Below are 57,057 nucleotides of genomic sequence, written 5' to 3'. Positions count from 1 at the left end.
TAGAATTCGCCCCGTCGCACAGGGTTGCTGGCAGGGCTGGTGCGGCAGCAATATCGCCGTTGTAGCTGGCCAGCCCGGAATTATTGGCATTAATACGGGCTAACAGATCCTCAGCCAGTTGTAAGGCAATGGATCGTTGTTGTACTTCAACAATATTCTTTCGTGACTCAACCACGAGACCGGCAATGCCTAACAATCCCACTGATATGATGATCATGGCCACCAGCACTTCAATCATGGTAAAGCCGTTATTTCTGTTCATCACTTGTTTCCTGGGCATTGCCGGTATCTGTCTCAAGCTGTTCCTGAACCTTTCCAGTTATCAATAGTGATGTAGCGCCACCACCATCAATACTCAATATTGCAGTATCAGAAGCCCTGGCATCATTGATGGAAACATTGGCACCAGTGAAAAGTCCCCTTGCATCAAAGCTAAACTGTGCTGCAGTTGAATTGATCGCGGTACCGGAAAGGGGAGGGAGTTGCATTATGTTGACACCATTGGCGGTTACCGTGCCATTATTTCCAGCCCAGCCATTATCCGGTGAGATAATAACATCAGTACCACGGGTGATCGCTTCTGAGCGGGCAAATGCCAGGATACTCTGTATCTCTTCAGCATGACTGCGGACCCGATTATTGGCAATACTCTCGGTAAGGGAGGGATAGGCAATAGACGACAGAATACTTAGAACGGTCAGGGTGATGATCAATTCTACCAAAGTAAAGCCAGCAGAATTTTCAGGTATGAACTCTCTTATCTTTTCATCCATTTTTTTCATCGATGGTGCTGATGGCGTTATTGTTCTTATTAAAAGTCAGTGATTGTATATCTTTTCTCACCTGATTTCTCACGTCATTCGAGATAAACGGTAGCTATTTTTGGATAAATGGCAATTAATTTCCCGATATGAGAGGGTTTCGACAATAAAAAAGCCAACCGTGAAATTATCCAGGGCTGGCTTTTTGTGATGATCTATCAGGAGACAACTTTTTTTCACAAACAGTTAACAGACAGTCGTCTATTAGTTAGGAAAATAGGCACCAAGCTTGGTAGCCAGCATCATGTTTCCTTCAGCACGCAACTTACCCATCATAAACGCCTGCATGCCATCAATTTCTCCTGACATCACACCGGACATGGTTTCACTGTCCATAATCAGTGTTACGCTTGGGTCGTCATGGGTGCCAGCAACAATATCCAGAGACCCATCTTTAATGATCAGATGGTAGGCATCAGCATCTTCAATATCAAACTGGAAAATCTCATCGACGCCCGCAGCTGCATCGGTATTAAAGCGGCTTTTCATGGACTCAATGATTTCGGCAGGAGTGCTCATATTTTCTTTATCCTTCTTCTTAACATTAAGCATTTCTGGTTAGACAAAGCGAATGGTATGAGTATTAGCCGAATGTGTCAACGAAATTCAAACGCTTGTATGAATCTCTGGCGGTAAAAATTTCCGGCACCCATCACTTTTTTATAGTCCCCGCCAATGATAAATCAGTTATCATATAGGCCATTTTGATATTGGAACTCACAAGCCTTTCTAAGGAGGTCCCTTTGGAGTATCTGGCAGACTTTATTTTGTTTTTGGCCAAAACGTTTACCCTGATTGGTGGTGTGGTGATTTTAGTGGCTCTGGTGACAGCAATAGGTCAGAAAGCCAGAAAAATGCACAAGGGACATCTTGAGATTACTCGTCTTAATGAACACTACGAGCACCTTCAGGCGGATTTGAAACATGCCTTGCTGGATAAGGCTGAGCTGAAAAAAGAAGCCAAAGAGCAGAAGGAAAAGGCGAAGCTGGAGAAAAAAGCCAAAAAAAATAAAGAGTGTGAGGAAGAGGGTAAACCAAGAGTTTTCATACTGGATTTTCATGGCGATATTAAAGCCTCAGCGGTCAAATCGCTGAGGGAAGAGATTACGGCAGTTCTTTCTCTCGCAGATAAAGAGCGGGACGAAGTGGTGATCCGGCTGGAAAGTGGTGGCGGTCTGGTTCATTCCTATGGTTTGGCTGCATCCCAGCTGAAGCGAATCCGCGATAAAGGAATTAAGTTGACGGTCACCGTCGATAAAGTGGCTGCCAGTGGTGGCTATATGATGGCCTGTGTTGCCAATCATATTGTTGCAGCACCTTTTGCGGTACTGGGCTCTATTGGCGTAATGGCACAGTTGCCCAATGTTCACCGTCTTTTGAAAAAGCATGATGTGGATATTGAGTTACACACTGCCGGTGAGTTCAAGCGCACTTTGACCGTTCTTGGGCAAAATACCGAAAAAGGACGGCAGAAATTTATCCAGGATATGGAAGATACACATCTGCTATTCAAGGATTTTGTCAAGACCGAGCGGGAAGTTGTTGATATTGATCAGGTTTCAACCGGTGAAATCTGGTATGGTCAGAAAGCCCTGACGCTCAACCTTATTGATGAGATCAGCACCAGTGATGAGTATATCTACCGGAGGGTCGATGAGGTTGTTCTGGTACAGGTTGAGTATGTAATGAAAAAAGGCGTTGCCGACAAACTGGGGATGGCGGCTGAGTCAGCCCTGGATAACACCTTAATGAAGTGGTGGGGACGGTTTAACACCAGTCGCTTCTTTTCTTAGCAGCACCCGGTTCTTCAGGTATTCATCATTTTTGTTCTTATCTGAGCTGATTAAATTTGAACTATAGATCTAAATAGCAGTCAAATGTTCTATCAGTTATTCAAATGGACAATAATAATGAACCCTGTTGAAGCATCAGTAGCGACTGGTTACAATCATAATCAGTCGCATAATGACAATAATGTCGGTGAGACTAAGCATTGGACGCAGTCCAGAACCGTTCGGGCAGTTGCCGGGGTGGCCGTTTTAGCTTTAGGAGGGCTTGCGGGCCTGGCTGTTTCTTTGTTTGCCAGCCCCCTGGCTGCGATTATTGCCGCTGGTGCTGTAACTGCAGTACTTGGGGTGTGTGTCATTGGGTATTTTTACCACCATAGGGGTGGAAACAGCACAACGACACCACCTGATATACAGTCGCCAGAGCCTATCTCAGCGGATACAGTTAGTCCTGAAGCTCCCATTCAGCCATCTCCATCCACTGCTTCATATATTCCACCATCGTCACCGCCGCCATCCACTGCTTCCTATGCTCCTCCATCGCCACCGACGCCATCCACTGCTTCGTATGTTCCACCATCGGCAGCGACCCCATCCACTGCTCCTTATGTAGACCCGCCAAGGTTTGCAAATTATGCTTCTTATGTGCCATCGGCACCACCTCCATACTCCGCCTTTGCTGAGCCTCCTGCTTCAGCAGGGACTGCGGCCGCGCATGTGCCTCCAGTAACATCAAATCCCCTTCCTGCCGAGCCTCCCCCGGCCTACACGCCACTACCGGAATTCGTTGTAGAAGACCCTTTTGAGCCGCCACCAGCTTATAAAATAGTGGGGCCAGAGGAATGTATACAGATGCAGGAAACAAATGTGGATGCTTTGTTGAGGCAGCATGGGGAAACTATTTATCGAAGTAGTCGAGACGGTAATTGCCTGTACGATTCAGCAGCCCACCAGTGCCCGGAAATAGCCAGAGATGCAACAGATCTTCGACAACAGGTTGCCCGTTTTGCAAGAGAATGGCAGCAGCGCTATCCAGATGGCAACAGCAATTTTTCACCCATCGAGGCACGAGCCTATGCGAGATTACAAGGTGATGTTGGTTATGACGCTGGCAATACCTCCATAACTAATGGACTTGACGAAATAGCCGCTCCGGGATGTTTTTCAGACCATATAGATACTTTTTTTCTGGCACAGGTTGCCAAAATGCCAGTCATTGTCATAGATATTAATAACAATGTGACTCTTGCTGTCGATAAACATGGTCGATCCATTGATTGGCTTGATGCTTATGACAGTAGCCTGGTTCCCCGCAGAAAAATTCTCCTGGTGATTGATGGCCCACACTTTATGGGACGGCAGATGGCGCGGAATTAATTATTCTGCTCCATATCCGTGTTAATCCCTTCTCAAGCGTTCTGACAGGGCAATAGGGGATTCAAAGCGGAATACGACGATGTAGGAAGATACCAGCAGTGAGAGTATCGCTGTTGCCTGGATAATATGCGCTGAAATCTCACCAATCAGATTCTGTCCGCTGGCAAAAGCCGCTATCAGTATTGAAAACTCACTGGTCTGACCTAATCGAAAGCCGACTTCCCAGGCTGTGGACCGATTCTCACTGACCTTGCGCAGCAGAAAACCAAAAACCACCGGCTTGATCAGGATAACAGCCCCAGTCATCACCGTTGCCGGGAAAAGTACCTGGCCAATCAAGTCAAGATTGAAGCTGGCTCCGATAGAAAAGAAGAACAGCACCAGGAAAAAATCTCGTAACGGTTTAAGATTGATGGCTATATATTGGGCGATTGGACTGGTGGCAATACTGATACCGGCAATAAAGGCACCAATTTCATAGGAGAGGTTCAGGCTATGAGCTAACTCCGCAAAGCCAAGACACCAGCCCAGGGCCATCAAAAACAGATATTCATGAAAACGGTCAAAGCGGACCATCAATGGCAGCAGCAGGTATTTAACCAGCATAATAGCGGTGAAGATCAAGGCTGGCAGGGCAATAAAGGCCATGATGAGTTCGTTGTAGTTGGCACTATGCGACGGATTCAGGTTATAAAGCAGCAGGAGCGCAATAATGGCCATCAAATCCTGCAGAAGCAGCAGGCTGACCATGATCTCACCGGTATGTCTGTGATGCAGCACGGTGGTTGGCAAAAGTTTAATGCCGATGATTGTGCTGGAAAACATCATGGTTGCTCCAATGATGATCGCCTCGTTCTGGGGAAGACCAAATGTCAACCCGAGTCCATAGCCCGTCAGGGCAAAGAGAAATGAGCTCAGTAGGCCAACGGTAGCCGTTTTCCTGAGCAGATGGGCAAGGTGACTTGGTTGCATGTCCAGCCCGAGAAGGAACAGCAAAAAGATGATGCCAACATGGGCAATATCATTGAGCAGATTGGTGTCATTAACCACTTCCAGTCCAAACGGACCGAGTATGGCACCGAGGGCTATATAGGCTACCAGCAGGGGCTGACGTGTGAACAAGGCTCCGGTGGCGAGAATCGCTGCCCCGGTGAAAATCAGAAAAAAAGAGAAGAGCAGGGAACCGCTTTCCATCATTCAGGCTCATTCTTGGATTATTTATGGAAAGGACAGTATAACCAACAGTTTGGTTTTCGTGCAGAAGAAGGGGAAAATCTCTTCCAAATAAGAAAGAGATTCCAAACTGTGGTTAGAGCTGATGCCTCAACCGATACACAGGGGGTAATTTATCGGCAGCGGTTTGATAGTCCGTACTAAATGTGGTCAGAGCGGCCAGGGCGTAATCCGGATTCTGATCTTCCCTTAATCTGAAACTACTGAATCCACAGCGCTTGAGGTAATAGAGCTGATCCACAAGAATGTCGCCTATGGCTCTAATGTCCCCTCGGTAATGAAAGCGTTCCCGAAGCAAACGGGCCAGAGAGTAGCCACGACCATCCATAAAACGAGGAAAGTTAACGGCGATGACTTCAAACTGGTTCAGGGCATTGGCCACCGTTTCAGGTTCTTCGTCACTGTCAAACCAGATGCCAACCTGACCTTTATGCAGGCCATTTGCTTTCACAGCCTGATCAATTGACGACACATGGAAGAGCACATTGCCATCAGGTAATACGGGCTCTTCCGGATCCTGCTGCAGAATCTGAAAGTCATCATTTCTGATTTGCTGATCCTTAAGCAGCTTTGGCATAAACCTTCTCCTTGAATGGCTGCACACCAACCCGTCGACAGGTATCGATAAAACGCTCTTCCGGAGTGCGGAGTTCGACGTAGGTCTTCAGGATCTTATCGATGATGTCCGGCACTTCATCCATTTTAAAGGAGGGTCCGAGGATCTTTCCCAGAGAAGCGTCATGCCCGGATGCACCACCGACCTGAACCTGGTAATACTCTTCACCTTTACGATCAACACCGAGAATGCCGATATGACCGACATGGTGATGACCACAGGCGTTCATACAACCGGAAATGTTCAGATCCAACTCACCAATATCATGGAGAAAGTCCATATCATCAAACCGTCGCTGAATGCTTTCTGCCAACGGAATGGAGCGGGCATTAGCCAGTGCACAGAAGTCGCCGCCCGGGCAGCAGATCATATCGGTAAGCAGCCCCTGGTTAGGTGTTGCCAGGTTCAGTGGTTTCAGTGTCAACCAGAGCTCGTGAAGTCGGCTTTGGGGAACATCAGCAAAAATCAGATTCTGCTCGTGGCTCACTCTGAGCTCACCAAAACTGAACTGGTCAGCAAGGTCTGAGATAGCTTCCAGTTGCTCGGCACTGGCATCTCCCGGAGCATCAGCCGTTGCCTTCAGAGTCAGGGTGACAGCACTATACCCCGGCTTTTTATGGGGATGGACATTTCGTCTGAGCCACAGTTGAAAATCCGGTTCGGCGGATAAAGCCAGATCAGTGAAGTCGATATTGGTCAGCTTTTCGTAGTCAGGCTCAGTAAAAAAAGATTGAACCCGATCAATCTCCTGTTGGGGAAGCCTGGTGTCTGTTTCTTTCAGGTGAGACCACTCAGTTTCAACCTTCTTTGCAAAAACCTCAGGTGTCAGAGCCTTCACCAGAATTTTGATTCGGGCCTTGTACTTGTTATCCCGCCGTCCATAACGGTTATAAACTCTCAGTACTGCATCCAGATAACTCAGGAGGTGCTCTGGCTCAAGGGATGGTTTGATAACGGAGCCCACCATGGGTGTTCTCCCAAGACCACCACCAGCCAGGATTTTAAATCGAACATCATTATTTTCATTTAAGAAAGCATGAATGCCGATATCATGCACCTGTGTTGCTGCCCGATCCTGTTCACTGCCACAAACCGCTATCTTGAATTTTCTGGGAAGATAAGCGAACTCCGGATGGAAAGTGGACCATTGCCGGATAATTTCACACCAGGGGCGGGGATCAATAATCTCATCGTGCGCTACACCAGCAAACTGGTCTGTTGTGGTATTGCGGATACAGTTGCCGCTGGTCTGAATAGCATGCATTTCGACAGAGGCCAGTTCTTCCAGAATTTCCGGTACTTCTTCCAGCCTTGGCCAGTTCAACTGAAGGTTCTGCCGGGTGGTAAAGTGGACATACCCTTTATCGTAACGTCTGGCAATGTAGGCCAGTTTACGCATCTGTGTACTGCTCACCATGCCATAGGGAATCGCAATGCGCAGCATGGGGGCAAAGCGCTGTACATAAAGCCCATTCTGAAGACGAAGAGGCAGGAATTCATCTTCTGGCAACTCACCAGCGAGAAAACGACGAGTCTGGTCCCTGAACTGCAGGACTCTCTCATCGACTATCTGCTGGTCGTAATCATCGTATTTATACATGAATTGTTCGTCTGATTAGCCACATCCAGGGAACAGGTCAGAAACCTGGGACAGAGGAAGAATACTGATTTTTACTTATAAGTAAAACTATTATTTATTAATAAAAGTAGGCTAAAAAGTAATAAATCAAAGGGGTGCAATAAGTTGATGGTTGGTCAGGGTTTCGCTAATTTAAATGAGTTGAGACAATATGTGCCATTTTGACAGTATCAAGGAGATAAATAATGAAAGACAGTACAATTGATGCCATTGCGGCTGTTGCATTGATAATGCTGGTTGTTGCGACGGCGGTATACTGGGTCAGTTCTCAGTAAAAGCTTAAGTGTTTTGAGTGACGACATACACCACAAATAAAAGTATCAAAACAAACAGTACGGTTCCGGCGATACCAGCGATGATGTAGTGCGCTGGCTTTCCCTGCTGGAAATCCCTTTCCAGATTCGCCCTTTTCTGAACACCGAATGCAGCAGACAGCGCACTCAACACCACTGATTTAATGCCTGTCCCTTTTCTTTCTGACATCAGCCAACTCTCTTTATCAACTGTTAACATGAACATATTATGATCTTGTTAATTCAGTTGGCAAACAGGTAAGACTAATTGAGGACGATAACCCTGATCCGGTAATGGGTATCTCTGGCTGCAAAGTAGCCGATCCAGCTATCGTTATCAGCATCTGTCCATGATACCAGTTGATCAGCCAGCATTTGGGTACCTCTGGCCCCCAGATCCTTGACATAGGGCAGTAACACATAAGCCATTGCACCGAGAACCAGGCCATTGGTTGCGGATGTCACTGCTCTTTGCAAGGCAATATTCAAACCACCGGTAGTGTAATAATTCAATACCCCATTCATGGCGTAATAGGTTGCTATCGGGAGAATGGTTGCTGCTGCTACAGGAACTACATAGCCTCTGATGTTTTCGGGCAGAGGGATCAGTTGATATCCTGATGAAGTTATCGCCTCCGCCCGCTCACCAATAGAGGTTATCTGATGCTGCAGGTTGGTGATCAGGCTTGTGTCGTCTGAACCTGAAAGGCTCAGGCGTTCATCCTGGCCTGCCGGTATCATTTCATTTAACTGGTAAAAACGATACCCGATTTCCAGCAACCCGGCTCCTGAGGCAAGAGCATAAGCTGACGTTGCATCCCACCCCCTGCCTTTAAAGTACGTCATATAGCCATTGTGAATGGTGTGTTGAATACTGGTCTTTATCGAGTTGTTAAAATCACCGGCAAGCTCAGGCAAATGTTCGAAGCCCAGGTCTCTTCGAATTAAAGACAGCGCACCTCCGGGAACGTTGCCAATCATATTCAGGCCATACCCGACCATCAGCATGGCGATACCGTCAATTGTTTCATCATTCAGGCTATGGAGCATGGGCCATTTCCCAAAGACCTGATGCAAACGACCTTCGTTATGTAGTGTCTTCAGTGAACTGCCAACAACGGAAGACATGCAGTTAAGCATTCGATTGGTGGGTGTTGTCCTCATGAATAGTCTGAAAGTTTCTGTCCTACTCGTCTCTATTACGTTTTTTTCAATTTTTCCGGTGTTTACTGCCGCCGCTACTGGTCTGTCCGGGTCGCCGAGCACCTTTTCGCCATGATTCGCCAGTAATGAATATGCGGTAAAGCCTTCAACAAAATCCGCAGCGCACTGGGCAAAGAGAGAGTCAGTATCCGTAAACACCTGATTCTGGACAAGATTCCGGATTGAATGAATAACATCAATACCCAGAAGTAAATAATTCCAGCGTAAAAGATTTTGCCAGAATGAGTGTGGCTGCCAGGTTACCATGTTCATGGCAATAATGGGGACCACCTGAGGAACAAAAGCACCCACAGCTGCAACCCTGGACAGGTTCTCCTCTTTCTCAAGTATGATTTTTACTTTTTTACCCACCATTTCATCCGTGGTATTCAGTGTTAGATTAATAAACCGATCATTATTTGCACGCTGGATTTTCCCATTATCAACAACAGAAGCTTCCTTGTCATGCCAATACATTTTATTTGACTCTGCGTCTCCTGAACTGAAAGAAGCCTGATCATGTTCTGATTGAAATCGTATGGGTATTTTACCGTAAATTTGTTTTTTTAATATCTCGGTATCAATTTCCAGTTGAAGTGGTGCGTTGTCTTTTACTGTAATCTCCACAGAGTTGTTATTGCCGGGAGATAGCTTCGGAATATTAACAGCAAAAGAATTAACAGGATAAACTGAGAAGACAAAAAACATCAAAAAGAATTTACTGTTAAATAACTCAGATATGAGTGACAGCAGGGGCAGGGGATAATAAACAGTCGTATCTGATTTAAATGTTTCAGGTTTTTTTCTGGATTTGAAGGATAATAGAAAAGCCATTATTTACCACCTAAGTAGACAGGCTCTCCTTTGCCACAGAAAAATCTGGAATAATATTGTTTAAAGTTGTTATCTCTGTTGTAGAGACGAATTTTCAAATATTTTAAACGAATCTAATATTTTTTAATCATAATTAATTGAGATACAAAATTTGTTTTTATTCCCTTTGCATTCCCATAAATGGATTAATAAAGATTTATATCTATTATCAAAATCAGTTTTTTTTACTGCTGACTTTCAGTAACCACATCTATACGGTAACGAATCGTATCTGCCAGAAAATATTCTGACCAGCTTCCAGGCTCTGCCTCCATAAATTGAAGAATTGGCTTTTGTACAGTGTTTGCTGCCCAAATACCATATCTCTGAAGAACAGGTGACAATAAATGCGTGGCAGCACCAAGTACCATTCCTTCATAAGTGGCATCAAATAGTTTAAACAACGGAGATGAAACATCAGATCCAGTAGTTAATTTAAATGCACCATAAATGACAGCAGGTATTGCGACACCAAGTGTCAGTAGTTGAAGTTCAGATAATTCCGGTAGTGCCAGGGCTTTATTGATGGATACTCCTATTGCTTCGGCCCGCTTGGTCAATGAATGAACCTGATGGGTCTGGTCCCGCCCTGCCATGCCCTGTTGGGCATACAGCCTCAACAGGATTTCAATAACCCCTGCACCCGAGGCCATTGGCAGAGCGTAGCTCTCATTAAAACTATGAGATTTGAGTTGGCCCTTAAAGAAATCTTCGTACCCTGCCTGAAGAGTAAGCTGAGTGGCTTTAACAATTGACCGGTCCAGTTCATTCTGTAACGCAAGATCCTCAATTGCATTAGAAAAACCAATGGTTTGCTTTAGTAACTTAAAGAAGTCTCCCGCCTCAAAAGCAAAGGTATTAAAACTATAGCCGACCATTATTTTTGCCAGGCCATTGATCGACTCTTTGTTCTGTCCTTGCAAATATTGCCACTCGTCACCGATGTGATTTTTCTGGATGTCAAACAGTGCTGATGCCACTGTGTTTGAGATACAGTCCATCAGCCTCTTGAAGGGGGCGCTCATAACATATGCCCGGATGGTTTGGCTTTTGGTTCTGGACGATGCCGAAGTCTCTCCATAATTGGCAGCTTCAAAAAGCAGGAACCCTTCAATAAAATCTGCTGAACATTGCGTTGCCAGGGATTTTTGGTTACCAAACGTTTGGCTCAGAACAAGATTTCGAATCGATTTAACAAGATCACCTCCCAATAGCTTATAATTCCATCTCATGAGTGCTTCGTAGAAAATAACGGGCTTTGGACCGAATGTAACTTCATCCATGAAGATAACAGGAATCATTTGAGGGAAAAATGCAGCAAGGGCTGACAACCTGGAAAGATCTTTCTCTTTTCTTATTCTTATTTTTATAATCTTGTCAACATGACTTTGGCCTGGCGCGAGTGTTAAATAAATCAGCTCATCTGTATTAACTCTTTTGTTACTTTCTTTTTTCAGTGTGCTGATTTGATCATGCCATAATATCTGCTGCTCACCATTTTCAAATAACAGGCTCTCATTTTCCAAAATAATTTGTACAGGAATGTTACCCTGAAGATCTTTCTTAAGACCTTTGGTATCGATGGCAATCGTGATTTCCTGCTGTTCTGAAGCTACTATTTCTAAATCAGAATGACTGTCTGGTGATAACAGGTAAACTTCATTTTGATGGGATGCATAAGCCAGTGAGGCGTTACACAATAAGAAAATCAAGGATATTAACCCGGGGAATCGAAGAGTCTGGAAACGGTCATTGGACACAATTATTCTTGGCATACCTACCATCCTGAATGGGAGGCACTCCATTGCCATTTCAATCTAAGGTTAACTATTTCAGGCCAGGAGCCTGAAATAATCCGACGATTATAATTGTTGTTTGCTTATTGTTAGGCAATAAATTAGTGAAAAAGTTTCTCAATGTGAGAAATATCGCTATTGCTTCCAGTCAAAACCACAATATCACCGGCATTTAAAATCATTCCGACTTGTGGTTGCAGCACCATATTATCTCGACGGACCTCGACAATTGAAACGTCTGTACCTTTAAAATCAAGAGACTCAATGGTTTTCTGATCTGCCGCACATTTTTTGCCCAGGGCAACGGCGTGGCGATAGGTTTTCGTATCATTCTCCAGCAGGTAATCACTAATGCCCGGATAAAAGCCGTTGAGGATTTCATACCCTTTGGTTCTGGCTTCATGGACTCTTTGACGAACACGGATAGGGTTCATGCCCAGCATCAATAGGGCATGCTTGACAATGACCAGGCTGGACTCGAGCACCTCTGGAATAACCACCGTTGCCCCGGCCTTTTTCAATGCGTCTGACTGACTGTCATCCCGCGTGCGAACAAGAACGGGAACCTCGGGCGATTGCTGTCGAACAGCCTGTAGGATTTTAAGCGCATTTTCGGGGCGGTCGATACAGATAACCACCTGACTTGCCCGCTCCAGTCCAACCGCCATCAGCAGTTCTAACTTCCTGCAGTCCCCAAAGAAGACCGGATCACCGGCAAGACCCGCTTCATGTACATGAATAGGGTCATCATCAATGGCAACGTATGCTTTGTTTTCCTGGGTCAAAAAGCGGGCAATGGTTTGCCCGACACGGCCATAACCACAGATCAGGGTATGGTGGTGTATATGGGCAGTTTGCTTGCGGACTTCCTCTTCTTTTATCCGATGAATACTCTGTTCGGATTTATCGAACTTGACCAGTTTAACGATGGCATTGCTGTTTCTGATCAGAAGCGGCGCAATAATCATCGATAAGATGGTAATCGCGAGTACAACGGAAGTCAGGTTGCCGCCACTCTCACCATATTGCGATGCCAGGGCAACCAGGGCGAAACAGAACTCGCCACCCTGTGCCAGTGACAGGCTGGTTCTGAGGGAGATATTTTTGCTCTCGGCAAAGGTTCTGGTCAGGGTGTAGATCACCAGAAACTTAAAGACGATCAATGCTACCGTACCCAGTAGAATCTCTTTCCAGAAAGTGACCAGCACATCCATATCCAGCATTAAGCCAACGGATACGAAAAACAGCCCGAGGAGCACATCCCGAAAGGGTTTGATATCAGCTTCAACCTGGTGTTTGTAGTGGCTCTCACCCATCATCATGCCTGCCACAAAACCGCCCAGCGCCATGGATAAATCCATTGCGTGAGAGAGCCAGGCGGCCATCAGGGCAATAACCAATGCCATAAGAACAAACAGTTCTTCAGACCTGGCCTTGGCAACTTCGTGAAAAATAAGGGGTAGAACCCATTTGCCAATGGCCAGCATGATCACCACAAACACAACCCCTTCGGCAAAGGCAAATCCGAGGGAGGAAGCGATGGAGTCACTGCCTCCACCGATCAGGGCAGGAATCATAATCAGAAAGACAACGGCGGCAATATCCTGAAATAGCAGGACACCGATGGCCAGCTGCCCCTGGCGGGAACGTATTTCGTTACTCTGGGTGAGTTCCTTGGAGACAATCGCGGTGGAGGAGAGCGCCAGTGCCGATGCACAGACAAAGGATGTGAGTACGGCAAAATCAAAAGCGATCAGAACGCCAAAAATGCCGACGCCTGTCAGGAGTACCTGCAACCCACCCAGGCCAAATACCTCTTTTTTCATGGCCATAATGGTTTTCATGGAGAATTCCAGGCCTAAGGTAAACAGCAGGAAAACCACCCCGATCTCGGCCAGCAGGGCAATATCAAAGTCCTGCTGTATCAGTCCGGAAGTTGTTGGCCCAAGAATGATGCCGACAAATAAATAACCCAGGCTTTCCGGCAGTTGAAATCGCTTGAAAAAGGCAATAGTGACGGCTGACAGAGCCAGAATAAGCATGAGTTGATTGAAAAATGTAAAGTCCATGGGATCGCCAGCTGAATTTATTAATGCCCAGAGAGAGTATAAGCAAAAACATCATATTGTAGTTATATCTACGTAATCTTTACTAACTCTACGGTTATATTATCGCTATGATAGACACCCTTTTTAGGGAATAGTTTATGATTCAACTGACTTTATATACCACGTCCGGATGTCACCTGTGTGAACAAGCTGAACAAATGCTCAATTTTCTGCAAAAGCAGCAGGTTTGCCGATGGGTAGCTGTCGAGATCAGTGAGGATGATCGTCTGGTTGATCGTTATGGTGTCCGGATTCCGGTCATCGCGTCAGCAGAGGGCAGGGAACTTGGCTGGCCATTTACCCTTGAGGCGTTGAATCAGTGGCTGATAACCCCCGTTTCAGGATAGGATAGCAATATCGACGGTTGTTAATTGGCAGGGATCGCATGATTAACTACGCTCTGGCTCAAAGACGAGAATCGCGTGCCAGGATGGCATCGTCCGGGCTTAATGACAGTAACACTGGAAAGAACGTGTCTGACGACAAAAACCGCCTCCTCAAACTGGCAACCTATGCCTCAGTGGCAACGGCAAGCCTGCTGATCATTGCCAAACTTATTGCCTGGTTTATGACCGGCTCCATGAGCCTGCTGGCTACCTTGCTGGATTCCACCATGGACATTCTGGCCTCCCTGATCACATTATTTGCCGTCAGGATTGCCATTGCGCCAGCGGATGAAGACCATCACTTTGGCCATGGCAAGGCTGAGCAGCTTGCCGTTCTGGCTCAGTCAGCCTTTATTGGTGGTTCGGCCATTGTTCTGCTGCTTAACACGCTTGACCGGATAACCGGTGAGGACGTGATGCTGGAAAATGAAAGCGCCGGTATTATGGTGATGGTCTTCTCCATCATTGCCACACTGATCCTGTTATCCATACAGTACTATGTCATCCGAAAAACCAACTCAGCGGCTATAAAATCGGACTCACTGCATTATCAGGTCGATCTTCTGACCAATATTGCGGTGCTGGCTGCGCTGATTGGCACCAGCTATGGCTATCACCAGGTAGATAATGTTCTTGCCCTGCTGATTGGCGGTTATATGTTGTTCAGTGTCAGGAGTCTTGCCTGGGAATCCATCGAGCAGTTGATGGACAAGGCTCTGCCTGAGGAAGAACTTCAGGAAATTGAGAAACGGGCCCTCTCGGTTGACGGTGTTCTGGGTATTCATGACGTCAAAACCCGGATGTCCGGCTCAACCCCGTTTATTCAGATGCATCTGGATCTTGAACCACATACGCCGCTGATCTATGCCCACGATCTCGGCGTTCAGGCCAAGCGAGCAGTGCTTGAATACCTGCCCGAAGCGGATGTTATTGTCCATCTTGACCCTGAAGGTCATGATGAGGAGCCGTGAGATTAAAGAATTCCAGTGATGTTGCCCTGGTTTTCCGGGCAGCCTCTTCCGGGGATTGCCCGGTGTGCGTGGCAATCATTTGCACAACCTCAAAGAGAAAGGCCGGTTCATTTCTCCGGTTTTTCGGCTTTTTCGCCAATGTTCTTGGCAGCAACCATGGTGAATCAGTTTCCACCATCAATCGGTTTACAGGAATATCCTTCATCAGCGGGTGAAGATGGGTTCCCCGTCGTTCATCACAGATCCAACCGGTAATGCCAATATGGCAGTCCAGGTCCAAATATCGATACAGGGCTTTCTTATCGGCTGTGAAGCAGTGTACAACCAGCTTGCTGACCTGATCCCGGTAGTTTCTGATGATATCCGCAAAGCGCTCTGAAGCATCCCGCTCATGGCAAAACAGTGGCAGGCCAGACTCAATAGCCAGCTCTAACTGACGCTCAAATACTTTCTCCTGGACAGGCCGTGGGGAAAAGTCACGGTTAAAATCCAAACCGGTTTCGCCAACGGCCACCACCACTGGTTCACTGTATAAGGCTTTCAGCTCTTTAAAGGTCTGGGTATTGGCATCTTTGGCTCCATGCGGATGGATACCGGCGGTACAAAAGCAGTGTTCTGAATATTTTCTGGCCAGCCCCAGTACCTTCTGTGACTCTGTCAAAGAAGTACCGGTGAGGATCATGGTAGTAACACCGTGCTCAACAGCACGGCTGACAACTCCATCACGATCCTGGTCAAAAGCCTTATCACTGAGGTTAACGCCTATATCCACCAGCTGCTGTGTCATTGAGAATCCCGTTATAACCCGTATGTTTGCCGGATATTTTGCTGTTGATTCTTCTTATAAACAAGGTTCTCATCAACAGGCAATAGCCGTATCCTTAGGCGCTAATATTTTCAGTCTAAAAAATTTACAGGAGCAATGGCGGATGCAAGTCACCGGGCTGGCGATCTACCCAATCAAATCAACCAGGGGAATACCCCTGGAAAGCGCCCATGTCACTCGAAGAGGTTTTGAGCATGATCGCCGCTGGCTGCTGACGGATGAACATGGCAAGTTTATCACTCAACGGCAATATCCAGAGCTGGCAACCGTGGTCACATCCATTGTTGATGGGGGATTACTGATTACCCGGCCAGCGGTCGAGAACCTCTATGTAGCGATACCGGAGGAGGGCGCTTGCTCTTCCACAGTAACGGTTTGGAAAGACGATTGTCAGGCACTGGATGCCGGGGATGCTGCTGCCCGGTGGTTCAGCGATTTCCTGGCTATAAAATGCAGGCTGTTTTATCAGCCGGAACGATCAATCAGACCAACCGATGCCAGATACTCCCGACCAGAGGATCACACCAGTTTTGCCGATGGTTTTCCTTTCCTGCTCACCAATGAAGCATCTCTGGCTGATTTGAATCAACGCCTGACTGATGCAGTGCCGATGTCTCGCTTCCGGCCCAATATTGTTATCAGTGGTCAACAACCCTATGAAGAAGACACCTGGTCAGTGATCAGGGTAGGAGAGATCACATTTCGGGTAGCCAAACCCTGTTCACGGTGTGTGATGACCACCGTCAACCCTGAAACCGGACAGAAAGAGGGGAGGGAACCACTATTTACGCTGGCGCAATATCGTCGAACGGAAATGGGGGTTATCTTTGGCCAGAACCTTATTCCGGACCAGGAAGGTATTATCCGGATAGGCGATAAGGTTACGATTCTGGAATATTGAGTTATTCAGGTAATAGCAGATGCTATTGCCTGATGTCTTTTTTCGTCAGGCCACAATAGCCCTGACCTTTGCCAAAGCCTCATCAACGACCGATTTTGAAGCCCTTTCCACCTTTTTTATGTGTCTTGCCTGGTAATCTACCGTCCGGACCTGCTGGCACACTACAACCCCGGAAACCTGATTGCCCGCTATTGAAACTTCAAAGGCATGACCACGGGCAGTGGAGGTGACAGGTGCTACCAGAACCAGCTTTGTCTTCTGGTTAAATGCTTTTGGAGATAAAACCAGTGCAGGCCGAGTCTTCTGTATTTCCACGCCTCGCGTTGGATCAAAGTCAACCCAGATCACATCGCCACGCTCGGGAATATACGCCATTACAGAAGCTCCTCTCCCTTTGGTGCATCATTGAGCCATTCCCGGTCTTCTTCATCCAGAATGAAGGCACTGGCAGGACTGGCTGATAGCAGTTCGTCCATTGTGTACTCTTTATGGGAGCTGGCAGGTTTGATAACGATCTCACCATCAAGTGCTTCAATCTTGATACTGCTATTTACCTCAAGGCCAGCTTTGGCGAGAACCTTAGCGGGTAATCGCACAGCCGCGCTATTACCCCATCGCTTGATTTCAGTTTCCATGTAAAACCTTTTTAGTATCTATCTATGTAGATACTAGATAGTAGTCAGAAAAGTGTCAACAAATGTATATACCTTTCGCTCCTTCTTGAAGATCATTTCTGTGCCATCTTTCTATCTTGCCTACGACCTGCGATCACCAGAAGGCAGGGCGTCAGAATCAGTGTCAGCAGAGTGGCAAAGGCCAATCCCCCGGCAATGGACGTTGATAGCTGATGCCACCACTGGGCAGTTGGGCCGCCAATCTCAAGTCGATGGTTGAACAGATCAATATTGGTGGAGAGCACCATTGGCATCAGACCCAAAATAGTAGTGACAGTGGTCAACATCACCGGTCGCAGACGCTGGGCACCGGTGCGAAGAATCGCTTCTTCAGCCTTCATACCCTGTTTGCGTAACACATTGTAGGTATCAATCAGCACAATATTATTGTTGACCACGATACCCGCCAGGGAAATAACCCCAATACCGCACATCACAATGCCAAAGGGTTTTCCAGCCAGAAGCAAGCCAAACAACACACCTCCGGTAGACAGTACCACCGCTGACATAATCAGGAATGCCTGGTAGAAGCTGTTGAACTGAGTCACCAGAATCATGGCCATCACAAACAGGGCAACCGCAAATGCCTTGATCAGGAACTGACCGCTTTCCTGCTGATCTTCATTCTGTCCTTTGATGGTAAAGCTGACTTCCTGTGGCACCTCCAATGCATCAAGCTGCGCCTGCAACTCGGGCAGCAGGTCATTGAGCAGAATGCCTTCGGCCAGGTTGGCACTGACCTTGACGGTTCGTTTACCATCCAGATGCTTGATACTGTCAACCTTGGGGGCAATCTCCCGGGTCGTGAAGTTGTTGATGGGGACCAGGCCCGCCGGGGTCATCAGCCGGAGCTGATCAATGCTCTCCAGGTGGCGGTCTGACTCAGGAAAACGAATACGAATATCCACTTCATCACTGCTGTCATCCGGACGGTAACCGCCCACCGTTAAACCCGAGGTCACCATCCGTACCAGACCACCGGCACTGCTGACATCGGCACCATAGCGGGCAGCTCCGGCACGGTCTACATCGATGCGCCATTCATAGCCGGAAGTAGGGCCGTCGTCTTCCAGATTGGTAAAGCCATCAATGCCGGTCAGAATCGTTCTGACTTTGCCCACGGTCTCGTGGAGGACATCAAGGTCTTTGGCACTGACCACCAATTCCAGGGGTTTACCCTGGGGAGGGCCATCTTTTCTTCGTTCAACGGTGATGTCGAGACCGGCGAAATGGGCAAGTTTCTCATTAATCTCTTCTGCCACCAGGGCTGCTTTGCGGCGATATTTCCAGTCCACCATATTCAGGCGGATGGTCCCCACTTCCTGGTTATCACCGGTTCGGGCATACAGCGTTTTTAATTCTGGCTGTTGCAACAGGATCGCTTCTACCCGTCGCAGAATCTCATCCTTTTCATCTATGGACAGGTTGCTGGAGTTCACGCGCACCTTGATCATGATGTTATTGGTGTCAACATCAGGAAAGAACTCAATGCCTTTGCCAAAACTGATAAAGGCAAAGTAAATAGCCACCACCATCGCCATGCCAGAGAACAATATTTTTAAAGGGTGCTGGATTGCTTTGGACAACGTGCGTATATACACACCGGCCCAACCTGGAACATTGTTTAAATCCCCCGTTTCCGCTTCGGCGATGGACCTTTTTTCCAGCTCACTGAGTTTTCTGGGCTTACCAATCAGGGAACCGATGGTAGGGATAAAAATCAGCGCCATCACCAGAGATGCGGAGAGGGTAGCAATCAGGGTTAATGGCAGGTACTTCATCATCTCACCCATAATGCCCGGCCAGAACATCAGCGGGAAAAAGGCCGCAAGTGTAGTGGCTGTGGACGCGATGATTGGCCATGCCATGCGTAACGAGGCTTCCTGATAGGCCTGCCTGCGGGCAACCCCTTCACTCATTTTCCGGTCAGCATATTCAGTGACCACAATGGCACCATCAACCAGCATGCCAACGGCGATCATCAGCGAGATCAGAACCACCATATTAATGGTTAAGCCCATCATGGCGATGATCAGAATACCGGTCAGAAAAGAGCCGGGAATGGCGATGGCTGCCAACACGGCGCTGCGCAGGCCCAGCGCCCCGACAATCACCGTTACCACCAGAGTGATGGCCGCCAGAACGCTGTTCTGCAGGTCGTTGACCATATCCACCACATCCACTGACTGATCACCCACATAGTCAACCTTCAGGGTTTTCGGTGCCAGTTTCTGGCCTTCAGCAATAATGGCTTTGGCCAGCATCACAGTTTCAATAATGTTTTCCCCGGGGCGCTTTTTGATTTCCAGGGCGATACTGTTGTTGCCGTTCATTCTGGCGTAACCGCCACCGTCCTTGAAGGTACTGAGAACGCTGGCAATATCACCAAAAGTAATTACCCGATCACCGTCCGCCTTGACGGGTTGGGAGAGGATATCAGCCACGGTTTTGTAGACAGCAGGGACCTTGACCGAGAACCGTCCCTTACCATTGTCCAGGTTGCCGGCAGCAACCAGCTGGTTGTTCCGGGAGACCAGATTGATCACATCCGCAGGCACCAGCCCGTAACTTTCCAGCTTGAGTGGATCAATAATAACGTCAACCACTTCCTCCCGATCACCAGCGATATCCACCTCCAGAATCTGCTTTCTGGATTCCAGCACATCCTTAAGTTCCCGGGCGATTCTCACCAGTGCGCGCTCGGGCAAATTGCCAGACAGTACCGCCGTAATCACCGGTTGCATACTGGCAAAGGAAATCTGGTTGATAATGGGCTCATCGGTATCCTGTGGCAGCTTACTTTTGGCAAGGTTAACCTTATCCCTGACGTCTGCAAGGACCTCATCCGTATCCAGTCCGGCGATAAACTCCAGGGTAATGGAGGCATGGGACTGGGATGCAGTGGCTTTGAGTTCCTTTACACCTTCTATCGCCCTGAGTTCATTCTCCAGGGGAAGTACCAGCAGCCGTTCGGCATCTTCCGGCGAGATGCCTTCGTGTGATACGGAGATATAAATGACTGGAATCGTGATATCAGGGTTCGACTCCCTGGGAATCGTAAGATAGCTGGCCAGCCCGGTCATCAGGATTAACGCCAGCAGCATCATGACCGTACGGGTCCGCATGAGTGATGCAGCAATCAGACTTTGCATTGGCCATTACTCCCCGGCAACCAGAGAAACATCAGGGTTGATGACATCAACCTGATCACCGGACCGAACAAAGCCCTGACCACGGGTAATGACCCTGGCCTGTTCGGGAATGCCTGTCACCCAGAGGCGGTCACTTTCCGACTTGACGACATCGACGGGGGTGAACTCGACCCGATTGCCCGTTGTCACCCATTTAATCCCCGGTTCGCCTTCTTCACTCAACGCAAGCCATGCAGGACTTATTTCCAGTGCCATAACTGCTTCCATCAACAGGTCGGCTTCAACGCTGAGGCCTGCGGGAACTTTCATATCAGGGTTCGGGATGGTTAGCTCAACAGAAAATGTCCGGGTTGATGGATCAGCCTGTCGATCAATAAAGCGAATAGTGGCTTCGCTGGTTGCTCCGTCGAGAAACCGGACAACCGCTTTCTGGCCGGAGGTAAAATAATTAATGTGATTCTGGGGAACATCGACATGGACCACCAGTGGGTCAAGGTCGAGAATTTCAGCCACCGGTTTTCCTTTATCAATAAAGTCACCAATTTCCACATAGCGCTTGTTAAGAATGCCGGAAACAGGGGCCTTAATCAGGGTATTGTCCCAGTGCGTCTGGAGCTGCTCTTTTTGCGACAGCGCCTCAGCCAGGGAAGCCTCTAGCTGAGTAATCTGATTATCAGCAATGTGTTTTTTCTTTTGCAGCATAAGGGCTGACTGGTAATCCTGCTCAGCTTGTCTGACACGAGCTTCAGCAGACTTCAGTTGAGCCTTCAGACTGCCTTCACGTAGCCGGATAATTTCGTCGCCCGATGCCATCAGCTGACCACGTTCAGCACTGATATTAATAACCCGGGCTGCCAGTTCAGCACTGACTGTGACGGTCCGGTCAGTTTCCGTGGTGCCATAAAGTGTCAGTGTGCGATTGACCGGTGATTGCTCAAAGTGAGAGGCCTGGACAACGGGAATAACCGTATTTTCCTGACTATCCCTGGAAGGCGGGCTGACTTTTTCAGCGTCGTTAATATTAACGACATCCGCAGTCAGCAGGTAGATACCAATGCCAACCGCTATAACACTGGCGGCTAACCATGAGCCGTTCACATTGACTAACTTTTGCACTCTTGTTTACCCCAGTATCATATTTTTATTCTGAGCTGGCAGTCATTGCCCTGACGTATTTCATCGTCTATCCGGCGAGTTACCGAAGCATTAGATAAGAATCATTTATAAAAAGTACAACGCCGGACGCGTATTAGTATCCATAAGATCCGGAGTTCTCGCAATATCCCATAGGAAATACGACCAGTTTCTTATAGTTCAACCAGGTGATGAAAGGAAAAGGGAGAATCTGACCACCATTTCTGAAGTGATCAGAGTTCTGAGTAAATGGAATGCGTTAGTTCACGGTTTTAGCATCAGGAGTAGATTGACCCCGGGAATATATTACCGGACGAAGAACATCCGACATTGGGTGTTCATAATAATGATGTGGCACATGGTGATAGCCAAAGCTGGCAAAGGTTAAAACCGTTTGAAGCCCATGGGCAAGAGAAGGCTCGGCAATCATTTCCACAACTGTATGCGCTAAATGCATGTGACCAAAGAGGTTTTCCCATGCACCATGATGGTGATCATGGTAGTGCTTCTGACCACCACTGATAAACTCACTGACACCATGGCTATGGTCAATTATCTCGGCAATATGGAAACCGGAACTTATCAGACTGGTCAAGGTGTGATACGCCGTCGGCCCAATACCAACAGAACCGGCAAGATTTTTCAAAAAGGCAAAGTGTGAATGATGATGACCATGGCTTGTTATGCCCAGCAATGAGCCGCTGTATTTGATAAAGTCCATGCCGTGCAACACCAGGCCAACCAGATCACCATAGCCGATGATGGTTTTGAATATTGGATCTCTGTACAGTTTCCAGCGATCAAGTACGTAGATAAATTCCGGAATGTTTTCCTGGTTGAATATAAGGACCATCGAGTAACTTTCACCAATATCCAGCACCATAAAATCGTCATGGACAGCGCTTGCAAGGTTCTCTGAATCTTTGAATGAAAGGTTGTGTGGTTCCGGCTTAAATAAGTGCAGGGTTTGAGAGTTCCTGGTTGTACCCGTCAGGTAGTCCGCAGCCTCGGTAATGTTGTCTAATTCTTTTTTGGCATGATGGAATAAGGACGGGTGTAGATGCGCAATCACAGCCCTGGTGGTCGGATTGTCTTTATCACCAAGCGACAGTTCATCATAATCAATACCTAACGGAATTTTGGTTTCCCTGCTGTCTTTTTGTACGGTGATTGAACCAAGCTCTGATAAGTCATTTAGATCTCTTTGAAAGTGCCCCTGAAACTTCATTTCTGCTAAAGAGGGCAGGTATGGAAAATCACCATCCTGTTCAAATTCCAGGACAGACTCACAAGCATTATTTTGGTCAGAGCATTGCACACAAATATGACCTTTAAATGTTCCCTTACCCAGATAATTTAATGATATTTCATGCTTTTTTACACCGTCATCCAGTCCTGCCAGACAATACCCGGGAAGAGAAGCAAAGAGAATGATAAAAAGCATTCTGCTTTTTTGCAAAGCGGTCATATTTATATCCCAATCATTTGTTATTGAATGGAGTTAGAATAGTCAGGCTTTGCAAAGATGCAAATACGAATGATTATCACATGATAAATAGAGTAAAGATTATCAATATCTTATAAAAAAGAATTTATATTAACTCAGAAAATTCAGCGATGACGGGGGCATGATCAGAGGGCTTTTCCATGGCTCTGATTTTATAATCCATAAAAATGGATTGGCATATCTGCATTAAAGAGTTGGTTGCAAGAATAGAATCTATTCTCAAGCCACGCTTTGGCTCACTCTCAAACCCACGGCTACGGTAATCAAACCAGCTGAAGAGATTGTCTTCATCAGGATATAGCTTCCTGAAACAATCAGTTAGCCCCCAGCCAAGCAGTCGGTCAAACCATTCCCGTTCTTCTGGCAAAAAGCTGCATTTGCCGGTTCTTAGCCATCGTCTGGCATTAGTGGGACCAATGCCAATGTCCAGGTCTGTATGAGAGATATTAAAGTCACCAATCACGAGAATATTGGAGGAGGGGGAACAGGAGTTTTGCAGATAAGTCTGCAGATCATTGTAAAACCTGGTTTTATCGGCAAATTTGGTCTCGTGGCTGCGATTTTCTCCCTGAGGGAAATAGCCATTAATGACTCTCAACATTTGCCCGTTCAACTCATAGTCGCCAATGATAACGCGACGCTGGGCGTCAGGCAGGTCCGTAGGGAATCCTTTTTGAACACTCACTGCAGGCGTCTTACTGAGTAATGCAACGCCGTAATGGGTTTTCTGGCCATGATACAAGACGCTGTAGCCCAGATCCTCAATGGCTTTCACCGGGAAGTCTTGATCAGATACTTTAATCTCCTGAAGGCCTATCAGATCAGGACTATGGTCATCAATTACCCGGGAGAGTTGATGCAAGCGCGCCCTCACACCATTTACATTAAAACTGACTATTTTCATCGTTTTATCATCACCTTAGGGCAGGTTCAGGGTTGTCTGGGTGTTGCCATCGAGAGGATGTAACCAATATCACTAATTTAACATAATATATATTATGCGAACATTAATATCATCGATATAAACACTGTCTCTCAGAAAAAAAACACCTGTCATGGGCTTTATTCACGACAAAATATGCGTAATGTATTTTTTTAGAGAATTTTTTCCAAAAATCGTTGTCTAACACTTTACCAATATTAAGGAGACACTGCTCATTAGACGTCATTGAGCTCTATCCGCCTTCAGTCGTAATAATTGGCGGGCTGAATGACGATCCGGATGCTCCATGACTGAAAGGATCGCCCTCTGAGCGTTTGTTTCCTAACGTAACAGTTTTGTTACTCATTGCCGAAATGTTTAACGACTGTGAACGGAAACTTGCTATAACAGTAGAAAACTGTCTAACATTTACTCTGGTATAGCAGTCGCCGTAACAGTTGTACAGACTAGGCTTAAGCCTAATAGCATGGAAAGTAAACGACGCTACTAGTCCACAACAAACCTCATAACTAACTAGAGAAAGGTAACTGCCAATGACTTTAAAAGGTCTTATCAAATTAACCCAGTTGATGCAGGAACAACCACTGACGGTTATCCAATGGCAAATTCTCCTCGTGGTTGCAGAAAACCCCGGGGAAACCATTACAGATCTTGTCAATGCTGAAAAGCTCACCTGTGGTACCCCAAGTGATATCGCGGTCAGCGTGAAACGTCTGGGTGAAGGACGGCACGACAGGCCTGGCCTCGGTCTGATCAAAAAGGTCCAGCACGAAGATGATGGTCGCTATTTCAAGCTGACCCTGACGGCCAAAGGCAAAAAACTGGTGGAAAAAATCAAGCAGAAAGCTCGATATCTGAAATGAACAAGCCAGTATCACCAGGGCCCTACACGGTTGTGGGAGTATTGTAGAAGTTACTCTTTAGGGCCCTAACCCTCCTCTATTCTTATCCTCACTATATCCACTTCTCATTTTTCTTCGGCATTTTGGGGCTGAACCCGGACCTTCCTCTCTTATTTCCTAAAGTAAACCGGTTTCGTCTTAGGGACGCACCGACACGTCGAATTACCCAATAAATCACCAACAGGCTCTGCCCTCTGCCTATTGCTACCCATATCCGCTATCAAATACAGGTTACTGCCGGTAAGTTCAGTTACCGGCAGTAAAGTTTCATATTGTGAGACTGATAATACTGGTATTACAATACCGGTATTATTGGTTCTATATTTTGGGATACTACAGCGAATATGAAGAACTCAGAGCAGGACAAAGTCAGAAGGCAGCACATTTTCAGCATCCTTGATGACTTGAAAGAGAAAGGTGAGAGAATTAACGCCGACAAAGTCGCCCGCATCGGAAAAATGGGGAAGCAGACCGTGCTGCCTTATTACAATGAATGGCGATATTTAGGCGCTCTGGGCGAAGCCGAAGCGCTTGAATTGCCGGAGGATCTGGTCAGAGGCCTGAAAAGAGGAATTGCCCAATGGAAGCACCAGTTATCCGAAGAGCAGCGGGATTTTGCAGAGGCCGCTAACCAGGAGATCGATGAGCTAAAGGAAAGCCTGAATCAACTGCTGGAAAAGAATAGTCAACTGTCCCGCAGCAACTCTGAACTCCAGGATCAGGTTCAGCATATCAGTACAGAGCTGGAGACAACGAGGCTCAGTTTGCAGCAGAGAAACCAGGACCTGAAAGAACTGGAATCACTGCTGAAATCAGAACAGAGACAAACTGAACAACTGCAATCTGCGGCTGCTGAGCAAAAAGCCCTTCATCTTCAAGCCATCAGCAACCTGGAAAAACAGATGGACCAACGGAGCCAGGAGCAACTGAATCACTGGATTGGCGTGGTCGATGATGAGCGAAGGTTAAAGCAGGGATTGGAAAAGAAGATAAGCAACCAACTCCAGGAACAGCAGGAATTAAAAAAACACAATCTGGAGCTGCAAAGCCGATTGGACAGCAAATCGAAGGTATATATTCAGGTTTGCGAAGAAAGAAATAATCTGTCTTCAGAGAAAGGCAAGACAGAAGCCACGGTTCAGCTTGCCAATCAGCTTATGGTGCTGCTGGACAGCGATCAGGGCAATTTATTAGGTGCAGTGCGCAACCTTCTGGCGGGAGCCAGGGAATCCAATATGATGCAAGAGCAATACAGGACCGCAATATCAGATAAAGAAAAGCTGGAGAGTCGGCTGCTGGAAACAGAAGAGCGACTTGATGAAATCAGCACTCTTCGACTTGAACTTGAAAGAGCCCGCGGTATTGCCGAGGCCTTTGAAAAAGCGTTGTCTAAAAAAACCGATACTCCTGAGGTAACGCAGTGAGCCAGCCGATTCACCCTTCTGTTTTCCTGAATGCCCTCCCCGCCCTGCCCGCTCATCATGGTACAAATGACAATATGATGGGAGCGGGCAATGATGGTGAAGCAATGGTGCTTTTCCTGAACAAGTCCGGAGCCCGCTCAGAAGAGACCCTGCGCCGTTATGAGCGAGAAATAACCAGGCTGACAGCGTTTTTGTACTTTGAATTAGGAATTGGGTATAAAGATGTGCGCCTTAAGCACCTGCAAGCCTATGTCAGCTTTATCCAGAACTTACCTCCGCGCTGGCTGATGCCTGGCATTCTTTCCGGTCAGCCGGAGAGGATTATGTTCAGATCCCCCATCAAGCCAGGAAAAAGCACCGATCAGGTTATTGATGTGCTGTCCTCTTTTTTCTCTTTTCTGGAGAAAAATCGTTATACCGCTGGCAATCCGGCTGCATCACTTATTCGGTCGGGTGAAAAGGTGGCCCGAGGCAACACCATCATCCGATATTTTTATGATAATGAGTGGCAATTTATTAAAGAGTGTCTGGCAAGCCTGCCAATGGGCACCGAAAGAGAACGGATGGAATCAGCCCGTACCCGCCTTGTCCTCTCCTTAAGTTATGGGCTGGCTTTGCGGGAATCTGAGCTGACCGGGCATACCTGTTCAGATATACACCCCGATAATGACAACGGTTTTTATCTCAGTGTTTTGGGTAAGGGTAGAAAAAGAAGGCAGGTTCCCCTGAATAAAGTGCTCCAGCAGCAAATCATTGAATACAGAGGCATGAATGGATTCTCAGGCCTGTACGGAGACCCTTTTCCCCTGGCACCAAAAACACGCAAAACCGGGGGTCTGATCACCCCGCTTTCAGCCCGGGGGCTTCGATTCTGGTGGCGTTCCTTTATGGAAAACTGCCAGAGCAAAGCCTCACCGGATATCAGGCACAGATTACAGGGGCTGCCATTTCACACCCTGCGCCACACAGCACTGACGCACCTGGCTCGAACAATGGATATCGAAGACCTTGCTATATTTGCAGGTCATGATTCAATCAATACCACAAGCCAGTACTACCATGCAGAAGCAAGTAGACTGAAAAAGATGGCTGCCGATCATCATATCTGATTACGCTGAAAAGAAGACCATATCACCATGAAGAATTGTTTTTACCAGTAATAAAGGAGGAATTCTTCCGTAAATGGTCTGGGGACTGATTACTCATACATCAGGGAAGGTCATGAACTATTGCCAGGGCTGTAAAAAACCACTCAAGGGCCAATTCGTTAAGGCAATGGGCATGCGCTGGCACCCGGGGTGTTTCAGGTGCAGTGGCTGCAGGAAGCCATTTGCAGGAAAGGCTTTTGTCGTATTCCGGAACCAGGCCTTTCATCCTGACTGCCTGAGGTGTCCGAGTTGCAGAAAGCCCGTCAAGGGAAACTATGTAGAACTTGATAAAATGGCCTGGCACCCGGTTTGTGCCCAAAAGCAGACCGCCCCACTCTGCTCTGTCTGTCGGAACCCTCTCACCAGAAACTACTTTGTGGATTTCTGGGGCAATGCTTTTTGCAATAACCATGATGGGCATCCGGAGTGTTCCAGCTGCAGCCGGCTTGTTTGTGACAATCTCACCAATGGCGGTATGCAGTATCCCGACGGGGTTGTTATCTGCAACAAATGCAGCCTCAATGGCGTTTCCACCCAGGAGCGCGCCGACCGCATTGCTATTGAAATGCGCTCAGCCCTGGCATCGGTTGGACTTAGCCTGAACTCGACACAGACGCCTGTAAAACTCTGCGGCCGCGATGAGCTAAATGACGCCAGTCATCACGACTTTCATGATAATCACCCCATTCTGGGAGTTACCCGAACCACAACAACCCACCGGAAAGGACAGATATTAGCCAGAAATTTTGACTGCATTTTAATCCAGATCAATCTGCCGGAAGAACATTTCCGAACCGTCATGATTCATGAACTCACCCATGCCTGGTTTTTTTACAATTATTATGAAAATCTGCCACTGAAGGTAGAGGAAGGAATGTGCGTATTAATGGAGTATATCTGGTTAAAAAACCTTAATACCAAAGATGCTGAATTCAGAAAAAAGCAGCTAGAGCAAAGTGCTGACCCAATTTATGGCGATGGGTTTCGGGAGGCCAGAGAGTCATTGAAGCACATGCCACTGACCACACTTCTGGAATTTATCAGGGATAAAAAGAAATTCCCCGGTCGCTGGAGCTCTTTCTTTTTTTAACAGAAGGGAAAAAGAAATGGAGGCGAGTACCGGAGTCGAACCGGTCTAAATGGAGTTGCAGTCCACTGCATAACCGCTTTGCTAACTCGCCCTTCTCAAAAGAAGAAATATGGGTGGTGCCCGAGGCCGGACTCGAACCGGCACGATCTTGCGATCGAGGGATTTTAAGTCCCTTGTGTCTACCAATTTCACCACTCGGGCAGTACTTGAATAGTACAGAGTAAAAGCATAAAAAAACAGGCTCTGCCTGCAATTTTATTCTGGAGGCGAGTACCGGAGTCGAACCGGTCTAAATGGAGTTGCAGTCCACTGCATAACCGCTTTGCTAACTCGCCAGAACCTTGAGCCTGGTTTGTTCTTGCTGCAAGAACAAACCTGAACATTGAAAGCATCAATGTATCGTGCTCGTATTTATGCAATTGAATCACATAAACGGAATAATTGGAGCGGGAAACGAGGTTCGAACTCGCGACCTCAACCTTGGCAAGGTTGCGCTCTACCAACTGAGCTATTCCCGCACACTTTTTTTGATAATCAACAATCGGCAATCGATAATCAAGAACCAGTGCTAGACGACTTTGGCTAACTGTCTGCCAGCGCCCGAACACGAAGCGTATTTTAGGTTTTTTTGCTTTGATGTCAACCGCTTTCCGTCACATCAGTCAGGCTTATTGAACGGAGAAAGATCTGGCCAGGCAGCCTTCAGATAAATATACATGGACCATAGTGTCAGAATTGCTGAAAGGTACAGCAGAACAATACCAATTAAACCAATCCAGGAATCAACAGGCACTGGTGATAATAGCAGTAAGGTAATGGCTGCCATTTGAGCCATGGTTTTCGCCTTACCGATCATGCTCACGGCAACACTGGTCCGCTTACCCAGTTCAGCCATCCACTCTCTCAGGGCCGAGATGACGATCTCCCGACCAATAATGATCAGAGCCGGCACCGTCATCCAGAAGGCACGAAACTCATCAATCAGCAGGCACAGCGCCGTGGCAACCATTATTTTATCAGCAACCGGATCAAAGAATGCCCCGAAAGGGGTTGTCTGATTGAGCCGACGGGCAAGATACCCATCAAACCAGTCCGTTGCGGCAGCGAAAGCAAATATTCCAGCACAGGCAAGGTAACTCCACTCAAATGGGAGATAAAAAATAACGACGAGAAATGGGACCAGAACAATTCGTGTTAGTGTTAGAAAATTCGGGACGTTCATAACTACTTAATTAAGCCCTTGTGCTGTAAGGCCATAAAGCATTCAGCTGGCAGCCTTGGGACGTTATTGGGACGGTTTGACATATCGCCTTACTCTTTCGGGATGATCCCAGAAATCAAAGCAGGGCGTACGGTACACAGTCCTGCTCTTCGGTGCTAGTCATTATGAAAATATTCATGTATCTGCTGCGCCAGCTTCAGACTGATACCCTCAACTTTCTTCAATTCTTCGATGGTTGCACCACTCACGCCTTCACGACCACCAAAAAACTTCAATAGAGCTGATCGCCTTTTGCTGCCAATACCCGGAATATCTTCCAGCACGGAACGGTTTCTGGCCTTTTGCCTGCGCTGTCGATGCCCGGTGATGGCAAAGCGGTGTGCTTCATCCCGGATCTGTTGTATCAACAGCAATGCTGCGTCAGCACCTTCGGGGTTGAGCTCCTGATCCTGGTAAATCAGTGTTTCAAGCCCGGGCTTTCGGGTTACTCCCTTGGCAACCCCAAGCAGGGGAATTGGCAATTGCAGCCTGGTCATCACCTCCGACGCCTTTCCTAACTGCCCCTTACCCCCATCAATAATGATAAGATCCGGCCTGACCCCCTCCCCTGCATTTGCCTCCGCCAGTTTCTGATAACGCTTATCAAGAGCCATCGCCATGGCGGCATAATCATCCCCGGGCTCTATACCAGTTATATTGTAACGACGGTATTCACTGAACACCGGCCCTTCCGGACCAAATACCACACAGGATGCAACAGTTGCCTCCCCCATGGTATGGCTGATATCGAAACACTCCATACGCAGGATGGGTTGCTCAATGTCCAGTAAACCCTTAAGTTGTGCGTATCGCTGGTTTAAATGGCTCTTGCTCGCCAGGTGACTTTCAAGATTCTGCTGCGCATTTTTATTGGCCAGGCCTAACCAATCGTGCCGTTCAGAACGTACCTTGTCCTTGATCTTGATTTTCTTGCCAGAAACAGCCTGGATCGCGTCCTCAATAGTATCTGCACCGGCCAGCTCAAACGGAACCACGATCTCCTCGGGAAAATCACGACTGGCAAACAGCCTGACATAGAACTGGGCCATAAAATCTTCCAGGTAATCAGACCGTTCAGCTTCCAGCTTAAAATCAGGAAAGTAATATTTATGGCCAAGCAACCTGCCAGAACGAACAAAGAGCACGTCAAAACAGGTATTGCCACCCATTTGGGCAAACCCGATCACATCAATATCACCGGCCGATTTGGTCACCGTCTGCTGTTCCTGAACAGCCCGGAGGTGGTTGATTTTATCCCGGGTTGCCGCCGCCTCTTCAAAATCCAGGGATTCCGCAGCATCTTCCATGCGCTTTATCAGCGAACGAATTAACTGCTGGTTTTTGCCATCCAGGAATTGCCGGGTATCCTCAAGATCCTGCTGGTACTCTTCTTTTGAGACCAGGCCAACACAGGGGGCCTTGCAACGGTTGATTTGATATTGCAGGCAGGGCCGGGTTCTATTGTTGAAATAGATGTCAGTACACTGACGTATCTTAAAAATCTTCTGCAGCAGGTGCAGGCTTTCCCGAACCGCTCCGCTACTGGGGTAAGGCCCAAAATACTGGCCTTTCTGTCGTTTACGTCCACGACAGGAGTCCATCCTGGGGAAATCATCATCTCCGGAAATATAGATATAGGGGTATGACTTATCGTCCCTCAGCAAAATGTTGTAGGGTGGCTTTCTGTCTTTTATCAGGTTTTGCTCAAGCAGCAGCGCCTCAGTTTCAGTGTGGGTAATCGTCAGTTGAATATCAGCAATCTTGCTTACCAAAGCCATGGTTTTGGTGGTAAGGCCGGTTGCCCGGAAGTAGCTTGAGAGACGATTTTTAAGATTTTTCGCTTTACCGATATAGAGTGTTTTGCCACTGTGATCACGCATATCATAGACCCCCGGACGGCTCGACACCTTTTCCAGAAATGATTTGTGATCAAACTTTTTGCTTTCTTCACTACCTGTCATGAACCACCAGACAACGGTTATCAAATCACCTGCTCATTATATCTTCACAGCGCGGTAGAAACGAATAAGCCTGCATTTTTCAGTACAGGTAACAGGATTTTCGGGCATCAGCACCGGGAGTAGCGAAAGGAACTCAACAAGAGGTTCATCAGAGCCTGTAAGGCAGCGTTCACTCTATGGTATCTACCAGGTCATGGCGAATAGCCAGGTGTGTCAGCTCGACATCACTGGTGATATTCAGCTTTTCAAACATCCGGTAGCGATAGCTATTCACCGTTTTGGGACTAAGGCATAACTTATCGGATATGGTCTGTACTTTCTCGCAATTAACAATCATAAGAGCTATTTGCATTTCGCGATGAGAGAGCTGATTGAAGGGTGACGCGCTGTCTGGCTCTATAGCTTTCAAAGCCATTTGCTGGGCAATTTCCGGGGAAATGTATTTCTTTCCGGTAAATACCGTGCGAATGGCTGTAACCATTTCGGTAATATTTGAACTTTTGGTGACGTAACCTGACGCGCCGGCTTCAAGCAGCCTGGTGGGAAATGGGTCATCCATACAGACGGTTACGGCAATGATTTTTGCATGAGGGTTGATCTGGCAGATTTTCCGGGTGGCTTCGAGCCCGCCAATGCCGGGCATTCTGACATCCATTAACGTGACATCCGGAGTGAGTTCCCGATAAAGGCTGATAGCATCTTCACCGCTGACAGCCTGGGCTACAATTTCAATACCCTCAACATCAGCTAACATGCGAGAAATTCCAGTTCTCACCAAATCATGATCATCCGCAACCAGAACTCGTATCAAAATCTACTCCGGTATGTTTCTTATCGTTTTATTGTGAAAGATTATGCACAGAGTTGATGGGGCTTAAAACCCCGGGAGAAAAAAAAGGCATAAAACCAGTAGAAAAATACCACTTTCAAAGAAAGTGGTATTTTTTTTAAAAGGCAGCTGCCCTATTGATCAGAGCTTGCCTTCAAGTTCCGGAATAGCTTCAAACAGGTCTGCTACCAGACTATAGTCTGCAACCTGGAATATGGGCGCTTCTTCATCTTTGTTGATAGCAACAATGACTTTACTGTCCTTCATTCCAGCCAGATGCTGAATGGCTCCGGAGATACCAACGGCGACGTACAGCTTGGGAGCAACAATCTTACCGGTTTGTCCGACCTGCATGTCATTGGGTACATAGCCTGCATCCACGGCAGCACGGGAAGCACCGACTGCAGCGCCAAGCTTGTCCGCTACTTTGTAAAGTAACTCGAAGTTCTCTCCATTACCCATGCCACGACCACCGGACACAATGATGTCCGCAGCCGCCAGCTCAGGACGGTCAGACTGAGCCAGCTCTTCGCTGACAAAGCTCGACACTCCCGCATCATGACTGCTGGCGACGGTTTCTACACTGGCAGATCCACCTTCCGCAGAAACCGGGTCAAAACCTGTGTTCCGAACGGTAATAACCTTGATAGATGCACTGGACTGAACCGTGGCAATGGCATTACCGGCGTAGATCGGACGAGCAAAGGTATCTTCGCTTTCCACACGGATGATGTCAGATATCTGATCAACATCCAGTAAAGCTGCCACCCGTGGCATCATATTTCTGGCATCGGTTGAGGTGGATGCCAGTACGTGAGAGTAATCCTTGCCCAGTTCAGCAACCAGCAGGCTGACATTTTCAGCCAGTCGGTTTTCCAGTGCAGCATTCTCGGCCAGCAAGACTTTTGATACACCCGCTACAGCAGAGGCCTGCTCTGCAACTCCGCTACACCCGGACCCTGCAACCAGCAGGTGAATCTCTCCCCCGATTGCGGTGGCAGCTGCAACCGTGTTCAGCGTTCCCGCTCCGAGCGTGCTGTTATCATGATCAGCAACGACTAATATGGCCATTAGATCACCTTCGCCTCATTTTTTAATTTTTCTACCAGCTCATCCACGCTGGCCACCTTGATACCCGCCTGTCGTTCAGCCGGTGGTTCTACTTTGATCGTCGTTAAAGTAGACGACACTGCTACACCGAGATCTTCTGGTGATTTGACATCCAGAGGCTTACGCTTGGCTTTCATAATATTGGGCAGTGATGCGTAACGCGGCTCATTCAGACGCAAATCCGTGGTAATCACTGCGGGCAGCTTCAGGCTTAACGTCTGTAAACCGCCGTCCACTTCACGGGTAACATTAACGTTATCACCGTCAACATTGACTTCTGAGGCGTAGGTTGCCTGAGACATACCGGCAAGTGCCGCAAGCATCTGACCGGTCTGGCCATTGTCACTATCGATGGATTGTTTACCCAGAAGAACAAGGTCAGGCTTTTCTTCATCCACAATGGCCTTTAGCAGTTTGGCAACTGCCAGGGAACCCAGGGGCTGATCAGTCTGAACCTGAATGCCTCGGTCTGCACCAAGAGCCAGCGCTGTTCGTATCTGCTCCTGGCACTCTTTGGCACCAAGGGATACGGCAACGATTTCTGTAGCGACACCTTTCTCTTTGAGTCTTACTGCTTCTTCAACAGCAATTTCACAGAAAGGGTTGATTGCCATTTTGACGTTGGTGAGATCGACGTCAGTGTTATCCGTCTTCACTCGAACCTTGACGTTATAGTCAATGACTCTTTTGACGGCTACTAATATTTTCATGAGTTCGCAGCCTTCCCTTCTCGTTATTGGCTAGGTCTTGAATTGTCGAGCAGATAACGAACAACCGGACAGACAAATTTTATTATCATTCAGCAACCTGTGTTCACACATCTGCTGGAGCGCAGTCTACCAGTACGTCAATAAGGGTTCAAACGTATGTTTCAGTCAGTTCACTCAGATATTCTTATTTAAGACAGGTGTCTGTTACTATGCATTACCGGAAATACACCTGATCCTGCTGGTTGTAGAATAGCTGTGGAGGACAAGATAGCAGCTGTTCAGCAGCCGGAACATTGCTGTGTATAGGTATTAATAACTAATGACGTGTTGTCCATTTAGGGAAACACTGAGTATAATGCCAAACAATTTCAAACAGTTGTTTGAATACCGTTCTGAAAATAACACTCCGACAGGGAGGAAGCTCATCATGGAACGCGAATCCATGGCATTTGATGTCGTTATCGTGGGTGCAGGCCCTTCCGGCTTGTCAGCCGCCTGTCGGCTGATGCAATTGTCTCAGGAGCAGGACAAAGAACTCAGTGTCTGCGTTGTTGAGAAAGGCTCCGAAGTTGGCGCTCATATCATCTCGGGGGCAGTTTTTGAACCAACGGCGCTTAATGAGTTGTTTCCCAATTGGAAAGAGCTGGGTGCGCCGTTAAATACTCCAGTGTCATCCGATGATATTTATGTACTTCGTTCTGAAGAAAAATCCATAAAAGTACCCAACCTGTTTGTGCCTAAAACCATGCACAATGAAGGCAATTACATCATCAGTCTCGGCAATCTCACCCGCTGGCTGGCGGAGCAGGCCGAGTCACTTGGGGTGGAAATTTTCCCGGGATTCCCCGCCCAGGAAGTGCTGTTTAACGACGATGGCAGTGTCAGGGGCATTGCCACCGGAGATATGGGGATTTCAGCTTCCGGTGACGAGAAAGACAGCTTTATGCCAGGTATGGAGCTGCACGCCAAATACACACTCTTTTCCGAAGGATGCCGCGGGCATTTGGGCAAGCAACTTATCAGCCATTTTAAGCTGGATGAAGGGCGTGATCCTCAACATTACGGCATCGGCATTAAAGAGCTGTGGGATATCGCACCCGAGAAGCATCAACAGGGCCTGGTGGTTCATACTGCCGGCTGGCCACTGGCTGAAAGCGGGTCTACCGGTGGCGGATTCCTCTACCATCTGGAGAATAATCAGGTAGTACTGGGCCTTATTACCGATTTGAGCTATTCAAATCCGCATCTTAGCCCCTTTGAAGAGTTCCAGAGGTTCAAAAAGAGCCCTGTTATCAAACAATACCTGGAAGGTGGAAAACGGGTTTCCTATGGTGCAAGAGCACTGGCCAAAGGTGGGCCACAGTCATTACCTGAGATGACTTTTCCGGGCGGACTCTTGATTGGTTGTGACGCTGGAACCATGAATGGTGCCAAAATAAAAGGCTCCCATACCGCCATGAAGTCCGGCATGATTGCGGCAGAAGAAGTGTTCAAGTCGGTGAGTGCAGGCTCTGAGGGCGGCAATAAACTGGAATCCTTTGATGAGGCATTCAAAGCGTCCTGGCTTTATAAAGAACTGCATCAACAGCGGAACTTCGGTCCGGCCATGCATAAATTTGGTAACATCTTTGGTGCTGCCTTTGCCTTTGCAGACCTCAATATTTTCAATGGCAAATTGCCATTCACCCTGCACGATACCACTGCGGATTACGCCCAGCTCAAGCCAGCGGCAGAGTCCAGCCCCATCAACTATCCAAAACCTGATGGTGTGATCACCTTTGACCGGTTGAGTTCAGTGTTCCTCTCGAATACCAATCACGAGGAGGATCAGCCTTGTCACCTGAAGCTTAAAGACGCAACCATTCCGCTTAAGCAAAACCTTCCGGCTTATAATGAGCCAGCACAAAGGTACTGCCCTGCCGGGGTTTATGAGATTGTGGTGGACGAGAATAGCGGAGAAAACCGGTTTCAGATCAACAGCCAGAACTGCGTTCACTGTAAGACCTGTGACATCAAGGATCCCGCTCAGAATATCACCTGGATTGCCCCGGAAGGTGCTGGCGGCCCGAATTATCCAAACATGTGAGTTTTCCTGCAATGAGGGTGGCTCAGCCACCCTCAACAACTCCCAGGGAATAGTTTTGCCCCTGACTGCGAATGCTTAACTCTATCCCCTCAGTCACCCGGGCTTCAACGGCCTCTGCCACTAACTGGTAAAACACATTGCGATTTACCAATGCATCCAGTCGATCTCTAACCCGGATATAAGGCACAAATTCTCCGGTTTTCATACTTTTGATCATTTTCAGATTGTGTTCGTTGCTTAGCACTACCTCATCACCAACATTGGTGGTAAAAAGGTATTCAGGACCATTCGCACCATCACGAGCCTCTGCAGAAACCGCAACAAATGGCGCATCATCCACTTGGATTCTTACCTTTTCTACCGGAGTAACCAGGTAGTAATGGCCATCATCATCATGCCTGAGAACTGAAGCAAACAGCTTCACCATTGATTCCCTGCCAATGGGGGAGCCATTGTAGTGCCAACGGCCATCCCGACTGATGCGCATATCAATATCACCACAGAAAGGAGGGTTCCAACTGTGTACAGGAGGCAATCCTTTTTTCTTATTCAAAAACTGCAGATTTGCCACAATATTTTCCGGCTTTGATCCATTGTTCACAAAGCATACTCCCATGCTTGCTGGCTATTCAGCCCATTATTATGCCTTATTTGGTAGTAACAGCTTTTTGATGTTTTTCAGGGTGCTTGCCATCAAGCAGATGTACTCATGAAAAAATGTCAATTTTATCTCAATTCATAATGTCAAGAATAACCAATGCTAACATAAAGAAATAAAGATTGGCTCAGGACTGGAGTATGGAACTCTTCAAAATGGTTGCGGGATGCCTTACAGACTGGCTAAGCCACAACGTTCAGGAAAGAACAAGCCCCCTGTGTGATTTTGAACGTGTCAGGCATGAAATTAAGCCCTGCGATGTTCTGTTGGTTGAAGGAAGATCCAGAGTCAGCCGGGTTATTAAGCAAACAACTCAAAGCCCCTGGTCCCATGCCATGCTCTACCTTGGCCGACTACACGACATTGAGGATGACAGAATTCGCCAGATTGTCAGTGAATCCTATGGCGGCTCCCCTGATGAACAACTGATTATTGAGAGTGAACTGGGAATCGGTACCGCCATCCAGCCCCTGAAAAACTATGAAGGGGAGCATTTGCGGATATGCCGACCTAAAGGTCTGAGCTACAGTGACAGCCAGAAAGTAATACACTACGCAACCAGCCGCCTGGGTATGGATTACAATGTCAGACAGATTCTTGATCTTGCCCGGTTCTTCTTCCCCTACTCTTTCCTGCCCAGAAGACTTGGCTCCTCGTTATTTCAGCATTCTCCGGGTCAGGAAACAAAAACCGTCTGCTCAACCATGATTGCTGAAGCTTTTAGTTTTATCCACTTTCCCATCCTGCCCCTGGTTAAACACGATGGCGATGCCGGCGTACAACTCTTTCAACGAAATCCAAAGCTGTGCACGCCCCGTGACTTTGATTACTCCCCCTACTTTCAGATTATCAAGTATCCATTTCTCGATTACAGTCATCACGCAGATTATCGACTATTGCCCTGGCATGGTCAGCGGGTTCTGGAGGGTCGAGAAGCGGATTTTTATATGTCTTCCCAGCAAATTGAGCAGCTACAGAAAGAAAGCACTGTGGATCATGAGGTTTTGGGTGATGCGGCTCCCCTCTCTCCTGATAAGAAAAACAGTGGTGAGAGCGGCTCTGTTTCAACTCACTGATCACTCCAGGCGCATGCTGCCATTTAATCATTTTCCAGGTTTTTGATGCATAACAAACGAAAAGCCGTTCATGCAGACAAAAGTAGACACGGCCAACTTACTCTTCGCCTGACCAACTAAAGATCTTTAAGAGCCACGAGGATCAAGAGCTGAAACATAAAAGGCAGCCAAAAAGAAACCCGCGCTTCTGGGGGAAGAAGACACGGGCTAAGACCATTAGGAGTTGTCATCATCGGCCAATAAAATCAGATGGTTACCTGTTATTTCTGGCTTTGCCATAGAGTTGACATAGATGGTTTTGGATTTACCTATGTTTCACTCGGAGTAAAATTAGCGTTGATGCAAAGAACCGGCGCTGGTGGCCGGTGTTTTTTTGGTTTATTTAATGGTCACTCTGTAAGGTTCCATTGTTCGTCATATCCCCATTCCTTTGGATCTGTTTCGCCATGGCAGAGTAAAAAAGCAAACTCATTCCATTTTCTTTTTTCTTCTGTTGATTGCTCGCTGTAGCTTGGAGCAATGTCCGATTCAATAATCTCCCCATTTAATAATGTGTATTTTCCACAATTAGAACCCAAATCTTCATCGGCATAATTAATAACAATTTTTTCGTCGGGAAACTTTTTAGAAAGGGCTTTAAATATTTTCTCTGGACTATTCCATGCGGTATCAAAAACTAAGGTTTCTTCAGTCGATCTTGATTTGTCAAAGTCATAGGCTCCCCATTTAGTACCCCATGCATTTCTGGCGAAATCCATAGAATGGTAATAGCCATGTTTCCGTTTATTAATGACCATCTGAAGAAACTGATTAAACTCAGTATCTCTAAACGAAGTTACATCAATAGACTCTCTTTCTCTGGCCGACAACATCGCAATCAGTGGGTTTTCATGGGTATGATTGCCACATACTAATTTGGCGGCATCTTCTGCAGACATAGAATACCCACGTCCCTGAAGATCAAGATCACCATGCATAGGAATGACCAGTGAAAAATCGGGCAACCCGGCATCATTCATCATTGATGAAATAACTTCTTTGCTGGACTGCATCATATTGGTTACGTGATTAGGCATAAAAAGTCCTATAGGCTGGTGATTAAGCCCAGTGGTTGTGTTATGTGGATGATTGCTCAGTTGATCAAATGGATTCCGGCAAGGCCTGCCTGACATCCACATGCTGGATGGTCATAATTTTCTTTGCGAGTCGCTGCATTTTTTCCAGTTCTTCCTCAGACATCTGGAGCTCTTCCTCTGGTTCTGACTGATCGCAATTGAAAATGTGATGACGATGAATAAACGCCAGAAAGGTTTCCTCCAACTCATTCTCAAGGGCTTTTTTATAAAGGGAATACTTCAGTTCAATTTCAATTTTTTCGGCAATCGTGACTTCAGCAAGCACGCTGTTTTTCCGGGCCCTGTCGGTGTAGCACCCACGTTCCCTGCCAATTACCGAAACTACAATTTGATTCAATAGCCGCTTAAGGATCTTCTTTCCGCCAAAATTGAACACTTCCCATTCTCTAACCTCTTGCCCCAGATCGGCATAGGTCAGTCCATTGGCTTCAAGCATTTTGTCCAGCATGCGTTGAGCGGTGTCTTTCTCGCCATCCTGACCCCGCTGAGCTAGGGCCAATAAATAAATTGAGTAAGCAGTATAAACCATCCAACACAGTAAAGGTAGAAGGCCAGATGACACCAGAAGGAGCGGATAAAACCGGAATTAACCTAAGTCATGCTGCCGTGATTGCAGCTATAGCAACGCTTGTTTTTGCTGCAGGCTTTGCCTTTGGGGAAGTGATAGAAAGCCTTTCAGTTGCCGGGCTATTCAATTGATGATGATTAAAACCTTTCTTGAACAATCAAAACAGTATTTTGAACAGTATGATGATCATCGGGATTGATCCGGATCTGGAAGCTTCTGGCGTGGCGATTGTCCGTAACGGACAGATTGAAAGCCTGCAGAATATGGACTTCTTTGACCTGCAGGAGTTTATTCAGCTGCAAAAGGAAGTTGAGCCTGATGTGATCTTTGCGGTTGAGGATGTAGAGCTGAACAAAGCTTTGTACGCAAAGCACAATGGTCAAAAGGCCAAGGTCAGGGAAAAGATCGGCCAGAATGTTGGTCAAGCAAAAGGCGTCACTCGTCTTATTGAACAATATCTTATTCGTTTGAATTGCCGCTATGTGATGGTTGCTCCATTGAAAGGCCGGTTCAAGAAGGCCAAAAAAGACAGCGAATACTTCAATCGGCTGACCGGATGGACGGGTAGGAGCAATGCCGACAAACGGGATGCAGCCATGATTGCCCTGTATGGCATTAAGCCCGGGCAATACGTGCCCCGCCCTTCGGAGGTGCCCCATTAGTAGAGAACCAAAAGGCCTGCACCTGATCACCTGCACTGAATGCAATGGTGCCGGAGAGCATAAGGGTATCTGGAGCCTGATGGTATGCACGGGCTGTAATGGCTTGGGTGAAGTGCGTTCTGATAATGAGCAGCCGCTTGAAGATCACCAGATCATCAACCGACTCAGGGAACGTAACCGCCAGTTAATCAGGCGAGTGCAGGATCTGACCAGCATCAACCGACAGCCAGAGCCGTCCACACAAGACCTGCAACGTAAGTGGCGCGGTGTTGCCGGATAGCGCGGGTCCTTCCCCGGCATACGAAAAGACGGGTCGGCGGAGGCGCGGTTTTTCACTATTTATGAGGCTTTTCAGAGCCAGGTTGTTGTTTAAATGTCAGGGAATAAGGCACTGCAACCAGAACCCCACTGGCTAAAGAAAACGGACATGGCGGCAAGCCTTGGCGTTAGCGTTCAAGCCTTTGATAAATGGGGCGTACAGCCATTATGCAAGATTGGTCGTTCGGTCTACTTTGATGCCCGATCCGTGTTGGACAATCGTCTTGCTAATGAGGCATCGAAACATAAACCAACCAGTGCCGAAGAGCTGGATCCGGATTCCATTGAATTTGAACGGTACCGACTGACCCGGGCACAGGCCGATGGGCAGGAACTAAAGAACGAACTGGCCGAAGGCAAAGTGGCCCCGGTGGATTTACAGTCTTATGTGCTGGGTAAATGCCTGGCTGAGGCGGCAGGCATTCTGGATACTCTGGTGCTGAACATGAAGCGGAAGCATCCGGAACTGACACCAGTCCAGCTGGAAAACTTCAAACGGGAAATTGTAAAATCACAAAATGCCATTGCCCGTGGCCATGAGTTGATCCCCCAGTACCTTGATGAATATCTCTCCGAGACAGCGGCAGAATCTATGTAAAGCCGCCAGGCTTGGATTCTTGGCTATGCACCGGCCAGTGCCCATGACCTGTTCAGAATGGGCGGATGAGAATTTCTATTTGTCGGCTGAATCGGCCTACATCGAGGGGCGTTGGGAGACCGCACCGTTTCAGGTAGCGATCCTGAACAGCATGGGTAACGACGAGATCCGGGTAGTGAACCTGATCAAGTCGGCCCGGGTTGGTTACTCCCAAATGCTGAAAGCGGCTACCGGTTATCAGCTGCAACACAAAAAACGCAACGGCATGATTCTCCAGCCAACGGACAGTGCCGCCAGTGGCTTTATGAAAGCCCATGTGGAAACGGCTATTCGGGATGTTCCGGTACTGAAAAAGCTGGCCCCATGGTTTGGCAAGAAGCACCGGGACAATACGCTGGAAGCCAAGAAGTTCAGTAACCAGCGGCAGCTCTGGTGCCTGGGTGGCACGGCGGCAAAGAACTATCGGGAAAAGTCGCTGGACTTCATTATCTATGATGAGCTGGCGGCCTTTCCGGAAGACGTGGAGAAAGAAGGAGCCCCTACCTTTCTGGGTGATAAACGACTGGAAGGTTCTGCTTTCCCGAAATCCATCCGGGGTAGCACACCCAAGATCAAAGGGCACTGCCAGATTGAACGGGCAGCCCAGGAGTCAGAGACTGACTTTCTTATGTTCGTGCCCTGCCCGCACTGTGGGGAGTATCAGTCGTTAAAGTGGGGGGGGAAGGATGCCCCATTTGGTATTAAGTGGGCAGAAAATAACCCGAGGGATGTCTGGTATCTGTGTGAACACAATGGCTGTGTGATTCGCCAGCATGAGCTGACCCCGCACTTTGCCAAAGCCCAGTGGCGATGTCATAAGACAGGCATCACCACGGTTGATGGCTACGAGTTTCTGTTGAATGGGCAAGTCAGCGAACCCCCCGAGTCTGTCACCTGGAATATCTGGACAGCCTATAGCCCGTTCACAACCTGGGAACGTATCGCCAGAGACTTCCTGAATACCAGAGACGACCAGGGAAAACTAAAGACCTTCGTCAATACCACCCTTGGTGAGACTTGGGACGACGAAACCGGCGAAAAGCTGGAATGGGAAAACCTTTACGCCCGAAGGGAAACCTATCTGCCCACCATACCGGAATGGGCTGTCTATATCGCCGGTTCCGTGGACACCCAGGATGATCGACTGGAAATCAAGATCAAGGCCTATGGCCCGGGTGAAGAAAGCTGGCTGATTGGTTACAAGCGTCTGATCGGTGATCCTGCCGGTGAACTGATCTGGCAAAAACTGACCGAATACGTTGACCAGAGTTTTCACCATGCCAGCGGTGCGAAAATGTCCGTGGGTCTGATCTGTATCGACTCCGGTGGTCACTATACCGATGAGGTGTATGCCTGGTGTCGTCAAGACCCGATGCGGCGCATTCCCATCAAAGGGGCGTCGGTCTACGGTAAGCCGGTGGCCAACTTCCCCCGGAAGCGAAACCGCAAAGGCGTCTACCTGACGGAAGTCGGTACCGATAACGCCAAGGATATTATCTATTCACGGCTGGCCATGCAGGCCAAAGACCTGACCAAACCCATCAAGGGGTATATGCACCTGCCCATGGTGGAATGGGCGGATGAACTCTATTTCAAAGGGCTGACTGCTGAGCGCAAGAAACTCAGCTTTGTTAAAGGTCGGCGGGTGTACCGGTGGGAATGCCCTTCCGGTGTCCGTAACGAACCGACGGACCTGGAGGTGTATAACCTGGCTGCGGTCCGTATTGCCCAACAGCACTTCGGGCTTGACCTGGATCGGGCAAGACCGGAAGGCCGAAAAAACCAGTCCACCAAAAAACGAAAGTCCGTTCATCAATCCAGCTGGCTCTAAATACCTATGTCTCCAGAACAACAGATGATCGACCTGTACATTCAGGCCGAAAAAGACCTGCTTGCCGGGAAGAACGTCTCCATGAACGGTCGCACCATCACCATGGAAAACCTCAATGAAATCCGTGAGGGCCGTCAAGAGTGGGAGCGTCGTCTACAGGCGAAAACCCGTCGCAAGCCTTACAGTGTGGGAGTCATTAACTGGTGAATATTCTTGACCGGATGATTGCCCCTTTCTTTCCCCAGCGGGCATTGAACCGTCTGAGAGCCCGGGCGCAATTTGAAATACTGGCACAGCATGAGGCGGCCAGGCCGGACCGGCTGCGCAAGATCAAACGCTCTACCGGTTCCGGTGATGCGGTCGCGATCCACTCCCGTTCATTGCGGGAGCAGGCCCGATGGCTGGATGAAAACTATGATCTGGCCGCCGGTATTCTGGATGAGAAAGTCAAAGGGGTCATCGGTGCCAAGGGTATTCTGATTGAGCCTACGCCCAGGGATAAAAGTGGCGAAATCCTTACGGATTTTGCGGAAGAACTCTCCGGCCTGTTTGAAGAATGGTCCCGATCCGTCACCACCTGTGGCATGCCCCGCAGTGATGCGGAGCGTATTGTCTGTCTCAGCTGGCTGCGGGATGGTGAGATGCTGGGGCAGCTGGTACAGGGGCGAGTTAATTTGTATCAGTTCGCTACCCGGGTACCGCTGGCGGTTGAGCTGCTGGAGGCGGACTATCTGCCATCGGAAAGCCAGATCGATGCCAGCCGTAACATTGTCGGTGGTGTTGAGCGCAATGCCTGGGGCAAGCCAACCGCTTACCACATTTACAAAGATCATCCCGGCAACCTGATGGGCAAGTGGAGCCTGACCACCAAACGGGTGTCAGCAGACAACATACTGCATCTGAAACTGGCTCGTCGTTCCCGTCAGGCCCGTGGTATTTCCCTGCTGGCTCCGGTGATTCAGCGACTGGGTGACCTGAGAGACTATGAACACGCCGAGCAGGTAGCCGCCAAGGTATCGGCGGCACTGACCGCCTATATCAAAAAGGGCGAACCCCAGATGTACATGGGGAATCAAAACGACGATGACGATGAGCGTTCGTTTGATATCAGTCCACTCATGGTGTTTGACAATCTCGCCCCCGGGGAGGATGTCGGCACTATTGAAAGCAATCGCCCCAGTGCCCTGTTAACCCCATACCGTGACGCCATGCTGAAAGCGGCCTGTGCCGGAACCGCCAGCAGCTACAGCACGGTTTCCAGAACCTACATGGGCACCTATTCCAGCCAGCGTCAAGAACTGGTGGACGTCACCAGTACCCACGCCGTGTTTCAGGATCAGTTTATCAATAGCTGGTCCATGCCCTGTTATGAATCATTGATCCGGGTCTCCATTGCCTCTGGTGTTCTTCGTGCGCCGGCCAGTCTGGATGTCCGCAGTTTGTTTGATGCGGAGTACCTGGGACCGGTGATGCCGTGGATTGATCCGGTGAAAGAGGCCAATGCCTGGAAACAGAATGTCAGGAATGGCCATGCCACCGATGCGGAAGCCATTCGGGCGAGAGGTCGTAATCCAGTGAAGGTCAGGGCCAAGCGCCTGAAAGAGATTCAGACCAACCGTGAAGATGGTCTGGTGACCGATACCGACCCCTACTTTGACAAACCCTCCATACAGGTTTCAGACAATGCCCAAACAGACCAGTAAGTACTCCCTGAAAATGGCCGCTGACTCAGTGGTCGAACTGATCATCTATGAAGAGATCAGCAGCTGGTGGGGCATTACCGCCCAGAACATTGCCAACCAGTTGAAAGAGCTGCGGGCAGCCAACGGCACGATCAATACTATACGGGTCCGGATCAACAGCCCGGGTGGGGATGTGTTTGAAGGCGTCACCATTTACAACCTGCTGAAGCAGGACAGCGCCTTTGTTGAAGTCTATGTGGATGGCATGGCGGCTTCCATTGCCAGCATTATTGCCATGGCCGGTGACAAGATTGTGATTGGTGAGTCTGCCGCCTTTATGATTCATAACCCATGGTCGTATGCCTGGGGTGAGTCGGACGAGCTGCGGAAAATGGCCGATCTGCTGGATCAGATCAAATCCTCTTTGATGACCACCTACCAGAAACGTACCGGCCTGTCGGAAGAAGAGATCACCGCACTGATGGATGAAGAGACCTGGTACTTCGGGCAGGAAGCGGTGGACGCCGGTTTTGCTGATGAAGTCTTTGAAGCGCCTGCCATGGCCGCCAGCCTGAACAGCAAAGGCAAAAAAAGACTGCAAAATATTACCGAAAATATTCCCGATAAGGCGCTGGCCTTCTTCCAGAGCGCAACCAATCAAGCCAATCGTTCCGAACAACCGGAAAACCCCGAGGGTTCCGCCCCTCAACACACCAAGGAGAAAGCACCTATGCCTAAAGAGCATAACCAGGCGGCAGCGGGCGGTAACCCGACACCTGCAGCCAGTGATACCAGCAAGACCATGACCGCCCAGGAGCGCAACGACCAGATCAGCGCCATCTTCACCCCCTTCAATGGCCAGCATACTGATCTGTTGATTGAGTGCATGAGTGATACCACCATCACACCGGAACAGGCCAAAGACAAACTACTGAACCGACTGGGTGCCGGTACCAGCCCAAGTACGCCATCCAATAACGTGCATGTGCATGCCGACAACGGTCGCATTGTTTTCGACGGTCTGTTGAATGCCCTGGAAGCCCGTGTGTTCAAAGATGTGAAAGCCGAGAAGGACAATCCATACAAGTCGTTCAACCTGCAGGAAATGGCACGGGCTGCACTGTCTGAAAAAGGCGTGAATATGTCGGCATACGACAGCCGTATGAACATGGTGGCCGCTGCCTTCACTCACAGTACCAGTGATTTCGGCAATGTGCTGGCGGATGTTGCCCATAAAGCCATGCTCCGTGGCTGGGATGAAACGCCTGAAACCTTCACCCGCTGGACTCGTGAAGGCACACTCACCGATTTCAAACCCACCAAACGTGTGGGCCTGAACACCTTCCCAAGCCTGAAAGAAGTAGCGGAAGGTGCTGAGTTTAAATACGGCAATGTCAGTGATCGTGGGGAAAGCATCCTGCTGGCCACTTATGGCAAGCTGTTCTCCATTACCCGTCAGGCGATCATCAACGATGATCTCTCTGTCTTCACACGACTGCCACAGGCCATGGGCAGAGCTGCTGCCAGAACCGTGGGTGATCTGGTCTATGCGATTCTGACCGGCAACCCTGAAATGTCCGACGGTGTGAAGCTGTTCGCCAGCGCTCACAAAAATACGCTGACCGGTGGTCTGTCCATTGAGAATCTGGACAAAGGCAGAACCTTGATGAGAACTCACAAGGACGGTGATGCTCATCTCAATATCGGACCGGGCTATCTGCTGACTCCGGTTGCACTGGAAGGCACTGCCGGTTCGTTGCTTCGCTCCGAAGCTGACCCAAGCAAAACCAACAGTAAAGCCGCTAACCCTGTGTTCGGTATGGCGGAGTCTATTTCCGAAGCGCGACTGGACAGCGCATCCGCCGCGACCAGTTATCTGGTGGCCGGTGATATGTACGATACCATCGAAGTGGCTTACATGGATGGCAACCCTGCACCACGTTTGGAACAGCAACAGGGTTGGGATGTTGACGGAACCCAATTCAAGGTGGCACTGGATGCCGGTGTTGCGCCCATGGACTTCCGCTCTTTCGTAGAGATCAAGGGGTAAGCAGCACTCATGCTGTAAACCTTTCCTGCCCGGTGTTTCCTGCCTGAAGCGCCGGGCTTCCTGTTTCTGAATACGAGGACATTTCCATGGCAACGAATTATTTGCAGGAAGGCAAAACCATTGAGTTCACTGCGGCGGCGGATGTGGATTCCGGCTCTGCAGTGGTGGTGGGTACCGTGGTGGTGGTCGCTATCAGTACTGTACTGTCCGGTGAACTGGCGGTGGGTATGACTGATGGCGTTTTTGATCTGCCCAAAGGCACTGGTGCTATTACCCAGGGTGCCAAGGTTTATCTCAAGTCGGATGGAACGATCACCGCTACAGCCAGTGGCAATACGGCTGCCGGTACCTGCTGGTCAGCCGCTTCGGATAGTGATACTTCCATTGCGGTAAAGCTGAACCGTTAATCCATCAAGGCTGATTGGATCAATATCCGTCAGCCTGTTTTGAGGTAAGCATGAGCGATTTTGTCAGCCGCTTTGATAATGCCCGGATTATCCGTCGGTTGGGCGAGCCGGTCAGTTTGCCCGATGGTCGTGTGGTTTCCGGTGTTTTTGAATTCCCTGCCAATGAAGGAGCACTGGGTAGCCTGCCGATGGATTACCGTTCACCGGAAGTAACCCTGACCGATCAGGACGCCAGTGGTTTGCAAAAAGGTGATGTGCTCACCATTCGCAACAGCGTTTACACCATCGGCAAACCAAGACCCAGTGGCGATGGCGTGACGTTGCTGCCATTAGCAGAAGGACAGGACGACCCGGATACCGGACGGTGGAAATGACCACCATCGAACTGGATGTTGAACAGGCCGTTAACGAACTGACCGAAGGGCTGGAAGGCAAAGAACAGGCTATCCGTCGGGCAGTCGCCAGAGCGGATCGCAAGTTTTCCGCCTGGGCAGAGCGGCAAATCCGGTTGATTGTCAGCCGGGCATCGGAGATTCCCCAGAAAATATTGAAAGACAATCGCCGTATCTTTGTCAGTAAGGAACGAACGTCAGACGGACTGGTGACCCATATCTGGATCGGTCTTAATCCCATTTATGCCGATGAACTGGGCAGACCGGTAAAAACCGATGCGGGTGTCAAGATCGGGCGCTTTGGTGAGTTCTACCAGGCATTCATCATCAACAACAAAGTTTTCTATCGGGTGGGCCGTGATCGGTTCCCCATTGCCAGAGCGGTTTACGCCTTTAACGATCCGGTAGTGCAAGCCATCGACCGCATGGAGCTCCCCGCCCAAAAGCGTTTCATGGAACTGCTGAAACAAGAACTGAACTACGCCATTAACCATGAGTGAAAAGAAGCACACTACCATGGAGGCTATCCATGGCGCTATTCTGCGTGCGGTGACCGATCACTGGAAAGACCAGTCCAACCAGCTGGATACCGTGGCAGAGTACGACCCCTTTGAACGTAAGCCGGTGAACTCGCCGGGTGTACTGTTCTCTATTGAAAACATGGCACTGGAAGGCAGAGACGGCACCGGCAGAACCGGCATTATCCTGGACTGCAACCTGACCTGCATTCTCAGTACCCGAACCCCCAAAGTTCAGGTGGAGATTCGACAGTTTGCCGCCGAACTCATGCGGGTGGTGGAACAGGTGGGTTTGTCTCACTGGGGTCTGGGTAATGCCTGTGGTACGCCGGGCAATGTCAACTGTCAGCCAGCGTTATACAGCCCGGAGAAAAGCGGTTTTGAAAGCTGGGCCGTTACCTGGTCACAAACCTTTTATATCGGTGGTCCAACCGTCGAACCGGCACCACTGCCGGAAACACTCTACGCCAGCAAATCTCCCGACATCGGCAAGCCCAGCCAGCCGGACTATCAACAGCTGACCGGGTTTGATGATGAATCGCAGTGATATGAATTGGGACATCAGCGAGTTATACCGGTTACTGAACAACCTGATTCAGTTTGCCAAGGTTGACTCCATTAAAGGTGACCGGGTGATCTGCATCACCGCCGACGGATTGAAAACCAAACCGTTACCACTGGGCACCCGTCGTGCCGGGGATGACCGCACCAGCTGGTTACCATCCCCCGGTGAACAGGTGCTGATCTTTTCCCCGGGGGGGATTACCGAGCAGGCTGTGGTAGGGCCATCGCTCTGGTCAGACAATGCCCCGGCACCCAGCACCAACCCCGATCATCCGCTGATGCAATTCAGCGACGGGGCCAAGATCAGTTATCACAAAGGCAGTCATACACTGTCGGCTTTATTGCCCGATGGTGCAAAGGTCAACATTGTCGCCAGTGGTGGTCTGACCTTTACCGGAGACCTTACGGTAAACGGCAATATCAACGCCACCGGTAATATCTCCGACAGCAAGCGGAGCATGTCGGCAGATCGGGATATTTACAACGGCCATACCCACACGGGTAACCAGGAACGCCCGACCAGCACGCCCAGTGCAACGCAATAACCATGAATGAATTTATCGATATCCACACCGGGGCTGAACTGGATCGGGCAAATCGGTTGCGCCAGTCGGTCACCACCATTCTCTCTACTCCGGTGAACTCAACCGTCATGCGTCGTGACTTTGGTAGCCGCATTCTGGAACTGATTGATAAAAATGTGACACCGACCTGGTTGACTGCACTCTATTCCGAAGCGGCAGAAGCAATTAACCGCTGGGAACCTGACTTTCTGGTCACTGGTTTTGAACCGGTGATGCACACCCCGGGCAATGTCACCCTGCATATCTATGGGGTGGATACGTTGTCAGGCACCCGTCTGAAACTGGAAAACATTACCCTATGACCTACAGCGCTGCAGTGCCGGGCAATGATTTTGCCGCTATTCCGCTGGATGAACTGCCACCGCCCACGGTGGTGGAACAGCTGGACTTTGAGCAATTACGAAAACAGATTATTGATCGCCTGTCCGGATCTCAGCCATTGCTGTTTGATCAATACAAGCAGCCGGTCTTTCTGGAAGCGGAACTGGTCACCAGTGACAATGGCGAACAATATTTCAAGGTCCCCGCCACGGAGTTGGGGGCATTGCTTTACCTGGACAGGGAAAGTCACCCCTTTGTGCGCTGGGCCAATACCACTGCTTACTGGACCATGACTCAGCAGCAGCGATTCCAGCAGCGCAGTCTGTCGGTCTTTTTGCAGTATGCTCAGGATGCGGATCTGGAAGGGCTGGGTGCACTGTTGAATGTTAAACGACTGATGATTGATGCGGGCGATCCGCAGGCAACACCCCCGGTGCCACCCACCTATGAAAGCAACCAGAGTTTCCGGCGTCGTATTCAACTGAAGCCGGAGGCCATTACCACCGCTGGCAGTCGTGGGTCCTATATCTATCACAGCCTCAGTGCCGACCCCACGGTAAAAGATGCCATGGTGGACCGGCCAGTGTTCCAACGCTCCGGCAATGATATTGTGCTGGATTACGATGCAGGCCTGAGTGCACCACAGTACGGTGATGTGGCGATCACGGTATTAAGCAGTGTTGGGAATGGTGAGGCCAGCAAGGCTCTGCTGGATACCGTGGCCACCGCGCTGGATGATGAAAAAGTCAGACCCGGTAACGACCGCCCCCGAACCCGCAGTGCCCAGATAATGGAGTACGCCATAGAGGTAGAACTCGCCATGTACGACGGGCCGGATAAAGCCGTGGTCATTGCCGAGGCCGAAAAGCGTCTGCAGGCCTACGCCGACCAGATGCACCGGATTGGCAGCAGTGTCCGCCATGCCAAGATTGACCATGCTGCTGGTCTGGCCGGTGTGGAAAACGTCAACATCATCAGCCCGGCAGCGGATATTCTGGTGAACAACCGGCAGGCTGCTTACTGCACCGGCATTACTGTGAGGGAAGCCAGTGTCTGACCGCACGTCAACACCCTACACCAACACCAGCCTGCTGCCCCCCAATGCCACACCGTTGGAACGGGCAATGGAAGCCATCACCGCCGACATGCTGTTACCGGTGGATTTTGATTGCCGTTCTTTATGGAACGCTGAACAGTGCCCGGTGCATCTTTTGCCCTGGCTGGCCAGTGCCCTGGGGCTGGATGACTGGGACGATCAATGGCCGGAGCATATCAAACGCTCGGAAGTGGCGAACGCCATCGAGATTCAAAGCACCAAGGGCACCATTTACAGCATCAAGAAAGCCGCTGCCAGTTTTGGTGTTACCACCACCGTTCGGGAATACCGGGATTATCCGGACGACATGGCACCCTGCCAGTATAAGATCACCGCCACCGGCGGCACGGCCGAGATTCAGTACAACATGGAAAAGGCGGTGTTCAAGGCGGTGCGGGCATCGGACTCTTTTACCCTGGTGAATGGCACTGCCGGTGGTGCGTCTCTCAATATGATCGGCATCGGCCGTTGCATCACCCTGCAGCGGTTCCGCTGCCCTGCTGCCTGACCGATTCTTCTGACAACAGCCTGAAAAGGGAACGCTATGAGCACGCTGAATTTTATTATTACCGATGCCGGACGACAGGCGGCAATTGATGCCGATGCCACGGGTGTGCAGCTGACGCTGACCGAAGTGGGCTATGGCACGGGCAACTGGTCACCGGATAAAACGGCCACGGCCTTGCAGAGTGAGTTTAAACGACTGCCTGCCGGTGGTGGTGATAATCCGGCACCATTGTATGTGCATATTGCGGTGACGGATCAGAGTTCGGATACCTATCAAGGCAATGAGGTTTCGGTGTATGCCGGTAATGTGCTGTTTGCAATCTGGTCCAAGGGGTTGCAGCCGGATACAGATGGGCCTGGGAAAATCAGCTCTGGTGATAGTGCCTTTGTTTTTGATCTGTTGTTGGATAATGTTCCACCCGGATCGGTGACGGTGGGGGATGCCAATTTTAGTAATCCATTGGCAACGGAGACGGTTCCGGGGATTATTCAAAAAGCATCGCTGGAAGATATGCTGGCATTGATCAATGATGATGCGATCACGGTGCAGAAGTTTAAAGCGTGGTGGGATTCGGTAAAGGATGGGCTGACTGATCGAATTGTTGGAAATGAGCTTTATTTTTTGGGGAAGGAAGATCCCCGTTTTTTTACTTTAAATGGTTCGACTATTGTTAACGGCGTTATTGATTTTCCGTTGTTAGCAAAATCTGGAAGTCCGTTTATTTCAATTAGTGGGAACAATATTATCTTGATGGATGTGCCTGATTTTGTTCGTCCGATTGGTTCAACGAATCGATTACCAGGTGATTACGAAAGAGATACTATGATGAACATTACTGGTGACTTTAATGCAAGTGCAAACACCCATGGAAGTGCTGGCGTTATTTTTAATGATAATGATGCTAGAGGAGCATTCAAGAAGGGTTCAAAACAAACAACTACTGCATTAGCTCAAATATCTGGTTTCTATTGTTCTAATTTGGAGTTTGATGCCTCACGGGAAGTTCCAACTGGTCCTCAGTTCCAACCAAGATCAAGATCATCATACTTGGCAATTTGGCACGGAGAAAAAATATAATGCGTGTCTATAAATACGACGATGAAACTGGTGAGTATTTAAATCCAATCTCACTTCAAAAAAACCCAAAGCATCCTAACAAATACCTCGTTCCGCCAAAAAACACATTGTCTGCGAAACCACCTAAAGCCATCAATAATCAAACAGTGGTAGTTAATGCTAGTAGGACTGATTGGTGTCTGGTACCAGACTTCAGAGGTAAAGAGTATTACTTGCATGATGGCAGCTTTCACAAAATAGAAAATCTAGGTGAAACACCACCAGAAGATGCACTGGACGAACCACCGCCACCATCATTAGATATTCTGGCAACCCAAAAACTCCATTCCATCAACACAATTGCCAACGCCATTCTGGAACCCATCACCAGCACCTACCCCAAAACCGAAGTGGTCAGCTGGGACAAACAGGAAGTAGAAGCAAGGCGCTGGCAGGACTGGAAAACAGCCAGCAGCGAAGCACCGGAACCACCAACCCAGCTGATTGATAACATTCTGGCTACCCGCACGGATATCACAAAGCCGGAGCTGGTTCAGCGCATCATTGCCAAAGCAGACAGCTATGCCTTTTCAGGCCAGATATTTGGTATACGCCACAATCTTGAAAAGCAGCTGGAAGCGATCCTTGCTGACAACACTCTGACCGACGACGAAAAACGCACCGCCATTGCAGCCATCGATGAGCAGCAGGCGTACAGCGTCGTCAAACGATAACGCCGAAACCGGAAAACCAGCCAGAAATACAACCGACCTCTGTCGGTTTTTTTGTGCCTGTTTTTTCTAAGAACGCAGTACCCCCTAACCATTAACAAAGGAAAATCACCATGACCGACCGCTACCTGCACGGGGTACGAATCATTGAAGATGATTCCGGTGCCCGTCCTATTCGCACGGTAGCCTCCAGCGTCATTGGCATCGTTGGCACAGCGCCCGATGCTGAGGGCGCACTGGCGGCAACTGGCGTGTTGGGCAGTGGCAATAGTGCCCTGCTGTTTACAGCAGTTGCCAAGGGCAATACAGGAAACAATATCCGCATCATCACCGAAGACCCGGGCACCGCCAATCAGACCATTGCCGTTACCGTATCCGGTCAGGTAATTCGGGTATCACTGGCCACCGGATCCGACAAAGCAGTAACCACCACAGCCTCTCAACTGAAAACCGCCATCGATGCCAAGGCCGAAGCCACGGCTCTGGCAACGGTTGCTCTGGCAGATGGATCTACCGGCTCCGGTGTCATTCCGGTCACCAGCTTTTACCTGGGCGGTGGTCAGGATGATCCGTTTCCGGAAGGTGTGCCGGTTGCCATATCAGCCAGTGAAGTGGGCCGGATCAAAAAGCTGGGAAGCTCCGGAACCCTGCCATGGATCATGGAAATCATTGGTCGTTTTGGTGGTCATTTGTGCATTGTCGTTCGTGAGACAGAAGGCGATACCGAAGCGGAAACCCTCACCAATATCATTGGCTCCAGTACCACGGGCCGTGGGTTGTGGGCATTGCTGAAAGCTCAGAACAAAACCGGATACAGCCCTCGGATTATTGGCATTCCCGGCTTTTCTCAAGATCAGGCGGCGGCCAATGAGATGATCACCGTGACTGAACGGCTTCGGGGTTACTGCTACATCGACAACGTCAACAACGTTAACTACGACAATGCCATCAGCTACCGCCGAAAGTTTGGTACTGAGTTTGGCATGATGCTCCATACCTGGTGGCGTGAGCGAACAGCAACGGGTGGCGAAGTACACCGCCCCTTCTCCGCCTATGCCCTCGGACTGCGAGCAAAAAGCGATAACAGCAATGGTTGGCACACCACAATGTCGAACCAGCCGGTTGTCGGTGGACTGGGGCCAGTGCTGGATATTGACTTTAAGCTGAATGACCCGAACACCACGGCCAACCGCCTGAACGAAAACCATATTGCCACGGTAGTGAATACGGGCAGTGGTTATGTGCTCTGGGGCTGTCGAAGCCTGACAGAAGACCCGAAGAAACTGTTCGAAAACTGGGGCCGAGCCAAAGGCATTATTTACGATTCACTGGTTGAGGCGCACCAGTGGGCGATGGATCGCAACATCACCGCCACCTATGTGGACGATGTGCAGGCCGGTGTGCAGAACTTCCTGAATCGACTCCGTGCCACCGGTCATATCCTCAACGGATTGTGCTGGGCCGATGCGGAACTCAATTCACCTGACTCCATTGCTATGGGGCAGTTCTTCTGGAACTTTGATTACATGGTGCCACCACCGGCAGAGTCGCTCAATTTTGTCGCGCACCCCCAGAACTTTGACTATCTCACGGAGGTGATCAGCAATGGCTAACGGAGTGTATGAACGTCAGGGCGTCTTCTCGAAAGACGGTTACGGGTTTATCGGGAAAAGCACCGAATTTACCCCGCCTGCTATTGAAGAGGTGATGCAGGAACACAACGCCGGTGGTGTGGGTGGTACGCTGGAAATCCCCATGGGCAGAGTGTCCAACATGGAAGCCACCTGGACACTGAAAACCGCTGATGCTGATGCCTACAAAGCCACCCACCGCAACAACGTGGGCATCAAGTACCGGGCATCTGCCGTGGATGACGACGGTAATGAAGTGCCGATTCGCTATGAGCTCTGGGGGCGGATTACCCGTTCTGAAGAGTCCGCCAAATCACCGGACGGTGAAAGCACCATTACCGAGCGTATGCACGTTACTGCCTACAGCAAGTATGTGAATAACGAACTGGTGCGGGAGATTGATATCAAGGCCGTGGTGTTCAAGCCCGATGGCGGTGAAGATATCTGGTCTGGCATGCGTAAATCTCTCGGAATGTAACCCTTTGCTCTAACCCTTGATCCCATGCTTCCGCGTGGGAATGCCTCCCCTAATTTGATCTGCACTCCTGCCTTGCGGGAGTGAGGTACCTATATGCTGGATACTGTTTTTCAAGAGAACCTGGAACACATCCCACTAACAAGAGAATACAACCTCGAAGCAGGACGCTTGAAAGCCGTCGATATGCGTGAACCGACCACCGGGGATATTCGCAAAGCATTGCAGGCTTCCCAGAAGTTTCAGGGCGATGTGGAACTTCGGGACATTGCCAAAGAACAGTTTCTGCTCTGCGAGCTCACCGACCTGACGCCCAACGATATCGACAAGCTGGCGGCCTGCGACTATGAACGTTTACAAATTGGCCTGCTGATTCTCCGTGCCGATCCGGACAACCGCGCCAAGCTGAGACGGGAATACGCCCTGGGGGAAAACGCGCCTTCGGATTCAGAGCCGGCGACATCGGAAGGCGATACTACCAACTCCGTGCCGGACGCCATTACGCCAATTTCGGCTTTACCATAAAGTACCTGCCCGACCCCGGCCTGCTGCGCAAACAGCTATTGATTTTGAACAGCTGGACCCACTGGTCAGAACTCGAATTGATGAACATGCCCCTTTCCCGCCTGCGCTGGTGGCTGGACGGTTTGCCTAAAAAAGAGGACAAGTGATGGCACAGAAGCTGGCCCTGAATATTGGCATCGGCGCGACGGTGAACAGCTCTCTGGGCAAGAGCTTTGATCAGGCCCAGAAAGAAAGTGAAGACCTGGGCAAGAATTACGAAAAGATCAATAAACAGCTGGCCCGTACCCGTGAGGTTAAAAAGTACGAAAGCCAGCTGAAGAAATTGAACCAGCGCATTGCCGAAGGCAAAGGCGATACGCTGGCCATGAAGAATGTTCAGACCCGCCTTGAAAAGCAGCTGAAGCAATCCCAGCGAGCCGCTAAAAATGCCGGCGTGGATATTCGTAATCTTTCCAGGGAAGAACAGCGGCTGGCATGGCAGGCCAAGCAGACGGAAAAGCAACAGGAAGCCCTGAACCAATCGCTGGCAAAAACCGCCCGCATGGAAAAACTGCGCGGGGTTGGTCGCAGTGCCATGGGTTATGGGCAAGGCACCATGGTTGGTCGTGGTGTGTCGGCTATGGGGGGCAGTGCTGGCCTTGCGGGTGGTTTGGGATTAGCCGCAACGGGTATTGGTGCGGTTGGTCTGGCTGCGGGTGCTGTTGGTACGGCAGGTTTTGCTGCTACCGTTCGGATGGCTGAAAACCTTGATGTGATTGGCAAACGGGCGGATCAGTTGGGCGTCACCACCAAAGCCCTGCAGGAATTGCAATACGCTGCGGATCGTACCGGCATGGGTGGCGATGAAATGATTGATGCGCTTCAGGATCA

Annotated in this window: 59 protein-coding genes, 4 tRNA genes and 1 pseudogene (2 of these 64 only partly in view); 34 read left to right on the top strand and 30 right to left on the bottom strand. The window is 49.0% G+C overall.

Annotation, left to right across the window (positions count from 1 at the left end; translation table 11 throughout):
* The 3 genes from pilV to ACO6VE_RS00790 form a co-directional block, all read right to left on the bottom strand.
* Positions 1-262 carry the 5' end (the start) of a type IV pilus modification protein PilV gene (gene pilV / locus ACO6VE_RS00800; RefSeq protein ID WP_422444882.1) on the bottom strand. It extends 290 nt beyond the left edge of the window, so 262 of the gene's 552 nt are visible here — the first part of the coding sequence; it begins with the start codon at positions 260-262; the stop codon falls past the left edge of the window.
* Positions 249-782, bottom strand: coding sequence for a GspH/FimT family pseudopilin (locus ACO6VE_RS00795; protein ID WP_422459191.1), 534 nt, complete (start codon positions 780-782; stop codon positions 249-251). Before ACO6VE_RS00795 ends, pilV begins: the two co-directional genes overlap by 14 nt.
* A gap of 243 nt (positions 783-1,025) precedes the next feature.
* The gene (locus ACO6VE_RS00790; RefSeq protein ID WP_422444886.1) at positions 1,026-1,340 is read right to left on the bottom strand and encodes an SCP2 sterol-binding domain-containing protein; all 315 of its coding nucleotides are present in this window, start codon (positions 1,338-1,340) and stop codon (positions 1,026-1,028) included.
* A gap of 224 nt (positions 1,341-1,564) precedes the next feature.
* On the opposite strand from ACO6VE_RS00790, the gene sohB reads away from it, so the two are divergent.
* The gene (gene sohB, locus ACO6VE_RS00785; RefSeq protein WP_101745810.1) at positions 1,565-2,614 is read left to right on the top strand and encodes a protease SohB; all 1,050 of its coding nucleotides are present in this window, start codon (positions 1,565-1,567) and stop codon (positions 2,612-2,614) included.
* A 439-nt stretch (positions 2,615-3,053) separates the two neighbouring features.
* On the opposite strand, the gene ACO6VE_RS00780 is transcribed toward sohB, so the two are convergent.
* Complete coding sequence (locus ACO6VE_RS00780; RefSeq protein ID WP_422444888.1) at positions 3,054-3,341, bottom strand: hypothetical protein; 288 nt, start codon at positions 3,339-3,341, stop codon at positions 3,054-3,056.
* A gap of 119 nt (positions 3,342-3,460) precedes the next feature.
* On the opposite strand from ACO6VE_RS00780, the gene ACO6VE_RS00775 reads away from it, so the two are divergent.
* Positions 3,461-3,985 carry an OTU domain-containing protein gene (locus ACO6VE_RS00775; RefSeq protein WP_422444890.1) on the top strand — a complete coding sequence of 175 codons (525 nt, stop codon included), beginning with the start codon at positions 3,461-3,463 and terminating at the stop codon, positions 3,983-3,985.
* A gap of 21 nt (positions 3,986-4,006) precedes the next feature.
* On the opposite strand, the gene ACO6VE_RS00770 is transcribed toward ACO6VE_RS00775, so the two are convergent.
* The 7 genes from ACO6VE_RS00770 to ACO6VE_RS00740 all read right to left on the bottom strand — a co-directional run bounded on the left by ACO6VE_RS00770 (position 4,007) and on the right by ACO6VE_RS00740 (position 13,707).
* On the bottom strand, positions 4,007-5,179 hold the full coding sequence (locus ACO6VE_RS00770; RefSeq protein ID WP_422446123.1) for a cation:proton antiporter: 1,173 nt from the start codon (positions 5,177-5,179) through the stop codon (positions 4,007-4,009).
* 115 nt (positions 5,180-5,294) lie between these two features.
* Entirely contained in the window at positions 5,295-5,795 is a 501-nt protein-coding gene (locus ACO6VE_RS00765) for a DUF934 domain-containing protein (RefSeq protein ID WP_422459189.1), read from the bottom strand.
* Positions 5,779-7,434, bottom strand: coding sequence for a nitrite/sulfite reductase (locus tag ACO6VE_RS00760; protein ID WP_422459187.1), 1,656 nt, complete (start codon positions 7,432-7,434; stop codon positions 5,779-5,781). The genes ACO6VE_RS00765 and ACO6VE_RS00760 overlap by 17 nt, the downstream gene beginning before the upstream one ends.
* A 318-nt stretch (positions 7,435-7,752) precedes the next feature.
* Positions 7,753-7,992 (bottom strand): DUF2970 domain-containing protein, encoded by a 240-nt coding sequence (locus ACO6VE_RS00755; RefSeq protein WP_422444896.1) that lies wholly within the window; start codon positions 7,990-7,992, stop codon positions 7,753-7,755.
* Positions 7,993-8,030: 38 nt separating this feature from the next.
* Positions 8,031-9,446 carry a hypothetical protein gene (locus tag ACO6VE_RS00750; RefSeq protein ID WP_422459185.1) on the bottom strand — a complete coding sequence of 472 codons (1,416 nt, stop codon included), beginning with the start codon at positions 9,444-9,446 and terminating at the stop codon, positions 8,031-8,033.
* Between the two features lie 581 nt (positions 9,447-10,027).
* Positions 10,028-11,617: a hypothetical protein gene (locus ACO6VE_RS00745; RefSeq protein WP_422459183.1), complete on the bottom strand. Its 1,590-nt coding sequence runs from the start codon at positions 11,615-11,617 to the stop codon at positions 10,028-10,030.
* A 122-nt stretch (positions 11,618-11,739) separates the two neighbouring features.
* Positions 11,740-13,707, bottom strand: a complete 1,968-nt coding sequence (locus ACO6VE_RS00740) for a cation:proton antiporter (RefSeq protein WP_422444902.1) — start codon at positions 13,705-13,707, stop codon at positions 11,740-11,742.
* A 137-nt stretch (positions 13,708-13,844) separates the two neighbouring features.
* Here ACO6VE_RS00740 and ACO6VE_RS00735 point away from each other — a divergent pair, with 137 nt between their 5' ends.
* Together ACO6VE_RS00735 and ACO6VE_RS00730 are read left to right on the top strand one after the other, a co-directional pair.
* Positions 13,845-14,093 carry a glutaredoxin family protein gene (locus ACO6VE_RS00735; protein WP_101748540.1) on the top strand — a complete coding sequence of 83 codons (249 nt, stop codon included), beginning with the start codon at positions 13,845-13,847 and terminating at the stop codon, positions 14,091-14,093.
* Between the two features lie 125 nt (positions 14,094-14,218).
* The gene (locus tag ACO6VE_RS00730; protein WP_422459181.1) at positions 14,219-15,103 is read left to right on the top strand and encodes a cation diffusion facilitator family transporter; all 885 of its coding nucleotides are present in this window, start codon (positions 14,219-14,221) and stop codon (positions 15,101-15,103) included.
* On the opposite strand, the gene ACO6VE_RS00725 is transcribed toward ACO6VE_RS00730, so the two are convergent.
* Positions 15,060-15,890 carry a TatD family hydrolase gene (locus ACO6VE_RS00725; protein ID WP_422444907.1) on the bottom strand — a complete coding sequence of 277 codons (831 nt, stop codon included), beginning with the start codon at positions 15,888-15,890 and terminating at the stop codon, positions 15,060-15,062. The two genes, ACO6VE_RS00730 and ACO6VE_RS00725, sit on opposite strands and share 44 nt — an antisense overlap.
* 142 nt (positions 15,891-16,032) lie before the next feature.
* On the opposite strand from ACO6VE_RS00725, the gene ACO6VE_RS00720 reads away from it, so the two are divergent.
* A complete protein-coding gene (locus ACO6VE_RS00720; protein WP_422444909.1) occupies positions 16,033-16,830 on the top strand; it encodes an MOSC domain-containing protein in 798 nt (265 codons plus the stop codon).
* Between the two features lie 45 nt (positions 16,831-16,875).
* Here the strand turns inward: ACO6VE_RS00720 and ACO6VE_RS00715 are convergent, their stop codons facing one another.
* The 6 genes from ACO6VE_RS00715 to xthA form a co-directional block, all read right to left on the bottom strand.
* Positions 16,876-17,205 (bottom strand): type II toxin-antitoxin system PemK/MazF family toxin, encoded by a 330-nt coding sequence (locus ACO6VE_RS00715; protein ID WP_269674358.1) that lies wholly within the window; start codon positions 17,203-17,205, stop codon positions 16,876-16,878.
* Positions 17,205-17,465: an AbrB/MazE/SpoVT family DNA-binding domain-containing protein gene (locus ACO6VE_RS00710; protein WP_269674359.1), complete on the bottom strand. Its 261-nt coding sequence runs from the start codon at positions 17,463-17,465 to the stop codon at positions 17,205-17,207. Before ACO6VE_RS00710 ends, ACO6VE_RS00715 begins: the two co-directional genes overlap by 1 nt.
* Before the next feature lie 92 nt (positions 17,466-17,557).
* Entirely contained in the window at positions 17,558-20,656 is a 3,099-nt protein-coding gene (locus ACO6VE_RS00705) for an efflux RND transporter permease subunit (RefSeq protein ID WP_422459179.1), read from the bottom strand.
* Between the two features lie 6 nt (positions 20,657-20,662).
* On the bottom strand, positions 20,663-21,772 hold the full coding sequence (locus tag ACO6VE_RS00700) for an efflux RND transporter periplasmic adaptor subunit (RefSeq protein WP_422444914.1): 1,110 nt from the start codon (positions 21,770-21,772) through the stop codon (positions 20,663-20,665).
* Positions 21,773-22,049: 277 nt separating this feature from the next.
* Positions 22,050-23,234 (bottom strand): hypothetical protein, encoded by a 1,185-nt coding sequence (locus ACO6VE_RS00695; RefSeq protein WP_422444916.1) that lies wholly within the window; start codon positions 23,232-23,234, stop codon positions 22,050-22,052.
* A gap of 148 nt (positions 23,235-23,382) precedes the next feature.
* The gene (xthA, locus tag ACO6VE_RS00690; protein ID WP_422444918.1) at positions 23,383-24,201 is read right to left on the bottom strand and encodes an exodeoxyribonuclease III; all 819 of its coding nucleotides are present in this window, start codon (positions 24,199-24,201) and stop codon (positions 23,383-23,385) included.
* Between the two features lie 572 nt (positions 24,202-24,773).
* Here xthA and ACO6VE_RS00685 point away from each other — a divergent pair.
* From ACO6VE_RS00685 to ACO6VE_RS00665, 5 genes and pseudogenes are all read left to right on the top strand, one after another.
* Entirely contained in the window at positions 24,774-25,103 is a 330-nt protein-coding gene (locus ACO6VE_RS00685; protein WP_020583484.1) for a MarR family winged helix-turn-helix transcriptional regulator, read from the top strand.
* Between the two features lie 383 nt (positions 25,104-25,486).
* Positions 25,487-26,566 carry a hypothetical protein gene (locus ACO6VE_RS00680; protein WP_422459177.1) on the top strand — a complete coding sequence of 360 codons (1,080 nt, stop codon included), beginning with the start codon at positions 25,487-25,489 and terminating at the stop codon, positions 26,564-26,566.
* A complete protein-coding gene (locus ACO6VE_RS00675) occupies positions 26,563-27,675 on the top strand; it encodes a tyrosine-type recombinase/integrase (protein WP_422459175.1) in 1,113 nt (370 codons plus the stop codon). Before ACO6VE_RS00680 ends, ACO6VE_RS00675 begins: the two co-directional genes overlap by 4 nt.
* Positions 27,676-27,748: 73 nt before the next feature.
* Positions 27,749-27,976 (top strand): annotated as a pseudogene (locus ACO6VE_RS00670) (LIM domain-containing protein); the annotation flags it as partial.
* Between the two features lie 213 nt (positions 27,977-28,189).
* On the top strand, positions 28,190-28,804 hold the full coding sequence (locus ACO6VE_RS00665) for a protein DA1 (RefSeq protein WP_422446125.1): 615 nt from the start codon (positions 28,190-28,192) through the stop codon (positions 28,802-28,804).
* Between the two features lie 17 nt (positions 28,805-28,821).
* On the opposite strand, the gene ACO6VE_RS00660 is transcribed toward ACO6VE_RS00665, so the two are convergent.
* The 9 genes from ACO6VE_RS00660 to ACO6VE_RS00620 form a co-directional block, all read right to left on the bottom strand.
* Positions 28,822-28,895: transfer RNA gene (locus ACO6VE_RS00660), tRNA-Cys, on the bottom strand.
* Positions 28,896-28,918: 23 nt separating this feature from the next.
* A tRNA-Leu gene (locus tag ACO6VE_RS00655) sits at positions 28,919-29,005 on the bottom strand.
* A gap of 60 nt (positions 29,006-29,065) precedes the next feature.
* Positions 29,066-29,139: transfer RNA gene (locus ACO6VE_RS00650), tRNA-Cys, on the bottom strand.
* Between the two features lie 107 nt (positions 29,140-29,246).
* Positions 29,247-29,322 (bottom strand) — tRNA-Gly (locus ACO6VE_RS00645).
* Positions 29,323-29,462: 140 nt separating this feature from the next.
* The gene (gene pgsA, locus ACO6VE_RS00640; RefSeq protein ID WP_422459173.1) at positions 29,463-30,026 is read right to left on the bottom strand and encodes a CDP-diacylglycerol--glycerol-3-phosphate 3-phosphatidyltransferase; all 564 of its coding nucleotides are present in this window, start codon (positions 30,024-30,026) and stop codon (positions 29,463-29,465) included.
* 155 nt (positions 30,027-30,181) lie between these two features.
* Positions 30,182-32,026 carry an excinuclease ABC subunit UvrC gene (gene uvrC / locus ACO6VE_RS00635; RefSeq protein WP_422444926.1) on the bottom strand — a complete coding sequence of 615 codons (1,845 nt, stop codon included), beginning with the start codon at positions 32,024-32,026 and terminating at the stop codon, positions 30,182-30,184.
* Between the two features lie 169 nt (positions 32,027-32,195).
* Positions 32,196-32,837 carry a UvrY/SirA/GacA family response regulator transcription factor gene (gene uvrY, locus ACO6VE_RS00630; RefSeq protein ID WP_422444928.1) on the bottom strand — a complete coding sequence of 214 codons (642 nt, stop codon included), beginning with the start codon at positions 32,835-32,837 and terminating at the stop codon, positions 32,196-32,198.
* 159 nt (positions 32,838-32,996) lie between these two features.
* Positions 32,997-33,926, bottom strand: a complete 930-nt coding sequence (locus tag ACO6VE_RS00625; RefSeq protein WP_422444930.1) for an electron transfer flavoprotein subunit alpha/FixB family protein — start codon at positions 33,924-33,926, stop codon at positions 32,997-32,999.
* Positions 33,926-34,675 (bottom strand): electron transfer flavoprotein subunit beta/FixA family protein, encoded by a 750-nt coding sequence (locus ACO6VE_RS00620; protein ID WP_422459171.1) that lies wholly within the window; start codon positions 34,673-34,675, stop codon positions 33,926-33,928. Before ACO6VE_RS00620 ends, ACO6VE_RS00625 begins: the two co-directional genes overlap by 1 nt.
* A 427-nt stretch (positions 34,676-35,102) precedes the next feature.
* On the opposite strand from ACO6VE_RS00620, the gene ACO6VE_RS00615 reads away from it, so the two are divergent.
* Entirely contained in the window at positions 35,103-36,761 is a 1,659-nt protein-coding gene (locus ACO6VE_RS00615) for an electron transfer flavoprotein-ubiquinone oxidoreductase (RefSeq protein WP_422459169.1), read from the top strand.
* Between the two features lie 22 nt (positions 36,762-36,783).
* Here ACO6VE_RS00615 and ACO6VE_RS00610 read toward each other — a convergent pair whose 3' ends face one another.
* Positions 36,784-37,377, bottom strand: a complete 594-nt coding sequence (locus ACO6VE_RS00610) for a DUF1285 domain-containing protein (protein ID WP_422459167.1) — start codon at positions 37,375-37,377, stop codon at positions 36,784-36,786.
* A gap of 182 nt (positions 37,378-37,559) precedes the next feature.
* Between ACO6VE_RS00610 and ACO6VE_RS00605 the strand changes: the two genes are divergently transcribed.
* Positions 37,560-38,495 carry a YiiX/YebB-like N1pC/P60 family cysteine hydrolase gene (locus tag ACO6VE_RS00605; protein WP_422444938.1) on the top strand — a complete coding sequence of 312 codons (936 nt, stop codon included), beginning with the start codon at positions 37,560-37,562 and terminating at the stop codon, positions 38,493-38,495.
* Positions 38,496-38,884: 389 nt separating this feature from the next.
* On the opposite strand, the gene ACO6VE_RS00600 is transcribed toward ACO6VE_RS00605, so the two are convergent.
* Positions 38,885-39,571, bottom strand: coding sequence for a hypothetical protein (locus ACO6VE_RS00600; protein WP_422459165.1), 687 nt, complete (start codon positions 39,569-39,571; stop codon positions 38,885-38,887).
* A gap of 64 nt (positions 39,572-39,635) precedes the next feature.
* A complete protein-coding gene (locus ACO6VE_RS00595) occupies positions 39,636-40,160 on the bottom strand; it encodes a hypothetical protein (protein WP_422459163.1) in 525 nt (174 codons plus the stop codon).
* A 26-nt stretch (positions 40,161-40,186) separates the two neighbouring features.
* On the opposite strand from ACO6VE_RS00595, the gene ACO6VE_RS00590 reads away from it, so the two are divergent.
* The 22 genes from ACO6VE_RS00590 to ACO6VE_RS00485 form a co-directional block, all read left to right on the top strand.
* Positions 40,187-40,330 (top strand): hypothetical protein, encoded by a 144-nt coding sequence (locus tag ACO6VE_RS00590; RefSeq protein ID WP_422459161.1) that lies wholly within the window; start codon positions 40,187-40,189, stop codon positions 40,328-40,330.
* 18 nt (positions 40,331-40,348) lie between these two features.
* The gene (locus ACO6VE_RS00585; protein WP_422459159.1) at positions 40,349-40,861 is read left to right on the top strand and encodes a hypothetical protein; all 513 of its coding nucleotides are present in this window, start codon (positions 40,349-40,351) and stop codon (positions 40,859-40,861) included.
* 79 nt (positions 40,862-40,940) lie between these two features.
* A complete protein-coding gene (locus ACO6VE_RS00580; RefSeq protein ID WP_422459157.1) occupies positions 40,941-41,141 on the top strand; it encodes a hypothetical protein in 201 nt (66 codons plus the stop codon).
* Between the two features lie 93 nt (positions 41,142-41,234).
* Positions 41,235-41,777 (top strand): terminase small subunit, encoded by a 543-nt coding sequence (locus tag ACO6VE_RS00575; protein ID WP_422459155.1) that lies wholly within the window; start codon positions 41,235-41,237, stop codon positions 41,775-41,777.
* Between the two features lie 43 nt (positions 41,778-41,820).
* The gene (locus ACO6VE_RS00570; RefSeq protein ID WP_422459153.1) at positions 41,821-43,647 is read left to right on the top strand and encodes a phage terminase large subunit family protein; all 1,827 of its coding nucleotides are present in this window, start codon (positions 41,821-41,823) and stop codon (positions 43,645-43,647) included.
* A gap of 6 nt (positions 43,648-43,653) precedes the next feature.
* Positions 43,654-43,854, top strand: a complete 201-nt coding sequence (locus tag ACO6VE_RS00565; RefSeq protein ID WP_252025773.1) for a hypothetical protein — start codon at positions 43,654-43,656, stop codon at positions 43,852-43,854.
* Entirely contained in the window at positions 43,851-45,350 is a 1,500-nt protein-coding gene (locus ACO6VE_RS00560) for a phage portal protein (protein ID WP_422459150.1), read from the top strand. The genes ACO6VE_RS00565 and ACO6VE_RS00560 overlap by 4 nt, the downstream gene beginning before the upstream one ends.
* Complete coding sequence (locus ACO6VE_RS00555; protein ID WP_422459148.1) at positions 45,331-47,379, top strand: ClpP-like prohead protease/major capsid protein fusion protein; 2,049 nt, start codon at positions 45,331-45,333, stop codon at positions 47,377-47,379. Before ACO6VE_RS00560 ends, ACO6VE_RS00555 begins: the two co-directional genes overlap by 20 nt.
* Before the next feature lie 86 nt (positions 47,380-47,465).
* Positions 47,466-47,786: a DUF2190 family protein gene (locus ACO6VE_RS00550; protein ID WP_422459146.1), complete on the top strand. Its 321-nt coding sequence runs from the start codon at positions 47,466-47,468 to the stop codon at positions 47,784-47,786.
* Between the two features lie 50 nt (positions 47,787-47,836).
* Complete coding sequence (locus ACO6VE_RS00545; protein WP_422459144.1) at positions 47,837-48,160, top strand: head-tail joining protein; 324 nt, start codon at positions 47,837-47,839, stop codon at positions 48,158-48,160.
* Positions 48,157-48,678, top strand: a complete 522-nt coding sequence (locus ACO6VE_RS00540) for a hypothetical protein (protein WP_422459142.1) — start codon at positions 48,157-48,159, stop codon at positions 48,676-48,678. The genes ACO6VE_RS00545 and ACO6VE_RS00540 overlap by 4 nt, the downstream gene beginning before the upstream one ends.
* Positions 48,671-49,243: a hypothetical protein gene (locus ACO6VE_RS00535; RefSeq protein WP_422459140.1), complete on the top strand. Its 573-nt coding sequence runs from the start codon at positions 48,671-48,673 to the stop codon at positions 49,241-49,243. The genes ACO6VE_RS00540 and ACO6VE_RS00535 overlap by 8 nt, the downstream gene beginning before the upstream one ends.
* Positions 49,227-49,805 (top strand): phage baseplate assembly protein V, encoded by a 579-nt coding sequence (locus ACO6VE_RS00530; protein ID WP_422459138.1) that lies wholly within the window; start codon positions 49,227-49,229, stop codon positions 49,803-49,805. Before ACO6VE_RS00535 ends, ACO6VE_RS00530 begins: the two co-directional genes overlap by 17 nt.
* Before the next feature lie 2 nt (positions 49,806-49,807).
* Positions 49,808-50,146: a GPW/gp25 family protein gene (locus ACO6VE_RS00525; RefSeq protein ID WP_422459136.1), complete on the top strand. Its 339-nt coding sequence runs from the start codon at positions 49,808-49,810 to the stop codon at positions 50,144-50,146.
* Positions 50,143-51,222 carry a baseplate assembly protein gene (locus ACO6VE_RS00520; RefSeq protein ID WP_422459134.1) on the top strand — a complete coding sequence of 360 codons (1,080 nt, stop codon included), beginning with the start codon at positions 50,143-50,145 and terminating at the stop codon, positions 51,220-51,222. Before ACO6VE_RS00525 ends, ACO6VE_RS00520 begins: the two co-directional genes overlap by 4 nt.
* A complete protein-coding gene (locus ACO6VE_RS00515; protein ID WP_422459133.1) occupies positions 51,215-51,769 on the top strand; it encodes a phage tail protein I in 555 nt (184 codons plus the stop codon). Before ACO6VE_RS00520 ends, ACO6VE_RS00515 begins: the two co-directional genes overlap by 8 nt.
* A 36-nt stretch (positions 51,770-51,805) precedes the next feature.
* Positions 51,806-52,846, top strand: coding sequence for a hypothetical protein (locus ACO6VE_RS00510; protein ID WP_422459131.1), 1,041 nt, complete (start codon positions 51,806-51,808; stop codon positions 52,844-52,846).
* Positions 52,846-53,559 carry a hypothetical protein gene (locus ACO6VE_RS00505; protein ID WP_422459129.1) on the top strand — a complete coding sequence of 238 codons (714 nt, stop codon included), beginning with the start codon at positions 52,846-52,848 and terminating at the stop codon, positions 53,557-53,559. Before ACO6VE_RS00510 ends, ACO6VE_RS00505 begins: the two co-directional genes overlap by 1 nt.
* A 110-nt stretch (positions 53,560-53,669) precedes the next feature.
* Positions 53,670-55,169: a phage tail sheath subtilisin-like domain-containing protein gene (locus tag ACO6VE_RS00500; protein ID WP_422459127.1), complete on the top strand. Its 1,500-nt coding sequence runs from the start codon at positions 53,670-53,672 to the stop codon at positions 55,167-55,169.
* The gene (locus ACO6VE_RS00495; RefSeq protein WP_422459125.1) at positions 55,162-55,665 is read left to right on the top strand and encodes a phage major tail tube protein; all 504 of its coding nucleotides are present in this window, start codon (positions 55,162-55,164) and stop codon (positions 55,663-55,665) included. Before ACO6VE_RS00500 ends, ACO6VE_RS00495 begins: the two co-directional genes overlap by 8 nt.
* Before the next feature lie 93 nt (positions 55,666-55,758).
* The gene (locus ACO6VE_RS00490; protein WP_422459123.1) at positions 55,759-56,187 is read left to right on the top strand and encodes a phage tail assembly protein; all 429 of its coding nucleotides are present in this window, start codon (positions 55,759-55,761) and stop codon (positions 56,185-56,187) included.
* Positions 56,188-56,332: 145 nt separating this feature from the next.
* On the top strand, positions 56,333-57,057 hold the start of the coding sequence (locus ACO6VE_RS00485; protein ID WP_422459121.1) for a hypothetical protein. It continues 889 nt past the right edge of the window; only the first 725 of its 1,614 coding nucleotides appear in the window; it begins with the start codon at positions 56,333-56,335; its stop codon lies off the right edge, out of view.

Origin of the sequence: Endozoicomonas sp. ALB115 (assembly GCF_049310245.1) — a bacterium.
Taxonomy (GTDB): Bacteria; Pseudomonadota; Gammaproteobacteria; order Pseudomonadales; family Endozoicomonadaceae; genus Endozoicomonas.
Note: the sequence above shows the minus strand (reverse complement) of the source record. Positions and strands in the feature narration are given on the sequence as shown.

Coding starts and splice junctions, on each gene's coding strand:
- ACO6VE_RS00590 (WP_422459161.1), top strand. CDS start 40,187: ATGACACCAGAAGGAGCGGATAAAACCGGAATTAACCTAAGTCATGCT.
- ACO6VE_RS00705 (WP_422459179.1), bottom strand. CDS start 20,656: ATGCAAAGTCTGATTGCTGCATCACTCATGCGGACCCGTACGGTCATG.
- ACO6VE_RS00695 (WP_422444916.1), bottom strand. CDS start 23,234: ATGCTTTTTATCATTCTCTTTGCTTCTCTTCCCGGGTATTGTCTGGCA.
- ACO6VE_RS00760 (WP_422459187.1), bottom strand. CDS start 7,434: ATGTATAAATACGATGATTACGACCAGCAGATAGTCGATGAGAGAGTC.
- ACO6VE_RS00495 (WP_422459125.1), top strand. CDS start 55,162: ATGGCTAACGGAGTGTATGAACGTCAGGGCGTCTTCTCGAAAGACGGT.
- ACO6VE_RS00685 (WP_020583484.1), top strand. CDS start 24,774: ATGACTTTAAAAGGTCTTATCAAATTAACCCAGTTGATGCAGGAACAA.
- ACO6VE_RS00795 (WP_422459191.1), bottom strand. CDS start 782: ATGAAAAAAATGGATGAAAAGATAAGAGAGTTCATACCTGAAAATTCT.
- ACO6VE_RS00790 (WP_422444886.1), bottom strand. CDS start 1,340: ATGAGCACTCCTGCCGAAATCATTGAGTCCATGAAAAGCCGCTTTAAT.
- ACO6VE_RS00570 (WP_422459153.1), top strand. CDS start 41,821: ATGACCTGTTCAGAATGGGCGGATGAGAATTTCTATTTGTCGGCTGAA.
- ACO6VE_RS00535 (WP_422459140.1), top strand. CDS start 48,671: ATGAGTGAAAAGAAGCACACTACCATGGAGGCTATCCATGGCGCTATT.
- ACO6VE_RS00605 (WP_422444938.1), top strand. CDS start 37,560: ATGGAACTCTTCAAAATGGTTGCGGGATGCCTTACAGACTGGCTAAGC.
- ACO6VE_RS00755 (WP_422444896.1), bottom strand. CDS start 7,992: ATGTTCATGTTAACAGTTGATAAAGAGAGTTGGCTGATGTCAGAAAGA.
- ACO6VE_RS00780 (WP_422444888.1), bottom strand. CDS start 3,341: ATGTTACTGGAGGCACATGCGCGGCCGCAGTCCCTGCTGAAGCAGGAG.
- ACO6VE_RS00540 (WP_422459142.1), top strand. CDS start 48,157: ATGACCACCATCGAACTGGATGTTGAACAGGCCGTTAACGAACTGACC.
- ACO6VE_RS00725 (WP_422444907.1), bottom strand. CDS start 15,890: ATGACACAGCAGCTGGTGGATATAGGCGTTAACCTCAGTGATAAGGCT.
- ACO6VE_RS00665 (WP_422446125.1), top strand. CDS start 28,190: ATGCAGTATCCCGACGGGGTTGTTATCTGCAACAAATGCAGCCTCAAT.
- ACO6VE_RS00565 (WP_252025773.1), top strand. CDS start 43,654: ATGTCTCCAGAACAACAGATGATCGACCTGTACATTCAGGCCGAAAAA.
- ACO6VE_RS00765 (WP_422459189.1), bottom strand. CDS start 5,795: ATGCCAAAGCTGCTTAAGGATCAGCAAATCAGAAATGATGACTTTCAG.
- ACO6VE_RS00555 (WP_422459148.1), top strand. CDS start 45,331: ATGCCCAAACAGACCAGTAAGTACTCCCTGAAAATGGCCGCTGACTCA.
- pgsA (WP_422459173.1), bottom strand. CDS start 30,026: ATGAACGTCCCGAATTTTCTAACACTAACACGAATTGTTCTGGTCCCA.
- ACO6VE_RS00745 (WP_422459183.1), bottom strand. CDS start 11,617: ATGCCAAGAATAATTGTGTCCAATGACCGTTTCCAGACTCTTCGATTC.
- ACO6VE_RS00490 (WP_422459123.1), top strand. CDS start 55,759: ATGCTGGATACTGTTTTTCAAGAGAACCTGGAACACATCCCACTAACA.
- ACO6VE_RS00680 (WP_422459177.1), top strand. CDS start 25,487: ATGAAGAACTCAGAGCAGGACAAAGTCAGAAGGCAGCACATTTTCAGC.
- uvrC (WP_422444926.1), bottom strand. CDS start 32,026: ATGACAGGTAGTGAAGAAAGCAAAAAGTTTGATCACAAATCATTTCTG.
- ACO6VE_RS00620 (WP_422459171.1), bottom strand. CDS start 34,675: ATGAAAATATTAGTAGCCGTCAAAAGAGTCATTGACTATAACGTCAAG.
- ACO6VE_RS00525 (WP_422459136.1), top strand. CDS start 49,808: ATGAATGAATTTATCGATATCCACACCGGGGCTGAACTGGATCGGGCA.
- ACO6VE_RS00600 (WP_422459165.1), bottom strand. CDS start 39,571: ATGCCTAATCACGTAACCAATATGATGCAGTCCAGCAAAGAAGTTATT.
- ACO6VE_RS00545 (WP_422459144.1), top strand. CDS start 47,837: ATGAGCGATTTTGTCAGCCGCTTTGATAATGCCCGGATTATCCGTCGG.
- ACO6VE_RS00500 (WP_422459127.1), top strand. CDS start 53,670: ATGACCGACCGCTACCTGCACGGGGTACGAATCATTGAAGATGATTCC.
- ACO6VE_RS00550 (WP_422459146.1), top strand. CDS start 47,466: ATGGCAACGAATTATTTGCAGGAAGGCAAAACCATTGAGTTCACTGCG.
- ACO6VE_RS00615 (WP_422459169.1), top strand. CDS start 35,103: ATGGAACGCGAATCCATGGCATTTGATGTCGTTATCGTGGGTGCAGGC.
- ACO6VE_RS00750 (WP_422459185.1), bottom strand. CDS start 9,446: ATGTATTGGCATGACAAGGAAGCTTCTGTTGTTGATAATGGGAAAATC.
- ACO6VE_RS00710 (WP_269674359.1), bottom strand. CDS start 17,465: ATGGAAACTGAAATCAAGCGATGGGGTAATAGCGCGGCTGTGCGATTA.
- ACO6VE_RS00505 (WP_422459129.1), top strand. CDS start 52,846: ATGCGTGTCTATAAATACGACGATGAAACTGGTGAGTATTTAAATCCA.
- ACO6VE_RS00510 (WP_422459131.1), top strand. CDS start 51,806: ATGAGCACGCTGAATTTTATTATTACCGATGCCGGACGACAGGCGGCA.
- ACO6VE_RS00625 (WP_422444930.1), bottom strand. CDS start 33,926: ATGGCCATATTAGTCGTTGCTGATCATGATAACAGCACGCTCGGAGCG.
- ACO6VE_RS00715 (WP_269674358.1), bottom strand. CDS start 17,205: ATGGCGTATATTCCCGAGCGTGGCGATGTGATCTGGGTTGACTTTGAT.
- ACO6VE_RS00610 (WP_422459167.1), bottom strand. CDS start 37,377: ATGGGAGTATGCTTTGTGAACAATGGATCAAAGCCGGAAAATATTGTG.
- ACO6VE_RS00720 (WP_422444909.1), top strand. CDS start 16,033: ATGCAAGTCACCGGGCTGGCGATCTACCCAATCAAATCAACCAGGGGA.
- ACO6VE_RS00740 (WP_422444902.1), bottom strand. CDS start 13,707: ATGGACTTTACATTTTTCAATCAACTCATGCTTATTCTGGCTCTGTCA.
- ACO6VE_RS00735 (WP_101748540.1), top strand. CDS start 13,845: ATGATTCAACTGACTTTATATACCACGTCCGGATGTCACCTGTGTGAA.
- ACO6VE_RS00770 (WP_422446123.1), bottom strand. CDS start 5,179: ATGGAAAGCGGTTCCCTGCTCTTCTCTTTTTTTCTGATTTTCACCGGG.
- ACO6VE_RS00580 (WP_422459157.1), top strand. CDS start 40,941: ATGGTATGCACGGGCTGTAATGGCTTGGGTGAAGTGCGTTCTGATAAT.
- ACO6VE_RS00575 (WP_422459155.1), top strand. CDS start 41,235: ATGTCAGGGAATAAGGCACTGCAACCAGAACCCCACTGGCTAAAGAAA.
- ACO6VE_RS00775 (WP_422444890.1), top strand. CDS start 3,461: ATGCAGGAAACAAATGTGGATGCTTTGTTGAGGCAGCATGGGGAAACT.
- xthA (WP_422444918.1), bottom strand. CDS start 24,201: ATGAAAATAGTCAGTTTTAATGTAAATGGTGTGAGGGCGCGCTTGCAT.
- ACO6VE_RS00520 (WP_422459134.1), top strand. CDS start 50,143: ATGACCTACAGCGCTGCAGTGCCGGGCAATGATTTTGCCGCTATTCCG.
- ACO6VE_RS00595 (WP_422459163.1), bottom strand. CDS start 40,160: ATGGTTTATACTGCTTACTCAATTTATTTATTGGCCCTAGCTCAGCGG.
- ACO6VE_RS00530 (WP_422459138.1), top strand. CDS start 49,227: ATGATGAATCGCAGTGATATGAATTGGGACATCAGCGAGTTATACCGG.